General features: G+C 50.7%; 66 protein-coding genes, 1 other RNA gene, 1 pseudogene, 1 riboswitch and 1 other annotated feature (1 of these 70 cut by a window edge). Of the genes and pseudogenes, 4 read left to right on the top strand and 64 right to left on the bottom strand.

What is annotated here, in order from left to right:
* From HMPREF3201_RS00735 to HMPREF3201_RS00705, 7 genes are all read right to left on the bottom strand, one after another.
* On the bottom strand, positions 1-638 hold the 5' portion of the coding sequence (locus HMPREF3201_RS00735) for a 5-bromo-4-chloroindolyl phosphate hydrolysis family protein (RefSeq protein WP_062411263.1). It extends 313 nt beyond the left edge of the window; 638 of the gene's 951 nt are visible here — the first part of the coding sequence; it begins with the start codon at positions 636-638; its stop codon lies off the left edge, out of view.
* 124 nt (positions 639-762) lie between these two features.
* On the bottom strand, positions 763-1,524 hold the full coding sequence (gene tpiA, locus HMPREF3201_RS00730) for a triose-phosphate isomerase (protein WP_062411262.1): 762 nt from the start codon (positions 1,522-1,524) through the stop codon (positions 763-765).
* Between the two features lie 115 nt (positions 1,525-1,639).
* A complete protein-coding gene (pgk, locus tag HMPREF3201_RS00725; RefSeq protein ID WP_062411261.1) occupies positions 1,640-2,821 on the bottom strand; it encodes a phosphoglycerate kinase in 1,182 nt (393 codons plus the stop codon).
* 19 nt (positions 2,822-2,840) lie between these two features.
* Positions 2,841-3,863, bottom strand: coding sequence for a sugar-binding transcriptional regulator (locus HMPREF3201_RS00720; RefSeq protein WP_062411260.1), 1,023 nt, complete (start codon positions 3,861-3,863; stop codon positions 2,841-2,843).
* A 42-nt stretch (positions 3,864-3,905) separates the two neighbouring features.
* The gene (gene gpmI / locus HMPREF3201_RS00715; protein WP_062411259.1) at positions 3,906-5,429 is read right to left on the bottom strand and encodes a 2,3-bisphosphoglycerate-independent phosphoglycerate mutase; all 1,524 of its coding nucleotides are present in this window, start codon (positions 5,427-5,429) and stop codon (positions 3,906-3,908) included.
* Between the two features lie 142 nt (positions 5,430-5,571).
* Positions 5,572-6,600 carry a type I glyceraldehyde-3-phosphate dehydrogenase gene (gene gap / locus HMPREF3201_RS00710; protein WP_044505124.1) on the bottom strand — a complete coding sequence of 343 codons (1,029 nt, stop codon included), beginning with the start codon at positions 6,598-6,600 and terminating at the stop codon, positions 5,572-5,574.
* Positions 6,601-6,735: 135 nt separating this feature from the next.
* Positions 6,736-7,497, bottom strand: a complete 762-nt coding sequence (locus HMPREF3201_RS00705) for a YdcF family protein (protein WP_062411258.1) — start codon at positions 7,495-7,497, stop codon at positions 6,736-6,738.
* A 178-nt stretch (positions 7,498-7,675) separates the two neighbouring features.
* On the opposite strand from HMPREF3201_RS00705, the gene ssrA reads away from it, so the two are divergent.
* Positions 7,676-8,026: a transfer-messenger RNA gene (gene ssrA / locus HMPREF3201_RS00700) on the top strand.
* Between the two features lie 134 nt (positions 8,027-8,160).
* Positions 8,161-8,403 (top strand) — a binding site (T-box leader).
* Between the two features lie 69 nt (positions 8,404-8,472).
* On the top strand, positions 8,473-9,828 hold the full coding sequence (locus HMPREF3201_RS00695; protein WP_062411257.1) for an MFS transporter: 1,356 nt from the start codon (positions 8,473-8,475) through the stop codon (positions 9,826-9,828).
* 91 nt (positions 9,829-9,919) lie between these two features.
* Here HMPREF3201_RS00695 and HMPREF3201_RS00690 read toward each other — a convergent pair whose 3' ends face one another.
* The 4 genes from HMPREF3201_RS00690 to HMPREF3201_RS00675 are packed head-to-tail and all read right to left on the bottom strand — an operon-like array spanning position 9,920 to position 13,478.
* Positions 9,920-10,495 carry a GDSL-type esterase/lipase family protein gene (locus HMPREF3201_RS00690; protein WP_062411256.1) on the bottom strand — a complete coding sequence of 192 codons (576 nt, stop codon included), beginning with the start codon at positions 10,493-10,495 and terminating at the stop codon, positions 9,920-9,922.
* Positions 10,492-11,967 carry a tryptophan transporter gene (locus tag HMPREF3201_RS00685; RefSeq protein ID WP_062411255.1) on the bottom strand — a complete coding sequence of 492 codons (1,476 nt, stop codon included), beginning with the start codon at positions 11,965-11,967 and terminating at the stop codon, positions 10,492-10,494. The genes HMPREF3201_RS00690 and HMPREF3201_RS00685 overlap by 4 nt, the downstream gene beginning before the upstream one ends.
* Positions 11,968-11,979: 12 nt before the next feature.
* Positions 11,980-12,663, bottom strand: a complete 684-nt coding sequence (locus HMPREF3201_RS00680; RefSeq protein WP_062411283.1) for an energy-coupling factor transporter transmembrane component T family protein — start codon at positions 12,661-12,663, stop codon at positions 11,980-11,982.
* Complete coding sequence (locus tag HMPREF3201_RS00675; protein WP_062411254.1) at positions 12,663-13,478, bottom strand: energy-coupling factor ABC transporter ATP-binding protein; 816 nt, start codon at positions 13,476-13,478, stop codon at positions 12,663-12,665. Before HMPREF3201_RS00675 ends, HMPREF3201_RS00680 begins: the two co-directional genes overlap by 1 nt.
* Positions 13,479-13,970: 492 nt before the next feature.
* Positions 13,971-14,065, top strand: a riboswitch (SAM riboswitch).
* Positions 14,066-14,164: 99 nt separating this feature from the next.
* Between HMPREF3201_RS00675 and HMPREF3201_RS00670 the strand changes: the two genes are divergently transcribed.
* Together HMPREF3201_RS00670 and metF are read left to right on the top strand one after the other, a co-directional pair.
* Positions 14,165-14,995 carry a MetQ/NlpA family ABC transporter substrate-binding protein gene (locus HMPREF3201_RS00670; protein WP_062411253.1) on the top strand — a complete coding sequence of 277 codons (831 nt, stop codon included), beginning with the start codon at positions 14,165-14,167 and terminating at the stop codon, positions 14,993-14,995.
* A 102-nt stretch (positions 14,996-15,097) separates the two neighbouring features.
* On the top strand, positions 15,098-15,952 hold the full coding sequence (gene metF / locus HMPREF3201_RS00665) for a methylenetetrahydrofolate reductase [NAD(P)H] (protein WP_062411252.1): 855 nt from the start codon (positions 15,098-15,100) through the stop codon (positions 15,950-15,952).
* A gap of 65 nt (positions 15,953-16,017) precedes the next feature.
* Here the strand turns inward: metF and speC are convergent, their stop codons facing one another.
* From speC to tuf, 53 genes and pseudogenes are all read right to left on the bottom strand, one after another.
* On the bottom strand, positions 16,018-18,177 hold the full coding sequence (gene speC, locus HMPREF3201_RS00660) for an ornithine decarboxylase (protein ID WP_062411251.1): 2,160 nt from the start codon (positions 18,175-18,177) through the stop codon (positions 16,018-16,020).
* A 201-nt stretch (positions 18,178-18,378) separates the two neighbouring features.
* Complete coding sequence (locus tag HMPREF3201_RS00655) at positions 18,379-19,551, bottom strand: acetylornithine/succinylornithine family transaminase (RefSeq protein WP_062411250.1); 1,173 nt, start codon at positions 19,549-19,551, stop codon at positions 18,379-18,381.
* A 61-nt stretch (positions 19,552-19,612) separates the two neighbouring features.
* Positions 19,613-20,521 carry an acetylglutamate kinase gene (argB, locus tag HMPREF3201_RS00650; RefSeq protein ID WP_062411249.1) on the bottom strand — a complete coding sequence of 303 codons (909 nt, stop codon included), beginning with the start codon at positions 20,519-20,521 and terminating at the stop codon, positions 19,613-19,615.
* Between the two features lie 18 nt (positions 20,522-20,539).
* On the bottom strand, positions 20,540-21,259 hold the full coding sequence (locus HMPREF3201_RS00645) for a hypothetical protein (RefSeq protein WP_062411248.1): 720 nt from the start codon (positions 21,257-21,259) through the stop codon (positions 20,540-20,542).
* A 15-nt stretch (positions 21,260-21,274) separates the two neighbouring features.
* Entirely contained in the window at positions 21,275-22,219 is a 945-nt protein-coding gene (argC, locus tag HMPREF3201_RS00640; RefSeq protein ID WP_062411247.1) for an N-acetyl-gamma-glutamyl-phosphate reductase, read from the bottom strand.
* Between the two features lie 157 nt (positions 22,220-22,376).
* Positions 22,377-23,246 carry a S66 peptidase family protein gene (locus tag HMPREF3201_RS00635; RefSeq protein ID WP_082709358.1) on the bottom strand — a complete coding sequence of 290 codons (870 nt, stop codon included), beginning with the start codon at positions 23,244-23,246 and terminating at the stop codon, positions 22,377-22,379.
* Positions 23,247-23,299: 53 nt separating this feature from the next.
* The gene (locus HMPREF3201_RS00630; protein ID WP_227163179.1) at positions 23,300-23,776 is read right to left on the bottom strand and encodes a hypothetical protein; all 477 of its coding nucleotides are present in this window, start codon (positions 23,774-23,776) and stop codon (positions 23,300-23,302) included.
* Positions 23,777-23,937: 161 nt separating this feature from the next.
* A complete protein-coding gene (gene carB, locus HMPREF3201_RS00625; protein ID WP_062411246.1) occupies positions 23,938-27,141 on the bottom strand; it encodes a carbamoyl-phosphate synthase large subunit in 3,204 nt (1,067 codons plus the stop codon).
* 1 nt (position 27,142) lies between these two features.
* The gene (locus HMPREF3201_RS00620) at positions 27,143-28,204 is read right to left on the bottom strand and encodes a carbamoyl phosphate synthase small subunit (protein ID WP_062411245.1); all 1,062 of its coding nucleotides are present in this window, start codon (positions 28,202-28,204) and stop codon (positions 27,143-27,145) included.
* The gene (locus HMPREF3201_RS00615) at positions 28,204-29,493 is read right to left on the bottom strand and encodes a dihydroorotase (protein ID WP_062411244.1); all 1,290 of its coding nucleotides are present in this window, start codon (positions 29,491-29,493) and stop codon (positions 28,204-28,206) included. Before HMPREF3201_RS00615 ends, HMPREF3201_RS00620 begins: the two co-directional genes overlap by 1 nt.
* Positions 29,477-30,421 (bottom strand): aspartate carbamoyltransferase catalytic subunit, encoded by a 945-nt coding sequence (locus HMPREF3201_RS00610; protein ID WP_062411243.1) that lies wholly within the window; start codon positions 30,419-30,421, stop codon positions 29,477-29,479. The genes HMPREF3201_RS00615 and HMPREF3201_RS00610 overlap by 17 nt, the downstream gene beginning before the upstream one ends.
* A 227-nt stretch (positions 30,422-30,648) precedes the next feature.
* Positions 30,649-31,146 carry a copper amine oxidase N-terminal domain-containing protein gene (locus tag HMPREF3201_RS00605; protein ID WP_062411242.1) on the bottom strand — a complete coding sequence of 166 codons (498 nt, stop codon included), beginning with the start codon at positions 31,144-31,146 and terminating at the stop codon, positions 30,649-30,651.
* A 120-nt stretch (positions 31,147-31,266) separates the two neighbouring features.
* Positions 31,267-32,337 (bottom strand): 5-methylcytosine-specific restriction endonuclease system specificity protein McrC, encoded by a 1,071-nt coding sequence (gene mcrC, locus HMPREF3201_RS00600; RefSeq protein WP_062411241.1) that lies wholly within the window; start codon positions 32,335-32,337, stop codon positions 31,267-31,269.
* Positions 32,334-34,757: an AAA family ATPase gene (locus HMPREF3201_RS00595; RefSeq protein ID WP_062411240.1), complete on the bottom strand. Its 2,424-nt coding sequence runs from the start codon at positions 34,755-34,757 to the stop codon at positions 32,334-32,336. Before HMPREF3201_RS00595 ends, mcrC begins: the two co-directional genes overlap by 4 nt.
* A 273-nt stretch (positions 34,758-35,030) precedes the next feature.
* Complete coding sequence (locus HMPREF3201_RS00590) at positions 35,031-35,966, bottom strand: hypothetical protein (RefSeq protein WP_062411239.1); 936 nt, start codon at positions 35,964-35,966, stop codon at positions 35,031-35,033.
* A 24-nt stretch (positions 35,967-35,990) separates the two neighbouring features.
* Complete coding sequence (gene pyrE, locus HMPREF3201_RS00585) at positions 35,991-36,578, bottom strand: orotate phosphoribosyltransferase (protein WP_062411238.1); 588 nt, start codon at positions 36,576-36,578, stop codon at positions 35,991-35,993.
* Between the two features lie 6 nt (positions 36,579-36,584).
* On the bottom strand, positions 36,585-37,298 hold the full coding sequence (gene pyrF, locus HMPREF3201_RS00580; protein WP_062411237.1) for an orotidine-5'-phosphate decarboxylase: 714 nt from the start codon (positions 37,296-37,298) through the stop codon (positions 36,585-36,587).
* 81 nt (positions 37,299-37,379) lie between these two features.
* Positions 37,380-38,309: an NAD-dependent epimerase/dehydratase family protein gene (locus HMPREF3201_RS00575; RefSeq protein WP_062411236.1), complete on the bottom strand. Its 930-nt coding sequence runs from the start codon at positions 38,307-38,309 to the stop codon at positions 37,380-37,382.
* Between the two features lie 57 nt (positions 38,310-38,366).
* Positions 38,367-39,122 carry an HD domain-containing protein gene (locus tag HMPREF3201_RS00570; protein ID WP_062411235.1) on the bottom strand — a complete coding sequence of 252 codons (756 nt, stop codon included), beginning with the start codon at positions 39,120-39,122 and terminating at the stop codon, positions 38,367-38,369.
* A gap of 25 nt (positions 39,123-39,147) precedes the next feature.
* Positions 39,148-39,636: an 8-oxo-dGTP diphosphatase gene (locus HMPREF3201_RS00565; protein ID WP_062411234.1), complete on the bottom strand. Its 489-nt coding sequence runs from the start codon at positions 39,634-39,636 to the stop codon at positions 39,148-39,150.
* 5 nt (positions 39,637-39,641) lie between these two features.
* Complete coding sequence (locus HMPREF3201_RS00560) at positions 39,642-40,064, bottom strand: DUF3783 domain-containing protein (RefSeq protein ID WP_062411280.1); 423 nt, start codon at positions 40,062-40,064, stop codon at positions 39,642-39,644.
* Positions 40,065-40,177: 113 nt separating this feature from the next.
* Positions 40,178-40,516 carry a 50S ribosomal protein L17 gene (gene rplQ, locus HMPREF3201_RS00555; RefSeq protein ID WP_062411233.1) on the bottom strand — a complete coding sequence of 113 codons (339 nt, stop codon included), beginning with the start codon at positions 40,514-40,516 and terminating at the stop codon, positions 40,178-40,180.
* A 17-nt stretch (positions 40,517-40,533) separates the two neighbouring features.
* On the bottom strand, positions 40,534-41,514 hold the full coding sequence (locus HMPREF3201_RS00550; protein WP_044505150.1) for a DNA-directed RNA polymerase subunit alpha: 981 nt from the start codon (positions 41,512-41,514) through the stop codon (positions 40,534-40,536).
* A gap of 49 nt (positions 41,515-41,563) precedes the next feature.
* Positions 41,564-41,953, bottom strand: a complete 390-nt coding sequence (gene rpsK / locus HMPREF3201_RS00545; protein ID WP_044505151.1) for a 30S ribosomal protein S11 — start codon at positions 41,951-41,953, stop codon at positions 41,564-41,566.
* Between the two features lie 28 nt (positions 41,954-41,981).
* On the bottom strand, positions 41,982-42,350 hold the full coding sequence (rpsM, locus tag HMPREF3201_RS00540) for a 30S ribosomal protein S13 (protein ID WP_062411232.1): 369 nt from the start codon (positions 42,348-42,350) through the stop codon (positions 41,982-41,984).
* 22 nt (positions 42,351-42,372) lie between these two features.
* On the bottom strand, positions 42,373-42,486 hold the full coding sequence (gene rpmJ, locus HMPREF3201_RS00535; protein WP_007391661.1) for a 50S ribosomal protein L36: 114 nt from the start codon (positions 42,484-42,486) through the stop codon (positions 42,373-42,375).
* A gap of 23 nt (positions 42,487-42,509) precedes the next feature.
* The gene (infA, locus tag HMPREF3201_RS00530; RefSeq protein ID WP_044505153.1) at positions 42,510-42,728 is read right to left on the bottom strand and encodes a translation initiation factor IF-1; all 219 of its coding nucleotides are present in this window, start codon (positions 42,726-42,728) and stop codon (positions 42,510-42,512) included.
* 14 nt (positions 42,729-42,742) lie between these two features.
* Positions 42,743-43,015 (bottom strand): KOW domain-containing RNA-binding protein, encoded by a 273-nt coding sequence (locus HMPREF3201_RS11265; RefSeq protein ID WP_225070094.1) that lies wholly within the window; start codon positions 43,013-43,015, stop codon positions 42,743-42,745.
* Positions 43,012-43,764 carry a type I methionyl aminopeptidase gene (gene map, locus HMPREF3201_RS00525; protein WP_044505155.1) on the bottom strand — a complete coding sequence of 251 codons (753 nt, stop codon included), beginning with the start codon at positions 43,762-43,764 and terminating at the stop codon, positions 43,012-43,014. The genes HMPREF3201_RS11265 and map overlap by 4 nt, the downstream gene beginning before the upstream one ends.
* A gap of 2 nt (positions 43,765-43,766) precedes the next feature.
* Complete coding sequence (locus HMPREF3201_RS00520; RefSeq protein ID WP_044505156.1) at positions 43,767-44,417, bottom strand: adenylate kinase; 651 nt, start codon at positions 44,415-44,417, stop codon at positions 43,767-43,769.
* A gap of 16 nt (positions 44,418-44,433) precedes the next feature.
* On the bottom strand, positions 44,434-45,696 hold the full coding sequence (gene secY, locus HMPREF3201_RS00515; protein ID WP_044505157.1) for a preprotein translocase subunit SecY: 1,263 nt from the start codon (positions 45,694-45,696) through the stop codon (positions 44,434-44,436).
* Positions 45,697-45,708: 12 nt separating this feature from the next.
* A complete protein-coding gene (gene rplO, locus HMPREF3201_RS00510; protein ID WP_044505158.1) occupies positions 45,709-46,173 on the bottom strand; it encodes a 50S ribosomal protein L15 in 465 nt (154 codons plus the stop codon).
* Between the two features lie 21 nt (positions 46,174-46,194).
* Entirely contained in the window at positions 46,195-46,374 is a 180-nt protein-coding gene (gene rpmD, locus HMPREF3201_RS00505) for a 50S ribosomal protein L30 (RefSeq protein WP_014015753.1), read from the bottom strand.
* Between the two features lie 18 nt (positions 46,375-46,392).
* A complete protein-coding gene (gene rpsE / locus HMPREF3201_RS00500) occupies positions 46,393-46,893 on the bottom strand; it encodes a 30S ribosomal protein S5 (RefSeq protein ID WP_044505159.1) in 501 nt (166 codons plus the stop codon).
* Between the two features lie 18 nt (positions 46,894-46,911).
* A complete protein-coding gene (rplR, locus tag HMPREF3201_RS00495) occupies positions 46,912-47,274 on the bottom strand; it encodes a 50S ribosomal protein L18 (protein ID WP_072271974.1) in 363 nt (120 codons plus the stop codon).
* 26 nt (positions 47,275-47,300) lie between these two features.
* A complete protein-coding gene (gene rplF / locus HMPREF3201_RS00490) occupies positions 47,301-47,843 on the bottom strand; it encodes a 50S ribosomal protein L6 (protein ID WP_044505161.1) in 543 nt (180 codons plus the stop codon).
* Positions 47,844-47,860: 17 nt separating this feature from the next.
* Complete coding sequence (gene rpsH, locus HMPREF3201_RS00485; RefSeq protein ID WP_044505162.1) at positions 47,861-48,253, bottom strand: 30S ribosomal protein S8; 393 nt, start codon at positions 48,251-48,253, stop codon at positions 47,861-47,863.
* A gap of 31 nt (positions 48,254-48,284) precedes the next feature.
* Entirely contained in the window at positions 48,285-48,554 is a 270-nt protein-coding gene (gene rpsN / locus HMPREF3201_RS00480) for a 30S ribosomal protein S14 (protein WP_062411230.1), read from the bottom strand.
* Between the two features lie 18 nt (positions 48,555-48,572).
* Positions 48,573-49,112 (bottom strand): 50S ribosomal protein L5, encoded by a 540-nt coding sequence (gene rplE / locus HMPREF3201_RS00475; RefSeq protein ID WP_044505164.1) that lies wholly within the window; start codon positions 49,110-49,112, stop codon positions 48,573-48,575.
* A gap of 21 nt (positions 49,113-49,133) precedes the next feature.
* Positions 49,134-49,442, bottom strand: a complete 309-nt coding sequence (rplX, locus tag HMPREF3201_RS00470) for a 50S ribosomal protein L24 (RefSeq protein WP_172980558.1) — start codon at positions 49,440-49,442, stop codon at positions 49,134-49,136.
* Positions 49,443-49,467: 25 nt separating this feature from the next.
* On the bottom strand, positions 49,468-49,839 hold the full coding sequence (gene rplN, locus HMPREF3201_RS00465) for a 50S ribosomal protein L14 (protein WP_044505166.1): 372 nt from the start codon (positions 49,837-49,839) through the stop codon (positions 49,468-49,470).
* A gap of 25 nt (positions 49,840-49,864) precedes the next feature.
* Positions 49,865-50,119, bottom strand: a complete 255-nt coding sequence (rpsQ, locus tag HMPREF3201_RS00460; protein ID WP_044505167.1) for a 30S ribosomal protein S17 — start codon at positions 50,117-50,119, stop codon at positions 49,865-49,867.
* A gap of 42 nt (positions 50,120-50,161) precedes the next feature.
* A complete protein-coding gene (rpmC, locus tag HMPREF3201_RS00455) occupies positions 50,162-50,362 on the bottom strand; it encodes a 50S ribosomal protein L29 (protein WP_014015743.1) in 201 nt (66 codons plus the stop codon).
* Between the two features lies 1 nt (position 50,363).
* Entirely contained in the window at positions 50,364-50,789 is a 426-nt protein-coding gene (rplP, locus tag HMPREF3201_RS00450) for a 50S ribosomal protein L16 (protein WP_062411228.1), read from the bottom strand.
* Entirely contained in the window at positions 50,789-51,457 is a 669-nt protein-coding gene (gene rpsC, locus HMPREF3201_RS00445; protein WP_044505169.1) for a 30S ribosomal protein S3, read from the bottom strand. Before rpsC ends, rplP begins: the two co-directional genes overlap by 1 nt.
* Before the next feature lie 13 nt (positions 51,458-51,470).
* Complete coding sequence (rplV, locus tag HMPREF3201_RS00440; protein WP_044505170.1) at positions 51,471-51,806, bottom strand: 50S ribosomal protein L22; 336 nt, start codon at positions 51,804-51,806, stop codon at positions 51,471-51,473.
* Positions 51,807-51,822: 16 nt separating this feature from the next.
* Positions 51,823-52,098: a 30S ribosomal protein S19 gene (gene rpsS, locus HMPREF3201_RS00435; protein ID WP_044505171.1), complete on the bottom strand. Its 276-nt coding sequence runs from the start codon at positions 52,096-52,098 to the stop codon at positions 51,823-51,825.
* A gap of 24 nt (positions 52,099-52,122) precedes the next feature.
* On the bottom strand, positions 52,123-52,950 hold the full coding sequence (rplB, locus tag HMPREF3201_RS00430; RefSeq protein ID WP_062411227.1) for a 50S ribosomal protein L2: 828 nt from the start codon (positions 52,948-52,950) through the stop codon (positions 52,123-52,125).
* 30 nt (positions 52,951-52,980) lie between these two features.
* Complete coding sequence (gene rplW / locus HMPREF3201_RS00425; RefSeq protein WP_044505173.1) at positions 52,981-53,265, bottom strand: 50S ribosomal protein L23; 285 nt, start codon at positions 53,263-53,265, stop codon at positions 52,981-52,983.
* Positions 53,265-53,888, bottom strand: a complete 624-nt coding sequence (gene rplD, locus HMPREF3201_RS00420; RefSeq protein WP_062411226.1) for a 50S ribosomal protein L4 — start codon at positions 53,886-53,888, stop codon at positions 53,265-53,267. The genes rplW and rplD overlap by 1 nt, the downstream gene beginning before the upstream one ends.
* A 31-nt stretch (positions 53,889-53,919) precedes the next feature.
* On the bottom strand, positions 53,920-54,558 hold the full coding sequence (gene rplC / locus HMPREF3201_RS00415) for a 50S ribosomal protein L3 (protein ID WP_044505175.1): 639 nt from the start codon (positions 54,556-54,558) through the stop codon (positions 53,920-53,922).
* 14 nt (positions 54,559-54,572) lie between these two features.
* Complete coding sequence (rpsJ, locus tag HMPREF3201_RS00410; RefSeq protein WP_014015734.1) at positions 54,573-54,884, bottom strand: 30S ribosomal protein S10; 312 nt, start codon at positions 54,882-54,884, stop codon at positions 54,573-54,575.
* A 304-nt stretch (positions 54,885-55,188) separates the two neighbouring features.
* Positions 55,189-55,576 (bottom strand): annotated as a pseudogene (gene tuf, locus HMPREF3201_RS00405) (elongation factor Tu); the annotation flags it as partial.

Genomic DNA, 55,576 nt, shown 5'->3' with positions numbered 1-55,576 from the left:
GCGCTTTGCCGCCGCTTTCCCGAACCGGAACCATTTTCCCGATAGACACCCCGATTGGCTAAATTGCGGGTCATAGCGACGACTTCCCCGTCAATCACCTGCAGTTCTCCCTGCAGGACCTCGGTAAATTGATTTTCATAAGCTTCGTCCATCTGGGTCAGCAAAGTTCTTACCTTCTGCTTTGTCGCCACCACCTTCTGGGTTTTAAGGCCCGTCGCGACGAGCTGCTTATATTTGTGGACCAAAAAGACGGCTCGGTCCTGATAGTAATGAATAAAAGGATCGGCTAAGGGAATCCGTTCCGGATACTGCTGCAAGTAGTAGAGGAGATTACGGGCAATATGCTGCATATTGGCAGCCGTTTCTTTAAGGTCCGGATCGGTCAAGTCCCACCGCTCACCTTCCATACGATTAAAATCGGCTACGGCTTTTTCAAAAGAAGCATCATATTGGCCGCCCGACTTTCCCTTCCGCCGTGTAAGTTTCAAGGACAACAGGCGGGGCTGCCGTTCCAGTCGATAGAGAATATAGAGGGAAAGAATGATGCCCACAGTCCCGACGGGGCGATTATAAAAGAACCAGGCCCCTCCGCCTATGGCCATACACAAAAAAGAAAAGACGTATAAAATATAATTCAAATGAATACCTCCTTCATCACCTGTTCTTTATTGTATCAAAGTAGAGGCAGTCATGCAAAAGTCCTCACAGACAGAAAAAACCCGCACGAATCGAGAGAAGCGTGCGGGGAAATGGAAATCCAATTTATTTTACAACAGCATTGTTGATGATGGCTAAGAAGTCATCGGCTTTGAGGCTGGCACCGCCAACGAGGCCGCCGTCGATATCGGCAGAACCAGTCAGTTCAGCGACGTTGCCGCCTTTAACGCTGCCGCCGTAGAGGACGGATACGTCTTCAGCTGCAGCTGCGCCGTAGAGGGCAGCCAATTTTTTGCGGATAATGGCGCAAACTTCTTCAGCCTGAGCCGCGCTGGCCGTCTTGCCCGTGCCGATAGCCCAGATCGGTTCATAAGCGATGACAACTTTTTTAATGTCAGCTTCAGAAATGCCTTTGAGGGCATTTTCAATCTGGCCTTCGATCCAAGACTGCATGATGCCTTCTTCGCGCTGTTCGAGGGTTTCGCCGCAGCAAACGATCGGCGTCAAGTTGTGAGCGAGAGCGGCTTTGGTCTTCTTGTTGACCGTTTCATCCGTTTCATTGAAATAGGTCCGGCGTTCGGAATGGCCGAGGATGACGTGTGTTACGCCGATATCGACGAGCATGGCCGGCGAAACTTCGCCCGTGAAGGCGCCATTTTCTTCCCAGTGCATATTCTGAGCAGCGACGTGAATAGCCGTGCCTTTGGTCATTTCAACAGCCGTCGAAAGATACGGGAAAACGGGAGCGATGACGACTTCAGCTTTTACGTCTTTGGGCATTTTTTCGATGAGGCCCTGGATCGTAGCCTTAGCGTCTGCGCCTAAATGATTCATTTTCCAGTTACCGGCAATAATAGTTTTACGCATAATAAATTTTCCTCCTTGGCCAGATCTGCCCGGCCCCTGTCCCTCAGGAGCATGCCGTCAGGACAGTGGAAGTTCCGGGCATCCGGCGTATGTATATGAAATAGTATGAAACGACTTATTTATCGCTCAAAGCAACGACGCCCGGGAGCTGTTTGCCTTCGAGGTATTCGAGGGAAGCACCGCCGCCCGTCGAGATGTGGCTGATCTTGTCGGCAAGACCGGTCTTGTTGACAGCCGAAACGGAGTCACCGCCGCCGACGATAGAAACAGCGTCGGAATCAGCAACGGCTTTAGCAACGGCTTCCGTGCCTTTGGCGTAGTTTTCCATTTCAAAGACGCCCATAGGACCATTCCAAACGATGAGTTTCATGGAAGCCAATTCTTTGGCAAAGAGTTCCTGGGTCTTGGTGCCGACGTCGAGGATCATCCAATCGGCCGGAACGGCATCGACGGAGACGACTTTGTGGTCAGCGTCGTTTTTGAATTCAGCAGCGACCATGACGTCGACCGGAAGGAGCAGTTTCGTGCCCTGTTCTTTAGCCTGGGCGATGAGTTCTTTAGCCAAGTCGATTTTGTCGGCTTCGACGAGAGATTTGCCGATGCCATAGCCCTGGGCAGCCAAGAAGGTGTTGGCCATGCCGCCGCCGATGATCATGAGATCGACTTTCGGCAAGAGGTTGGAAATAACTTCAATCTTATCGGATACTTTAGCGCCGCCGATGATAGCTGCGAAGGGATGAGCCGGGTTATCGACAGCACCGCCGATGAAGCGGATTTCTTTTTCGAGGAGGAAGCCCGAAGCCATGGGCAGGAACTGAGTGATGCCGGCAACGGAAGCGTGAGCGCGGTGGCAGCAGCCGAAAGCATCGTTGATGCCGACTTCAGCCAAGGAAGCGAGCTGACGAGCGAAATCTTCACCGTTCTTTTCTTCTTCCTTATGGAAACGGAGGTTTTCCAAGAGGAGAACTTCGCCCGGTTTGAGAGCGTCGGCCATGGCCTTCGTTTCAGCACCGACACAATCGGGAGCAAATTTGACGTCGACGCCGAGGAGTTCAGACAGGCGTTTTGCGACGGGTTTCAAAGAATACTTTTCGACAACCTGTCCCTTCGGACGGCCAAGGTGGCTGGACAAGATGACAGCCGCATTGTGTTCGAGCAAGTATTTAATCGTCGGCAGCGTCTTCTGGATACGCGTATCGTCAGTGATATTGCAGTTTTCATCAAGGGGTACGTTAAAGTCTGCACGGACAAAAACGCGTTTGTTTTCGACATTGACGTCGGTGATTGTTTTTTTCATGAATAGGTTCCTCCTCTAATTAAAGCAGTTGTATGATTTTTTCAGCCGCCCCTTCGTCAGTGACCAGCGTGCCCGTATGGCAGGCCCGCATGACGCCGACGATGGCTTCGGCTTTGCTAGCACCGCCGGCTACGGCGATGACGTGAGGGTGATATTTTATTTCTCGCAGCGAGATACCGATATTATTCGTACCATATAAAATCTTGCCGTCGAGGCCGCAGTAGCAGCCAAGGGATTCGCCGCAGGCGCCAAGGCTGTGCAGGGCATCGCGTTGAAGGTTGGTCATGCCCCTTTTTCTGGCCATGCGGTCGGCTCGGCCAATACCAAAGATAACGACCTGGGCCCTGGCCGTCATAGCCACGTTTTCCTGGGTCTGACGGTCGGCCTTGAGCATCATCTGCAGGGCTGAATCGCTGAGCCCTTCGGGGATGTGAATCATCCGGTACGAGCTGTGGGTCTTAGCCGCGACATTGGCCGCAATGTAGTTGGCCTGTACTTCGACGTGGTTACCCATGCTGCCCCGGGCCGGCAAAATGGTCACATTGGCCAGGCATTCCGGCAGCATCCGGGCCACTTCGGCCATGGTCGAACCGCCGCTGATGGCGACGGTATCGACACTGCCAAAGAGATCATTTAAGAGCAGGGCACCGCGGCGCCCCAATTCTTCCTTAGCCGTCTTATCGCTGTCACTGTCGCCGGGAACGATGTAGACATTTTTCAGACCCAGCTTCTGCCGGATCTGACGCTGGATGTCATCGAGGTTATTCAGGCGCAGGAAGCATTCCAAGAGGTCCGGCATGAGTCGCTTTCCTTCCGGCTCCATGGCAATGCCCAGCGTCGTAAAGCGGACGATGCCGCTGCGGCGCAGGACGTCGACATGAGAGCGGACGACGCGTTCAGACAATCCGGAAAGGCCGGCCAAAGTCCGGCGTCCGACCGGTTCGGCGTCGGCAATATGCCGCAATAGTAAATATCGTTCCTTAATGGTCCCCATAACATCGGGAGCTATTTTTTGAAAGATACTCAGCGTATCTTGTTCCATCTTACTCTCTCCCTTCGCAATGCGGCAGAACGACGGAGATCATCACTGATCAAGCAGGCTCTTGCCTGTCATTTCACTGGGAATATCCATTCCGGCCAGGGTCAGCATCGTCGGAGCGACATCGGCTAAGATGCCGTCGTGGAGATGTTCATTCTTGTGTTCTTCACTGACCAAGATGCACGGTACGTGATTGGTCGTATGAGCCGTATAGGGGCTGCCCGTTTCGGGATCAGCCATCTTTTCTGCATTGCCGTGGTCAGCGATGATGAGCAGCTGGCCGTCGACAGCGCGGAGTGCTTCGACGATTTTACCGACGCAGGTGTCGACGGTTTCAACGGCTTTGACAGCCGCTTCAAAGACACCGGTGTGACCGACCATGTCGGCATTGGCAAAGTTGAGCATAATCATGTCGTATTTATCGGCTTTGATCTGTTCGATGACTTTTTCCGTAACGATAGGTGCGTTCATTTCCGGCTGCAGGTCATAGGTAGCAACCTTCGGGGACGGTACCAAGATACGGTCTTCGCCCTGATTCGGTTCTTCTTCGCCGCCGTTGAAGAAATACGTAACGTGAGCGTATTTTTCCGTTTCAGCAATGCGCAGCTGGGTCTTGCCGGCTTTGGCCAGGACTTCGCCCAAGGTATGCGGAATCCGTTCCTTGTCGTATACGACGTGAGCCGGAAGATCATCTTCATAGCGGGTCATGGTCGCAAAGTAGACGTCCAATTTCTTCGGACGCGGGAATTCGGCAAAGTCGGGAACGACGAAAGCCGTCGTCAGCTGACGAGCCCGGTCGGGGCGGAAGTTGAAGAAGACGACGCTGTCCCCATCTTCAACGGGGTGTTTATGGATGACCGTCGGAACGACGAATTCATCGGAAACGTCGGCTTCATAAGAATGTTTCAAGCACGTGGCTGCATCTGGTTCCTGCGGTCCTTCTGCCAAGGCTACGGCATCGTAAGCTTTTTCAACGCGTTCCCAGCGTTTATCGCGGTCCATGGCGTAATAACGACCGCTGATGGTGGCGATTTCGCCAACGCCGAGTTCTGCGCATTTATCTTCGAGTTCCTTCAAGAATTCGCCGGCACTGCGGGGCAATACGTCGCGGCCGTCGAGGAAGGCATGGACATAGACTTTTTTCAAGCCAAAGCGTTTGGCCATTTCAAGAAGGCCGAAGAGGTGCTGTTCACTGCTGTGAACGCCGCCGGGAGATACGAGGCCCAATAAATGGAGCGCCGAATCGTTCTTCTTGGCGTTTTCCATAGCGCCGACCAGGGCCGGCTTTTCAAAGAAGGGACCTTCTTTGATGTCTTTGGTGATTTTAGTCAGGGCCTGATATACGATGCGGCCGGCACCGATATTGAGATGGCCGACTTCGGAGTTGCCGATCTGGCCGTGAGGCAAGCCGACATCTTCACCCGAAGCACCGAGGAAGGAATGGGGATATTCTTTCCAAAGTTTCGGCAGGACCTTGAGGTCTGCCTGGGCTACGGCATTATCTTTTTGGATATCGCTGCAGCCAAAACCATCCATGATGATTAACATTACTGGTTTTTTATTTGCCATTGTAGTGTTTTACTCCTTTTTGTAGTAAAGAAAAACAAAAGGGGCTGTCGCCGCAGCGACAGCCCCTTTCAGCGCTTTTCGATGTTTCAATCTGATTTGTAACGGGAGGCTGTTTACCCGTTGGGAAATGCGTCGCTACAAATTAGTGTTTGCTGTTGTAATCGTTCATTACGGCAATGAGGTTGAGGACCTTGTTGGAGTAACCGATTTCATTGTCGTACCAGGAAACAACTTTAACGAAAGTATCCGTCAGGGCGATACCGGCTTTAGCATCGAAAATGGATGTAAGCGGGCAACCGAGGAAGTCGGAAGAAACAACATCTTCTTCAGTGTAGCCGAGGATGCCTTTCAATTCGCCTTCGGAAGCTTTTTTCATAGCTGCGCAGATCTCATCATACGTAGCCGGTTTTGCGAGGTTAACCGTGAGGTCGACGACGGAAACGTCGAGGGTCGGAACACGCATGGACATACCGGTCAATTTGCCATTCAATTCAGGAATGACTTTGCCTACAGCTTTAGCAGCACCCGTGCTGGACGGAATGATGTTGCCGGCAGCTGCACGGCCACCGCGCCAGTCTTTCATGGACGGGCCGTCAACGGTTTTCTGAGTAGCCGTCGTGGAGTGAACGGTCGTCATGAGGCCGTCTTTGATGCCGAAAGCATCGTTGAGGACTTTAGCGATCGGAGCCAGGCAGTTCGTCGTGCAAGATGCGTTGGAGACGATGGTCTGGCCTTTGTATGTGTCGGTGTTAACGCCGCAAACGAACATGTCTGCCTGACGGCCGTCTTCACCCTGTTTGGAAGGAGCGGAGAGAACAACATATTTAGCGCCTGCTGCCAAGTGTTTTTCAGCGAGGTCCATGGTGAGGAAACGACCAGTCGATTCAACGACGTATTCAGCGCCGACTTCGTCCCATTTGAGGTTAGCCGGATCCATTTCAGCCGTTACGCGGATTTTTTTGCCGTTGACGATGAGCTGGCTATTTTTGGCGTCAACTTCAATCGTGCCATCGAAGCGACCATGCATGGTGTCGTATTTGAGCATGTATGCCAGGTATTCAACCGGGCCGAGGTCGTTGATGCCTACGATTTCGATATCATCGCGAGTCTGTGCTGCGCGGAAAACAAAACGACCAATACGACCGAAACCATTAATACCAACTTTAATCATTGTCGATACACTCCTTTTAAAAACGAAAATAACTTTTGTATATAATTCTAAGAACTTAAAGGCCTTGCTACTTACAATGTAAGTATGCCACATCGGGCCAAATTTTGCAATACCATGGACGCTTTATGTCCCAATTTATTGCATGCCCAAAGAGGCGGCCGCGATGCCGACGTATTCCTTGATGGCCAGGCAGGAATCGAGGAGGTACGCCGATTGAGGCACGACACTGTAAGGCGACCAAATCATCTTGGCATTGATGCGATAGTCCGACGGATAGGGTATAAAGTCGATGCCTTCACGGCTAAAAAACCGGGCTGCCCGCGGCATATGGAAAGCACTGGTTACCAGAATGGGCTTCTTCCAGCCCTGCTGCCGGCAGATTTCTTTGGAGAAAGCCGCGTTTTCTGCCGTATTTCGACTTTTATCGTCCATAAAGATTCGATTGTCCGGAACGCCCAGCGACAGGAGCATCCGCTTTTCAATATGCGATTCATTGGCTTCGCCTTCAAGGACGGTTCCGCCGGACAACAAGATAGGGATGTTCTTGGCCTTTTCCAAGCGAAGGGCTGTCAAGAACCGGTTGGCCGCCGCACTTCCGACCTGACCGACGCCGTCGACATCGGGTACGCCGGCCCGGGAGCCGCCGCCGAGGACGATGATGACATCGCCGTCAAGGGATTCCAGGGACGGTTGGTCATAGGCCGTTTCTAAAGGACGGATGAGGCTGTCCGAAACGGGCTCGATGGACAACAGGTAGAACAGGGCCGTAATGATGAGCATAGCCCAGCGGCCGCCCTGCTTCTTTCGAAAGAGATAGGCCGTGAGAATCATAAAGGCCAGTACTATGCCGCCTAAGGGCAAAATCCAAGCGTACATCCATTTAATAAGATACAACATGTCAGTGACACCTTCTTACGACTCTGGTTCGAGTCTTTTCGATGAGAGGCACTATCAGAAAAAGTGAGATGCCCCGTCGTCGCTACTATTATATCATAAGACCCGTCGAAGAACAGTTGCAATTTGTAAAATGTATGTTATACTTATATTGAATCCCTGTATAGGATTCTGCATCCATGGGGATGTAAAGGTTTCGACGTGGATGGTTGTATCATGAATAGCGAGCCGGGGTTTCATCTGCCCGTAAATCGGTGAACCTTTTAAATTAAACGCAAAAGAAAACAATTTTGCTTTAGCTGCCTAAGGGCGGCTAACGTCTCTTGCTGCTAATCCTGCGGGCAGTTTGCAGACGTCACTTAGCGGGATACCACATGGTTTTGCCTGGTAGCCGTGTCGGGAAACTCACAGGCTGGAATCGTCTAGTTTGTCCTTGTACGAAAACGGTTTAAGATCCTAACAAGGTCTGCGCTCGGAGAAGTTCATGGGGCGGCATTTACGGACAGGAGTTCGACTCTCCTCATCTCCACCAGATTCAAAAGACTATCGTCAAGCGATAGTCTTTTTTTATTGAGAAATTATTTTGCGCCTTATATTTTTCATTTTTTCCTTGACAAACTTTCTTCATGAGTCTATGATAGGGTGCATAACTTAAACACGATATATTGACATTCGATGACGAGAAAGAGTACAGCTTTGCAAAAGCACACAGCGAGCCGGGTATGGTGAAAGCCGGCAGCCGGAGGAAGCGTGGAAAATCATCTCTGAGAATTGCAGTTGAAACCAGTAAACTGCACCGTCTGATCCACGTTACAGGAAATGCGTATGATAGTACGTTACAAAGCGCCTTGCGTTTTTTTGGCAAGGAATATCGGGTGGTACCGCGGATATAAAACTTCCGTCCCTTCATGGGGCGGGAGTTTTTTTATTTCATGTTTATCTTATGACAATCTAACTGATTACTAGGAGGAATGCATCATGGAAAACATCAATTTCGACAGTCTTAAACGGCGGAGAGATCTGCGCATTATTTTACCGGTCTTTCTCGTTTCGATTATTGCCTGCATCGACCGCGTCAACATTTCCTATGCCAAGCTGACCATGACTCAGACCCTGGGCTGGTTGTCGCCAGAAGTATACGGCTTTGGCGCCGGCATCTTCTTTGCCGGTTACCTGCTGCTGGAAATCCCCGGTTCCCTCTTTGCCGCTAAGTTTTCGGCGTCGAAATGGATTGCCCGCATCATGTTCACCTGGGGCGCCGTCAGCCTCTGCATGGCCTTCGTGTCGACGCAGTGGCAATTCTACCTCTGCCGCTTCCTCTTAGGAGCCTCCGAAGCCAGCCTCTATCCGGTCATCTATTCCCTCTTATTCCCCCGCTGGTTCACGGCAGCCGAACGGGCCCGGGCGACGTCGCTCATGCTGACGTCCCTCCTCCTTTCGACCATCGTCGGCGCTCCTATCGCCGGCGTCCTACTGGAACACTCTTTCTTCGGCCTCTTAGGCTGGCAGGAACTCTTCATCTTGGAATCGATTCCGGCCCTCATCTTCGCCTTCTATTTCTTACTGGCCGTCAAAGACCGTCCGGACCAAGTCCATTGGCTGACCGGCGCCGAAAAAGAATACTTGACCAACATGTATGAACAAGAACAACGGGCCATGCAGCACGTGAAAAAATATACCGTCCTTCAGGCCTTTACCGATGCCAAAGTCTTAAAGCTCTGCTTCATCTACTTCCTGTGGGTCGTCGGTTTCTGGGGCTTTTACTTCTGGATGCCGACGGTCCTGAAAAACCTCTCCGGCTGGTCGACGTCCCTCATCGGCGGGGCCATCGCCATCCCCATGGCAGCAGCCCTCGTCGTTCAGCTCATCATCGGCCATACGGCAACGGTTACCGGCGACAAGGTATGGCACGTCTTTGCCGCCCTCACGGTCGGCGCCGTCGGCCTCGGGCTCTCGCCCTTTGCCCACAACATGGGCGTCGCCCTGTTTCTCATCTGCTTGTCAGCCATCGGCATCCATGCATCCATGGGCGTATGGTGGACCATTCCGACGACCTTCCTCTCCGGTCCGGCCGCTGCCGGTTCCATTGCCCTCATCAATTCCTGCGGCAACCTGGGCGGCATGTTCGGGCCCAATATGATGGCCTGGGTCCAGGCCCAGACCGGGAGCTTCGCCATGGGCTACTACCTGATGGCCCTGTTCATGTTCAGCGCCGGCCTCTTAGTCCTGACCCTGAAATATAAGGTAAATGGCACGGTGAAAGAAAACGTACACCTCGACACCCGAACGAAGACAGCCCTTTACACCGGCACCGAACCTACCTTAAATCATTGAGATACAAAAAATCCCTCTGCTTCTCGAACACGAAAGGCAGAGGGATTTGCTATGTATGCAGTATGAAATTTTCACGATAAAAAATGAGGAATCAGGCCTTTGCCGCCAGCACCTTCAGTGCCGCTTCGGCAAAAAAGGCGTAGCCTTCGGCATTGGGATGAACGCCGTCGGCGTAGAGAGGTTTCCCGGATGCCTCTTCGCCATCCAGCAGAGCCTGATAAAAGTCGATGACCGTACAGTCCATGTTCGCACTATAGTCCAAGAGCCACTGGCGATAGCGGCGGAGGATCTCATTATGACGATGTACGGCACCGGCTTCCTGCCAGCCATAGTAGGCGCTTTCCGATTTGGTCAGTGGTGGAATGCCGATATAAACGGGCTCCTCCTGGGATTTTAACAGCGAAACCAGGCTTTCCATATTCCGGCAGACGGCGGAGAAATCCTTGTCGAGGAGGATATCGTTGGAGCCGCCCATGACGAAGAAGGCATCGTAGCCGATAAGGTCGAGCTGGTGCAGGCGAAAGACCATGCCGGCCGTCGTATCGCCGCACTGCCCCTTGTTATCAATCTCTATCGTACTTCGATTCGAAACCAAGGTCGTCCATCGTTCCTGAGGCCGCACATCGTAACCATAGGTCAGACTGTCACCTAAACAGAGGAGTTTCATGACTGGAGTCCTTTCTGGACAGCGGCAACGGCCGTTTCCGTCGAAAGCCAGGGCGCATCGAAGCGGCAGCCCGCTTTTTCAAGATCCATCTGGCAGGCGAACATCTTGGGAATGGCGCTGGCATAAATATCGTGGTCGTACATATAGCGCAGGGTCGTTTCGACGTCGGCGTCGCTGAGGATATGGCCGTGGTCGATGAGGACCAGTCGGTTGGCATAAGGCAGCGCCGCTTCCAGGGTGTGTTCGACGACGACGATGGTGTGACCGTAGGTGACGTTCAAATCGTGGATCAATTCGTAAAATTCGTGGGTCCCTTCGGGGTCCAAGGCCGACGTCGGTTCGTCAAAGACCAGGATGTCGGGATTGGTTGCCAAGACGTCGGCAATGACCAATCGCTGACGCTGGCCGCCGGAGAGTTTGGTCAAGGGGCGCTGGCGATAGGGCAGCATATGGACCTTTTCCAAAGCCGCCGTAACGGCCTGGTCGATCTTATCGGGAGCTACGCCCTGATTTTCCAGGCTGAAGGCGATTTCTTCTTCAACGGTCATGGCCACCAACTGGCTGTCGTAATCGTCGAGCATGGCACCGACCTGGGCGGCCAGCTTCGAAATCGTCGTCTGCGTCGTCGCCTGACCGTTTACGTAGACCATGCCTTTCATGACGCCGCCAAAATAATGGGGAATAGCACCGGTCATGGCCATGCACAGCGAACTCTTACCGCTGCCGCTTTCACCGGTAATGACCAGAAAATCGCCTTTTTGAACGGTCAAGTTGACATCGTCGAGGACGGGTGTCTTCTGTTTATTATAGATATAAGAAAGGTGTTCCATGGAGATGAGGCCTTCCTGCGTCGGCTTCAACTCATACATGCTGTGGTCCGAAGCCACTTCCTGTTCTTCGAGGGAATCGAGGATGCCCCGCGATACGAAGAGGCGCAGAGCCGGAAAATACATGAGCGGCGTGACGATGGCATTCAAGGCGCCGATGACGACGACTAAGGGCAGCATGGCCGTAAAATAGACGACGTTGGGAAGATCCATGACGAATTTCAAAATAGTGACGAAGGCGCCGCCGCTCATGCAGGTTGCCGCAAAGCCGGTCAGGACGGGCAGGCAGGAATGGCCCTTTAATTTGATGAAAGCCAGGTTCTTGACGATAAAGGCGCAGGTCAGGGCGCCGACAGGTTCACTGATGAGGTTGCCGTAAGGAAAGCCCGATTTCGACGTCAGGACATTGACTAAGGCTGCGACGAGACCGATGCCAAGAGCCTGTTTATAACTGGGTTTGGTCAAACAAATGGCGACGCAGTAGGTGGCAATCGTCCAGTTCGGCGTAACACCGCCGACGCTCGGCGATACGAGATGGAGAATCGTCCCGATGGCCAGCATCAGGGTCGTAATGGTAATCCAGCGGAACTGACCGCCCTGACGGTGATGAAATTCTAATTTAGAAATGTCTGCTACTTGTTTCATCGAGTTCCCCTCCTATACCATTCCCTGAAGCCGCAGGTAAACGATGCCGCAGCTCAAGGCTAACATGACAACGATGACGATGTAATCGCGCCCTTTCGGCTGAACGTTGCTCATAAAACTGTGTTCGTGACTGCCGAATCCGCGCAGTTCCAGGCTGAGGGCCATCGTTTCCGACCGGCCCAGGGATTTGAGCATCAGCGGCTGGACGACGCTCATATAATTGACGAGTTTCTTAAAAATATTGCCCTTCGTCGAGAGGCCCCGGCAGGCCTGGGCTTCCTGAACGGCCTGGCTTTCGGCGATGAAATCCGGTACGAAGCGCAGGGCCGCCGTAAACATGAAGGCGTATTCATAAGGAATCCTGATCTGCTTGACCAAGGCTGCCGTCAAATCCTGAAGGCGCGTCGTCGTCAGCAAGATGATGAAGATAATGGTCATGGCCAACATGCGAAGGCCCGTGACGTAAGCCGATTCCAGGGAACCGCCGCCGAGAAGCTGGACGACAGCCAGGAAGGCCGCGAAAATGACCAGACTGAAGACGGCCTTGATATTGCGCGACAAGCTGCCGCACATGCCTAAGAGGATGAGTTCAAGGACGACCAGACAGACTAACGGAAGGGTCGTGTGCATGACCAGTGCCCAGAAAGAAAAGGCAAAGGTACCGATTAATTTCGTAACGGGGACAAATTTTTTCATCATTTGTTTGTACCTCCAATTCTTTCCAGCATGGCTGCCGTAAACTCTTTCATCGATTTACAATAAGGAAAATCCGGTGCCGCCATGGACAAGGCGACGGCATCAGGCCGGCTCAGGCCTAAATCATATAAATCATCGCGCTTGGTAAACAGTTCTTCCGGCGTCCCGTCAAAGGCCTTGGTATGATTGCCGATGACGATGACCCGCTGACAGTATTCGGCAAAAATATCCATATCATGGCTGATGATGAGGATGGTCATGCCCTTTTGATGGAGCTCGCTCAAGAGTTCCATGAGCTGTTCCTTATCTTCGCTGTCCTGACCGCTCGTCGGTTCATCGAGGATGATGTACTGGGTATGCATGGCGATGGCCGAGGCGATGGCGACCCGCTGTTTTTCGCCGCGATTGAGATTGGGCGGATACGATTCGGCAAGGTCGGTCAGCTGCGTCGCTTTCAAAGCTTCGTCTACAGCCGCCTGTATCTGGGCTTCACTCATGCCCAGCTGCTTGGGGCCGTAAGCCACTTCTTCGCGGACCGTCGGCCGAAACATCTGCCGCTCCGGCCGCTGGAAAACGTAGCCGATAAAATGACTGCGAATCGAGGCATCGTCGTCATTGATGACCTTGCCATTATATAAAATCTCACCGGATACGGGCTTTTCGAGCCCCATGAGCAGGCGGGTCACCGTCGTCTTGCCGCAGCCGTTACGGCCGCCGAGACCGATGAACTCGCCTTCACCGATTTGCACATTGACACTTTCCAATACGGGAACACCGCTACCGTAATTGAAACTGACATCCTTCATTTCCAGCATCTTTCTCTCTCCTTTTGCTTGAAGACAACAAAAAAACCTTCCATCCCTACAAAGGGACGAAAGGTTCAGATTCTTCCGCGGTACCACCCAAATTGACTCAGTGAGTCCAGCTCTACATGTACGGCCTCATGGCGATACACGTCTCTTTGATAGCGGTGGAAATACACCGTCGCACCCTACTGGTCACCGTTCAGGCCGCATCTCCCGAATCCATTCTACCCGCCGGTCTGCGCCGAACTTTCACTGCCATCGGCTCGCTGTAGCTGCCACAATCGGATATACTCGTTTCGTTCATCGACAACATTTATAATTTGCTTTAGATTATATACTGACAGCCGTCCCTTGTCAAGATGGGAATATGGCAAGGCCCCTCTTCGGTTTAAAAGATAACTTTTTTGCACAACATCATTTTAAATCGACAAGATTCTTGCGTATTTTCGTATTGACAAATTGCCCATTCATGGTAAACTATTACACAAGACAATTGAACGACATTTATCCAGAGTGGCGGAGGGACTGGCCCTATGAAGCCCGGCAACCGATAACACGGTGCTAATTCCTGCGGAATGTATTCCGAGAGATAAAGAATCAAGGACAAGCCTCTTTCTCTTTCGGGAAGAGGCTTTTTTTCATGGATAATGGCGAAGCAAAAAGGTCTGACTATCATATTAACAGGAGGCATACTCATGAAAAATTTCAAAAAACTTTCCGTTCTCGCTGCTGCGGCCCTGATGGCCGTCGCATTCTTAGCCGCCGGCTGCGGCAGTGATTCCCAGACGACGGCTTCGTCCGACAAAAATGTCACCGTCACCGTCGGCGCTACGCCCGTTCCGCACGCTGAAATCCTCAACGAAATCAAACCGCTCTTAGCCAAAGAAGGGGTCGATCTCAAAGTCGTCGAATTTACGGATTACGTCAAACCGAACCTGGCGTTAAACGACAAAGAACTGGATGCCAACTTCTTCCAGCACACGCCGTACCTCGATAAATTCAACAGCGAACACGGCACGAAATTAAAAGCCATCGCCAAGATCCACGTCGAACCGATGGGCATTTACTCCCGCAAAATCAAAGATCTGAAAGACCTCGCTGACGGCGCCAAAGTCGCCATCCCCAACGACCCGACCAACGGCGGCCGCGCCCTCCTCATTCTCCAGAGTGCCGGTCTCATCACCCTTAAAGACGGCGGCAACATCACGTCTACCGTTCAGGATGTCGTAAAGAACGATAAAAATCTCCAGTTCGTCGAACTCGAAGCGGCTCAGATTCCCCGTTCCATCGACGACGTCGACATCGCCCTCATCAACACCAACTTCGCTATGGAAGCCGGCCTCAATCCGTTGAAAGACGCCCTCTTCCTGGAACCGAAGGATTCGCCGTATGCTAACGTCCTCGTCGTTCGTGACGGCGACGAAAACCGTCCGGAAATCCAGAAGCTCGTCAAAGCGCTCCAGTCTCCGGAAGTCAAGAAATTCATCGAAGATAAGTACCAAGGCGCTATCTTACCGAGTTTCTAATAGACAGGACCGAAAATCTTCAATATAATAAAAGATAAGAAAAGAGGCTGCCTCTATGGGGGCAGCCTTTATCTTCTTACGATCTGAGGGGGACATTGATGTATGCACACTAACGAGCTTTTTACCAAAAAGACAGTCTTTTCATTCGAAGTTTTCCCGCCAAAACGAGATACTCCCATCGAAAGCGTATATCCCACACTGGATGAACTGAGCAAGATCCGACCGGACTTCATCAGCGTAACCTGCGGTGCCGGCGGCCAGGGCAGCAACCGCACGACAGAAGTTGCAACCTATATAAAGAACCTGGGCTGCGAAACCGTGGCCCACATGCCCTGCATCTACCTTACGGAAGAAGAAGCCCTCGAAACCTTAGAAGAGCTGAAAGCACGGGGAATCGAAAACATCCTGGCCCTTCGCGGCGACGAAACGCCGGGAAGAGAACGGTCCCATCGCTTTGAACATGCCAGCGACCTCATCGCCTTCATTAAGGAAAAAGAGCCGGAATTCAACATCACTGGCGCCTGCTATCCCGAAGGCCATGCCGAAGCCAAGACCGTCGTTGCCGACATCCGAAACCTCAAGACCAAGGTCGATGCCGGTGCCAGCGAACTGATTTCCCAGATGTTTTTCGACAATACCGTATTTTACCGCTTCCGCGAACGCTGTGAAATCGCCGGCATCAAGGTGCCCATCGAAGCGGGCATCATGCCGGTTACCAACAAGCGCCAAATCGAAAACATGATCGCCATGTGCGGCGCCACCCTGCCCATCAAATTCCAGCGGGCCATTGCCAAATACGGCGACAAACCCGACGCCATGTACGACATCGGCATCACCTATGCCATCGACCAGATTGCCGACCTTCTGGCCAACGGCGTCGACGGCATCCACGTCTACACCATGAACAATCCGGACATTGCCAAACGAATTTCCGAAGCAGTCAAAAACCTGCTGTAAGACGAGCAACCAAAAACACGATTTCTTCCTTCACGGAAGAAATCGTGTTTTTTTCGTTTACAAGCTTATTCTTTTAGGACGTAGCCGTAGGCATGGATGCGGCCATCGTCCTCTTTTTCCAAATAGACGCCTTGGATTTCCGAGGCAAATCCGGGAAGTTCGTTAAGGCCTTCTTCAAGGGCCTTGAAATACTGAACAGCCGTCTTCGACCAGCGTTCGCCCGGTACGACGCAGAGGACGCCCGGCGGATACGGCAGGGCGCCTTCCAAGGCGATGCGGCCCTCGATATTGTCGAGAGCAACCAATTCGCCTTGGCCGCGGACGAAGGAGTGATGAGCTTCTTGGGGGCTCATGACGTATTCCGGGAAGTATTCCTTGCGGAACAGTTTTTTCTGTAAATCTTTGACGTGATGGGATTTATAAAAATCGTGCATTTCCTGGCAAAGTCGGCGTATCGTATAGCCGGCATAGCGGTCCGGATGGGCGTTGTAGACACCGAGGAGGACTTCCTGCATGGGAACGTCGTGATCGACGAAGCGTTCAAAGCGGACCAACTGGGAGACGAGGAGGCGCATCTTATTCTTATTTTCTGCCGGCGTCAGGAGGAACAGAATGGAATTTAAATCGCACTTTTCAGGAATGACGCCGTTCCCTCTCAGGTACGTCGCCAAGATATTGGCATGGATCCCGAAATCTTCATATTCTCCCGATTCGGCATCGATGCCGGGCGTCGTCAACAGGAGCTTGCAGGGGTCGACGCGATACTGACCGTCTCCGTAGCCTTCAAAGGCGTGCCACTTGGCACCGGGCTCAAAGGTAAAGTAAGCCAAATCATGAGCTATGTCATCGGTATCCCCTTCCTGCCAAAGCTTTCCGTGAACGACAGGCGCTACGAAGGGGCGGATATAATGGCAGCGGCGCAGGATATCTTTTCGGGCGTCGATACCCAATTTTACGCAGTCCAGCCACATCTTGCGGCCGGCAGCACCGGCGTGGATCTTGGCATTGACGGCAATGGTGGCAAACATGGGATAAAAAGGACTTGTCGAAGCATTGGCCATGAAGGAATTGTTAAATACCTTGTGGTTGCAGTAGCGCTTCTGATCATGGATGTGATTGTCCTTCTTATGGATCTGCGAAGCCTGGGAAAACCCGGCCTGCTGTTTATGGACCGACTGGACGACGAGGATGCCCGGATCGTCGTCCTGTAAATCGAGGAGGAGAGGCGAGCAGTCCTTGAGCATGGGAATAAACTGTTCATAGCCAGCCCAGGCCGAATCAAAGAGGATGTAGTCGCAGAGATGGCCGATGCGGTCGACGACGTAACGGGCATTGTATAACGTGCCGTCATAGGTGTCGAGCTGGATGACGGCCAGTCGGAAAGGCCGTTTTGCCTTAGCCTTTTCAGGATTTCGTTCGGCAGCTAACTCACGCAGATAGCCTTCACCGAAGCAGTGGGCGTCGATGCCGCCGATGAAGCCATAGGGATTGCGGGCCGTTTCCAAATAGACCGGTTCAGCGCCGGCCTGGATGAGGGCGCCGATGGCGACGGACTTATGGTTGTTGCGGTCGTAGAGGACCAAATCGCCTGGGGCCAATAAGGCGTTGGCCACGACCTTGTTGGCCGACGACGAGCCGTTGAGGACGAAATAGGTCTTATCGGCATGGAATACTTCGGCGGCAAAGTCCTGGGCTTCGAGGGCCGGCCCTTCATGGATGAGGAGGTCCCCTAAGGTGACGTCGGCATTACAAATATCGGACTGGAAAATGTGGGGTCCGTAGAAATCATAGAGGTATCGTCCGGCCGGATGCTTTTTGAAAAATAAGCCGTCTTGGTGGCCCGGGCAGTCAAAAGGCGTATTCTTTTCATTGACGTAGTCGACGAGGTCGGCAAAAAAGGGCGGCAGCACCGTCTGTTCATAGCGGCCGGCCAAGCGTTCGGCAGCGGCAATGCAACGGCTCTTATTGACCATTTCTTCCGTCAAGACGACGTCGACCTTGTCGATATACGCTTCCGGCAGTTTCTCACCGCCGGGCATGATGACCATGATGGGGATGCCGAATCCTGTCTCGGTAATGGTGTCAATATAAGAAAAATCCTGATCCGACAGGACGGCTACGGCGACATCGGTAAAGTCCGTTTCTTCAATGGGCACGATGTCCCGGTCGCTGTCGACAAAGTAATACTGTACGTCAAAACTGTAAGCTATTTTTAAATGTTTCATGTATGGCCTTCCTTATTGGCTTCAAAAACTACCCAATTGCTGGTATAGCCATATTGTACGAAATTCACCGGCCAATAGCAAGAAAGGAGGCTCCGTATACAGAAAGAGACCCGGCGCATCTACGCCGGGCCTTGTTTCTAGCTCTGAGATTTTATAAAAATATTTTATTTGCAGGAAGGTACGATAAGTTTCCCCTCTCCCTTATTTATCGATGACCTTCTTCACAATAGCAATGGCTTCTTTCAAGTCATCCCAGGAGATGTTGAGGGGCGGCAGGAGCCGGAGCAGGCCATTGGCCGTCAGGACCAGGACGCCTTTTGCGACGCAGCCTTCGACAACGTCACTCAGATCTTTGTCTTTCAGGGCAACGCCGATCATGAGGCCCATGCCCGATACGTGGTCGACGTGCTGGCACGGTTCCAATTCTTCTTTAATATACTGGCCCTTCTTTTGGACTTCTTCCATGAGTTCCGGCGTCAGTCGGTCGATGATGGAAATGGCGCCGGCTGTGCAGATTGGGTTGCCGCCAAAGGTCGAGCCATGAGTGTGGTCGGTCAGGGTATGTTCCGTCGAAGAAGCAAACAGGGTGACGCCTAAGGGCAGGCCGCCGCCGATGGCTTTAGCCGTCGAGACGATATCCGGTTCGATACCGTAGCCCATATAGGCATAGAGGTATCCCGTACGGCCGTTGCCGGTCTGGACTTCATCGACGACGATCAGGATGTCGTGAGCCTTGGCGTAAGCTTCCACCTGTTTGACAAAATCCTTATCGAGGGGATGGACGCCGCCTTCGCCTTGTACCATTTCCATCATGATGGCGCAGACCTTATTCGTTTCGCATAAGTGTTTGACGTCGTCAAAATTATCGGCTTCGGCGTAAACGAAACCGTCGACGAAGGGACCAAAGTCCTGATGGAGAGAGTCCTGGCCGCAGGCCGTCAGGGTCGCTAAGGTCCGGCCATGGAAACTATTTTTCAAGGTGATGATCGTATGGCGGCCGTCGCCATATTTATCGTGAGAATATTTCCGGGCCGTCTTAATGGCACATTCATTGGCTTCGGCACCGGAATTCGAGAAGAACACCTTCTTCATCCCCGTCTTTTGGCACAATTTTTCGGCCAAGACGGTCTGCGGTTCCGTGTAAAAGACGTTCGAAATGTGGCTCAATTTATGGAGCTGCGTTTCGACGGCCTGAATCCATTCGTCGTCACAGACGCCAAAGATATTGACGGCAATGCCGGCACTGAGGTCGATATACTTTTTCCCCTCTACGTCGTATAAGGTGGCTCCCTTGCCGTGGTCTAGGACGGCACCGATCCGATTGTAGACGTTGACGATATATTGTTTATCCAGAGTTTTATAATCTTCTGCCATGTTCTGTATCTCCTTTTTGCCCTAATCCGGGTCGACAATCCAGTGTACCAAAAGAACAGCCTTACTTCCCTAACGAATAGTGGCCGACGAACATCGTTCCCAAGCCTTCTTCGGTCAGCATTTCAATGAGAATGGCGTGAGGTACGGTGCCGTTGATGATAAACACCCGCTTGACACCGGCTTTGATGGCATCGGTACAGCACTGTACTTTGGGAATCATGCCGCCGGCAATGATGCCGTCCTGCTCTAACTGACGAGACTGTTCAAGGGTAATTTCCGTCAACAGTGAATCGGGATCGGACGGATCTTTTAATACGCCGTCGATATTGGTCATGGACAGCATACATTCGGCATTTAGGGCGCCGGCAATCTGAGCCGCAGCCGTATCGGCATTGATATTGTAAGCCTGGCCATTGGTATCGGTCCCGATCGTCGAGATGACCGGGATATAACCTTTATCGAGGTTATCCTGAATGATGGATACGTCGACGTCGGTAATGCGTCCGACATAGCCCAGTTCGTCGCTCTGTTTGCGGACCTTGATCATCTGGTCGTCGATGCCGCAGAGGCCGATGGCCTTGCCGCCGATGGAGCCGATGAGATTAACCAGATCCTTATTGACCTGGCCGGCCAGGACCATTTGGACGACCTTCATCGTCGCTTCGTCGGTCACCCGCAGGCCATTGATAAACTTCGATTCGATGCCCAATTGATCCAGCGCCGATTTAATATGCGGACCGCCGCCGTGGACCAGGACGACTTTGACGCCGATGAGGTTCAATAAGACGATATCGCCCATGACCGACCGCTTCAAGTCTTCATTGATCATGGCATTGCCGCCGTATTTGACGACGACGATTTTTCCGTTGTATTTTTTGATGTATGGCAGGGCATTCATCAAAATCTGCGCCTTTTGGGCATTGGTCACGGCTTTTACATCCTCTGAAACGAGATCACTTCTTTTGAACATATATTGTCTTCCCCCTAGTTAACTGCACGCTTTCAAAGCATGTTGAAAGCCTAATTTTACCAGTAATGCTTCGATTCCTTCGGAAAAGTCATCCTGGCCGACCGGCTGACTGCCGGCTCCCCCATTGGCCATGACGATGAAGGTAAAATTCTCCGTATCCATATCAGCCTTGACCTGAGCCAGTGCCGTTTCAATCATAGCGCCGTCGGCTTCGGCGTCGGTCATGATGACGCATAAGCCGTCGCTGTCCGCCGTCCCGTCAGCGGCAATGCCGCTTAAGGCCCCGCCGTTATCTGCCAGAAGAACGGTCTGGGCCGACACGTCACCGCCATTGTCGATAACGGCTTCGACAGGCTGACTATCCGTATCGAGGCCGGCCGTCAGATTTTTCAGACTATGGATCAAGAGGGATGGCCGGAAATACTGGCCCTTGGCACCGCTGGCGACGAGGGCTACCGAAGCCGGAGCTTCTTCGATACAGGTACCGACGGCCTGACAGACTTCCTCTGAAATTTCGCGCCCCCTCAGGCCTTCTGGAAGCGCCATTCCATTGTGCAGTACCAGGACCTTTCCGGACCGGGCCGTCATCCCCTGCTGCGTATCGGTTACGATGGAGCAGTCTCGTCGGCTTACGATCATGGCGACATCTAATTTCACACGGCTGCTGCATAATCCGCTGTACGTACCGGCAGCCTGAAATCCTTGCGGTACGCCAAAGTTATCATAAACCTGACTCATACTGACTCCACCTTTCTAATGTTTTAACTGTAATCCTGTCGTTGCATCGATGCCCATCATGAGGTTCATGTTCTGAATGGCCGCACCGGAAGCGCCCTTTCCCAGGTTATCGAATAAAGACGTGACCATGATGCGCTGGTCATTGCCGGTCACGACGATTTCCATGTCATCGTAGTCGCTCATGTCATTGGCACTGATGAAACCGCCCTTGTCGACCCCAAAGTCGAGGACGTGGATGAAGGGGCAGCCTTCATAATGCTCGGCTAAGATATTCCACACGTCTTTTGCCGTAACCTTTTTAGTCAACAGCTGGCTGAAGAAAGGAATCATCACTTCCATGCCGCTGTAATAGTCATCGACGATGGGCGTAAAGACCGGTTCCTGTGCCAAATGACAGATGGAAACGACTTCTTTTAAATGCTTATGCTGCTGGCTCAGGCCGTATTGACGCGGTGCCAAAAGGTCAGCGCTCTTATGGCCTTCATATTGGGCGATCATCTTCTTACCGCCGCCGCTGTACCCGGTCAGGGAAAAGGCCGTCACCGGATAATCGGCCGGGACCAATCCCGCTGCCGTCAAGGGCTGCAAAATCGAAATGGCGCCGCTGGCATGGCAGCCGGGATTGCCGACGAAATCGCTGTGGGCGATGGCTTTTTCCTGCGCCTTCGACAATTCAGGGAAGCCGTAGGTCCAGCCCGGTGCTACCCGCCGGCCCGTCGACGTATCGATGAGTCGGACGTTGCAGCCTTCTGCCAATTTGACGGCTTCAGCAGCCGCATCGTCGGGAAGGCAAAGGAAGGCGATGTCGGCGGCTTTGAGGCAGGCGCGGATGGCATCGGGGTCCTTGCGGTGTTCGTCAGCGATGGGAATCAATTCGATATCCTGACGCTGGCTCAGGCGTTCATGAATCCGAAGGCCTGTCGTCCCCTCATGTCCATCTATAAATACTTTCGTCTTCACAATGCATCACTCCCAGAAACACAATTTATACCTCTAAATAGCTTATACCTTGATGTTTTATTGAATTTTAATTCATTATAGTTGAATTAAAATGTTTTGTCAATAAAATATGCATTGTTTTTACATAATTATCATTATACCTTTTCGTCAAAACTTATCATTCCTGAAAAGACAAGGACGCTTCCGGCCCACTAGCATTAAGATAAACCGTGATACCGTACGGAATAAAGGCCTTATTAGACGTATGGCCAACGGGAAGGCCCTTGATGGCCGGTACCTGAGCCAAGTGAGCATAATAATCCAATACCTCATCCGTCGTAAAGTCACCTTCGTCGTGAGAAGAAGCCGTAAAATCGCCATAAACAATGGCAGAAACCCGCGATAAGAGGCCGCTCTGCCAGAGCTGATTCATCATGCGGTCGATACGGTACGAGCTTTCTCCCGTATCTTCGAGCACCAAAATACACCCTGTGCCGTCGAGAGCATAGGGTGTACCGACGAGAGAGGCAATGAGGGTCAAGTTACCACCTACGATGGGGCCTTTTGCCGTCCCGGAAACGATCGTTTTCAATTTGCGTCCAGCCGGCAAGGCCAAGTTACCGTGCCAGTCAGACCGGGTCAGACCGTTAAAAAATTGATTGGCTGTATAATCATTCGCATCCCCTAAAGTAACCATCAACGGGCCGTTGGCCGTAACCAGATGGCTCTTTTCCCACAAGGCCACCTGAAGGGCCGTAATATCGCTAAAGCCGACGACCCATTTGGGATGGGCTGCGATATAGTCATAATCGAGTTTATCGAGGATGCGTGCCGAGCCGTAACCGCCATTAAGGCAGACCATGGCCTTTACGTCATCGTCATGGAATAAGGCGTTCACATCATTGGCCCGCGCCTCATCGGTTCCGGAAAAGAAGCCGTAGGACCCGGACGTCGTCGGCATGACTTTTACCCGGTAACCGGCCTGCTTCAGACGTGCCACCGCCTTTGAAATATCCTGCCCCTCGTCATGCGTTGCCGGTGCCGCGATGCCGATGTAGTCACCGGTTTTCAGCGGCGCCGGAACATGAACGGCCGCATCCGTTACGACTCCCCCTTGTAATAGCGTTCCATCCCCTGAACATAGCCGTAGTCATCGTTTAAATACTGACCCGTCTTCTGGCGGTAACAGAGGTTGACCGTGACGAAGTCGGCAATATCCTTATGCTTCAGTTCTTTCTTCCGCATGGGGATTTCCAGCCAGGTATTGGTCGAGTCATTGTATATCCAGGCCTGTCCGCGGAAAATCTTATAGGTCAGGGTATACGTCCCTTCGATGCGTCCCGAATCTTCCGGCGAGCGGAAGACATTGACCTTAAAGATCCAGCCCTGGCCGTTATCTTTAATGGTTTCTAAGGAACTGAGGTCGACGTACATTTCGTAGCCCATGCCGAAGTTGATGGGCCGGTAATTACTGTTGGCTGCCAAGGGACTGTTGAAGAAGGCCTGGGCGCCAAAGATGCTGCCAAAGGTCAAGGCGGCGCCAAAGGTCACCGCAAGTAAGCTGTGCTTTAATTTCATGATCATCATCCTTTCTGTAATTATGTTTATTATAGCATAATTTCTCCTTACAAAACCCGATCCCACCTTGCCGGTCCATATCAAAACTGCGGGCATAAAAAGAAGCCTCCCACGATTGTGAGAGACTTCTGTATTAGCAGACCGATTCAAGGCCTGTAACCTTATTCCATATCGTAATCCTGAAGGGCTGCGACGTGATGATAGCCGTCGTTCTTGCCCTTATTGGCAAAGACGCGCAGGACTTCGCGAGCCGTGTCCAGAGAGGTCAGGCAGGGAACGGCTAATTCAACAGCCATGCGGCGGAGATTAAAGCCGTCACGTTCCGGATGTTTGCCATAGGTCAGGGTATTGAGGACCAAGTCGATTTTACCGTTGCGGATCATGGTGGCGATGTTCTGACCGCCTTCATGGATCTTGCGGACGATGTCGACGGGCATGCCGTGATCGTTGAAGTAGGAGCCGGTGCCTTCGGTGGCGATGATGTGGTAGCCCAGTTCCTTAAAGCCTTCGGCCAGATGGAGGGCTTCGGCTTTATCGCGGTCGGCGACGGTAACCAAGATCGTACCGCCGGCAGGGATCTTCATCTTAGCGCCGTTGACGGCCTTATACAGGGCTTCCGAGTAGGAATGGCCGATACCCATGACTTCGCCGGTCGATTTCATTTCCGGGCCGAGGGCGATTTCAGCGAGGCCAATCTTGCTGAAGGAGAAGACCGGAGCCTTAGCGGCAACGTGTTTCTTCGCCGGCATGAGGCCGCTGTGAATCCCCATATCCTTCAAGGTTTCGCCGAGGGCGATGCGGGTTGCGATTTCGACGATCGGGAAGTGCGTTACTTTACTGAGGAAAGGAACGGTACGGCTCGAACGCGGATTGACTTCGATGATGTACAATTTGCCGCGAGATACGACGAACTGGATGTTGACCGAGCCTTTGACCTGGAGTTCCAGGGAGATGCGGGTCGTATAGTCGACGATCTGAGCGATCATGTCATCGTCGAGGTGCTGCGGCGGGTAGACGGCAATGGAGTCACCGGAATGGACGCCGGCCCGTTCTACCTGTTCCATGATGCCCGGGATGTAGACGTCGGTTCCGTCGGCGACGGCGTCGACTTCGACTTCACGGCCTACCATGTATTCGTCGATGAGGATCGGATGATCCGGCGAAGCGATGACGGCTTCACGGAGATAGCGTTCCAATTCTTTTTCATTGTAAACGATTTCCATAGCTCGGCCGCCGAGGACGTACGACGGGCGGACGATGAGCGGGAATTCCAATTCGGACGCGACCTTCATGGCTTCTTTATCGCTGGTAGCAATGCGGCCGTCGGGACGAGGAATGTTCAATTTGGCCAGGACTTCATCGAAACGTTCCCGGTCTTCTGCCCGGTCCATGCCGTCGACCGAAGTGCCGAGGACGGTGACGCCGCGCTTAGCCAAGGGAGCCGCCAGGTTGATGGCCGTCTGACCGCCGAACTGGCAGATGACGCCGACGGGCTTTTCCTTTTCGACGACAGCCATGACGTCTTCGACCATGAGCGGTTCAAAGTACAGGCTGTCCGACGTATCGAAGTCGGTGCTGACCGTTTCCGGGTTGTTGTTGATGATGATGCTGTTCATGCCGGCCTTGCGCAGGGCCCAGGCAGAATGGACGGAGCAGTAGTCAAATTCGATTCCCTGGCCGATGCGGATCGGACCGGACCCGAGGACGATGACGCTCTTCTTGCCGAGCGGTTTGACTTCGTCTTCCGTCGCATAGCAGGAATAGTAGTACGGCGTAGCCGCTTCAAATTCAGCCGCGCAGGTATCGACCATCTTGAAGGTCGGCATAATGCCGTGGTCGACGCGGAACTGACGGACTTCTTCTTCCGTCTTTTTGGTAAATTCGGCGATGACGGCGTCGGGCATGCTGTAGCGTTTGGCCAAGCGAACGTTATCGATGGTCAGATTGTTGCGCTGCAGGTCGAATTCGACGTCGATGATGTTTTTGATTTTATGGAGGAACCACAGGTCGTAACCGGTGATGTAGTGAATCTTTTCTTCGCTGATGCCGAGGCGCAGGGCCTGAGCGACGACGAACAGTCGTTCATCATCCTGCTTCTGCAGGAGTTCGACGATATCGATGAGGGACTTGCTTTCAAGCTTCTTCATGGAAATGTAGTTGACACCGATTTCCAGGGAGCGAACGGCTTTGAGCAGGGCCCCTTCAAAGCAGCGGTCGAGGGACATGACTTCGCCCGTCGCCTTCATCTGGGTGCCCAGGGATTTATCGGCCAAGGCGAATTTTTCGAAAGGCCAGCGCGGAAACTTGACGACGCAGTAGTCGAGGGTCGGTTCGAAGCAGGCCGTCGTCTTGCCCGTAACGGCATTAGTAATCTGGTCCAACGTAAGACCGGTGGCCACTTTGGCGGCAACTTTGGCGATGGGATAGCCCGTCGCTTTCGAAGCCAGGGCCGACGAACGGCTGACACGAGGATTGACTTCGATGACGTAGTACTGGTTGCTGTTCGGGTCGAGGGCATACTGGACGTTGCAGCCGCCTTCGATTTTCAAGCGGCGGATGATATCGAGGGATGCCGTGCGCAGCATCTGATACTGCAGGTCATTCAGGGTCTGGCTGGGAGCGACGACGATGGAGTCGCCCGTATGGATGCCGACGGGGTCGACGTTTTCCATGTTGCAGACGATGATGCAGTTATCGGCCTTATCGCGCATGACTTCGTATTCGATTTCTTTCCAGCCGGCAACAGAGCGTTCGACGAGGATCTGATTGATCGGGCTGAGCTTGATACCGCGGGTAGCGATCATGAACAGTTCATCTTCGTCGTGGGCGATGCCGCCGCCGGTACCGCCGAGGGTAAAGGCCGGACGGACGATGATCGGGTAGCCGATTTTATCGGCAAATTCAATGGCCGAGGGAACGTCTTCAAAGATATCACTTTCCGGTACCGGCTGGTTGATATCGTTCATGGCCTTTTTGAATAATTCACGGTCTTCCGCTTCTTCGATAGCCGACAGGCGCGTACCGAGGAGCTGGACATTGTATTTTTCGAGAACGCCGGCATTGGCCAACTGGACAGCCATGTTGAGGCCGACCTGACCGCCGAGGGTGGCCAAGAGGCCGTCGGGCCGTTCTTTTTCGATGACTTCCGTAACGTAGTCGAGGGAAATCGGTTCGACATAGACGCGGTCGGCAATGTCTTCGTCGGTCATGATCGTCGCCGGGTTGCTGTTGATGAGGACGACTTCCAATCCTTCTTCTTTCAAGGCCCGGCAGGCCTGGGTACCGGCATAGTCAAATTCGGCGGCCTGCCCGATGATAATAGGGCCGGAACCGATAACGAGTACTTTCTTCAATCCTTCTACCATGTTATTTTTCCTCCATCATCTTGACGAATTGTGTAAACAGATACAGATTGTCCGTCGGTCCCGGCGAGGCTTCCGGATGGTACTGGACGCACATGATATTGCGGGACGGAACTTCAAAACCTTCAAGGGTGTTGTCATGGAGGTTGCGGTGGGTAATGACGACTTCATCCTTCGGAAGGGAATCTTCATCGATGATGTAGCCGTGGTTCTGAGACGTGATGTAGACGCGGCCCGTGCGGATATCTTTGACCGGATGGTTGGAACCGCGGTGGCCGAAGGTCAATTTACGGCTCTTGCCGCCAAGGGCCAGGCCGATGAGCTGCAGGCCCAGGCAGATGCCGAAAATCGGTTTCTTGCCCATGAGCTGTTTAACGTTATCGATGATATCGGGAATATCTTTAGGGTCGCCAGGGCCGTTGCTGAGGAAGATGCCGTCGGGATTGATGGCCAGTACGTCTTCGGCCTTGGTCGTTGCCGGGAAGATTGTCAGGCGGCAGTCGTTATTGACCAATTCACGAAGGATATTGCCCTTGGCGCCGTAATCCATGACGGCTACATGGTAGCGGCCGTCGCCCATGTGCTTGATGTCCCGCGTCGAAACTTTTTTTACGAGCTGCGTTTCAAGGGGCGTATCAAAGAGTTCTTTAATAGCGCTTTCTTCCATCGTTTCCGGTACGATAACGCCTTTCATGACCCCCTGGCTGCGGATAGCCCGGGTAATGGCACGGGTATCGACGCCGTAGAGGCAGGGGATGTGGTGTGTCATAATAAAGGTAGACAGCTGACCTTCATTCTGCCAGTTGCTCGGTTCTTCGCAGAGTTCGCTGACGATGAAGCCGGCAGCATAAGGGCGGTCAGCCTGTTCGATTTCATGGAACAAACCGTAATTGCCGATAATCGGATAGGTCAGGGTAATGATCTGACCGGCATAGGACGGGTCCGTAAAGGTTTCCTGATAGCCTGTCATGCCTGTATTGAAGACAACTTCGCCGACGGCCGGTTCGTCCATCAGCATATTGCCGTAAAATTTCTGTCCGTTCTCTAATATGAGGACACCTTTCATTATAAAACCTCCCCGTTTTTCATCACAAATTTACCATTGACGATGGTCGCTGCCGCCTTCCCTTTGAAGATCATTTCATCAAAAGGAGTCGACTTTCCCTTGGAATAGAATTTCGAGGAATCGACGGTCCATTCTTTATCGAGATCAAGGAACGTTAAATCGGCATCTTTCCCCGGTGCAATGACGCCGGCATCCAGATTGAGGATCTTGGCCTGAGCCGTCGACATGACATTGACCAGGCTCATGAGGTCGATGATGCCCGTATGATACAAATGGGTCAGCATAGCGCCGACACTCGTTTCAAGGCCGACGAAGCCGCTGGGTGCCAAATTGAATTCCTGGTCTTTTTCTTCCCATTCATGGGGTGCATGGTCGGTAACGACAGCATCGATGGTGCCGTCTTTAAGCCCTTCGACGCAGGCATCGCGGTGGATGTCCGAGCGGATCGGCGGATTCATTTTGTAGCGCGTTTCAAAGGTGCGCAGGGCTTCATCGGTAAAGATGAGGTGCTGCGGCGTAACTTCTGCCGTAACCTGGACGCCGCGCTTTTTAGCCTGGCGGACGAGGTCGACGGCGTTCTTGGTGCTGATGTGGGCGATGTGGACCGGTGTTCCCGTCGCTTCTGCCAAGAAGATGTCGCGGGCAACGGCGATGTCTTCGGCAACGGCCGGACGGCCTTTCATGCCCAATTCATTCGATACGACGCCTTCGTGCATATTCCCGCCTTCGATGAGGTTGTCATCTTCGCAGTGGTCGATGATGATCTTGTGGAACATGCTGGCATATTCCATGGCTTTACGCATGAAGTCGGAATTTTCGACGTAGTGGCCGTCATCGGAAAAAGCGACGACTCCTTCTTTGGCCATCGCGCCCATGGCCGACAATTCCTGGCCCTGCTGGCCTTTAGAAATGGCGCCGATAATTTCTACCTTAACCTTCGCTTCGTGTTCGATCTTATACTTCAAGCCGTCGACGACAATGGCCGAATCGATGACCGGTTTGGTGTTAGGCATGGTGGCTACGCGGGTAATGCCGCCGGCAGCCGCTGCCTGAGTTCCCGTTTCGATCGTTTCCTTGCCCGACTGGCCGGGTTGACGGAGATGGACGTGCATATCGATGAAGCCCGGTGCTACGACGAGACCGGAAGCGTCAAAAACTTCTTCTGCCTTGTCTGCCGTGAGATTGGCACCGACTTCTTTAATTTTTCCATTTTCAATGAGGATATCGCAAATTTCATCCTGCTGCATAGCCGGATTGATAACTCTGCCGCCTTTAACGAGTAATGTCAACGTCATCGCCTCCCATAATTGTCAGATATAATACGGCCATGCGGACGGATACGCCGTTCATGACCTGTTCCTGAATCGAAGAATGTTCGCTGTAGCAAACGTCGGAATCAATTTCGATGCCGCGGTTCATCGGGCCCGGATGAAGGACGAGGACGTCGTCTTTAGCCCATTTGAGGCGGTCTTTCTTGATTCCAAACAGCGAGTTATATTCGCCGGCGCTGGGGAAGAATCCGATGCCCTGCCGTTCCTTCTGAATGCGCAGGACGTTGATGACGTCGGCATCCTTGAGAGCTTCCTTCAGGTCATAGTGGACGGTGACGCCCATGGCTTCCAGTTCCGGCTGGAGCAGCGTCCGCGGGCCGACGAGGTGGACGTCGGCGCCCATCGTCTTGAGGCCGTAAATATTGGAACGGGCAACGCGGCCGTGGTCGATATCGCCGACGATGACGACCTTCAATCCTTCGATGCGGCCCTTCACTTCCTGGATGGTGAACATGTCGAGGAGGCCCTGCGTCGGATGTTCGTGAGCTCCGTCACCGGCGTTGATAATGATCGGGTCGACACAGCGCTGGGCAAAGTACGGCGAACCTTCCTGTTTCTGACGCATGACGATGGCATCGACACCCATGGCCGTCACCGTTAAGAGCGTGTCGCGGAAGCTTTCCCCTTTTTGAATGGAACTTCCTCGGGGCGTGAAATTGATGACGTCGGCACCGAGATACTTGGCAGCCATTTCAAAAGAACCGCGGGTACGGGTACTCGGTTCCCAAAACATGTTGACCACCGACTTGCCTTTGAGCAAAGACAGTTTCTTGTTGTCGCTCTTGACGACAGCCTTCATTTTCTTGGCCACCTTCAAGATCAACTCAATTTCTTCCCTCGGCACTCCTTGGAGTCCCAACAGGCTCTTGCCCTGTATATTAACCATCGAATCCTCCTTGAAAAAAAAGACCTCTGCCGAAAGGCAAAGGTCATATTCTAAGCATGGCAAAATATGTCCCTTTGTAGCCTCTCCGGACTATATTAAAGGTACAAGCTAGAAGTATAAGAATCACACAGCCTCACAGGACTGTCGTATATTCTCTATCTATTTTATCGGCCATGGCCTATAAAGTCAAGAAATTTTTTAGGGTCTTCCCTAAAGCCGGATTATTTTTAAGCCTGGTCCGCCGGCGTAATCATTACCTCCTGCGGGGAAACGGACACGTTATTGTACAAGGCTTCAAAAAGCTGAGCCGGTACGTACATCGTGCCGTTAACATTGACCGGGCCCGTGCCATATTGGAAGATGCGGTTCAAATTGATTTTCTTAATCGTCCCGATGCGTTCATACCAGTCTTCACCGGGTTTGATGATGATATAGGCAATGTTCATTTCGACGCGGACGCTCTGGTCCGTCGGGTCCCAATTTACCGTATACCCTAACTGTTCAGCGACTTTACGCAGTGGAATCATGACCACATCGCCTTTCTGCAGCACCGCTCCGTCAGCCGGATCCATGACCTTGCCGGCAACCATGAGTTTACACTGCTGGATGGCCGTCAATCCCGGCACCGATACATAGGGCCCCATGATTGGCCCTTCATTATACGCAAAAGCAGGACTAACCGCCAAGGCCGCCATAAACAGGGCCGCCATCATACACTTTTTCATAAGGGACTCCCCCTCCCATCAAACATAAGCGATAGATAATGACATATGTTTATATATTTCGACAAAGAAGTAAGTTCTCCTGCTTTCGGACTGACCCAGTCCAATAAAATCCAAAGGAATTTACAATATTCCGAAATGATTCCTTACAATGCCATCCAACTGCTCGGCAATCTTCGAAAAGGGCTGATTCAAATCGAGTGTTTTTACAGAAATTTGATTGCCGCTCATATGATAGACATGATTGGGCACCACGTCGCTATCAGTTTTCGCATAGAGCAGCATTCCAGAAACCTGGTGCCCTGTTCCGGCAACCTCGGCGTCTTTGTTCTTCACATACGTGAAGATCTGATACAAGTTGCCGGAATGAAGGGTCTCTACGTCAAAATGGGTCTGCAGTATCCGATGGTAATATTTGGCATCGATGATGAGTGTCTGACAACCGTACGTCAGTGTGATATCGGTCTGCATGACGGGAAGCAAGGCATCAAAACCATCATCGAGCTGCCAGGGAATTTGCGACGCCCGTGCGGAGAATCCTTTTAGCCGCTGGCCAAATTCTTGTACATAATATTCGAGAATAAATTTCTCATACAGGCGACTCATTCGCTGTTCATCCAAAAAGCCCATCAGACGAAACTTGCCTTCTTCGGTTGTCAGAAGCGAGCCTTCTATCAGCAGTTGAGAAATGGCAAGCAGCATCTGATACGTGCGATTATTTCGCTGAAAGCAGATGTCCGAGAATCGGACCTGTTTTAAATCAATTTCGGCAACATTCGAGAAAAACAGCATTTCCCGCTTGAGTTCTGCCTTATACTTGTCCTGTACATCTTCCTGCTTCAACAGCAAGCAAACCGTCGATTTTAGAATCCGGTTGAGTAAGTTGTCCTCGGAAAGGTCTCCATAGTCACAGGTCACCGCAATACGGTGCTGCAACCGATTTTTCAGCGTCCCCGGCAGATTGATTTTTCCGCGAACGACGTATCGATTTTCTACGCGATGAATATATTCACGGTAAAGGCCTTGCTTGAGCTGCAAACCGATTCCTTTAGAAAGAATCGCCGCAAACAGATTGTTGATATTCTCAAAAGGCTCTTTCTCGATTTCTTCATAGGTAGATTGTCTGAGTATGGCGAAGGCATAGGACAGCATGTAATAGATATTTTTTATAAAGATGCGCTTATCCTTTGTCATTGAAAGACTCCATGCAGGATCGTATCCCAACGCTGCACCTTGCTGTCATCGTCAAACCAGTATTCCGAAAGCATGGGCAAAATATCATAATCGACAACGGCCTGCATCCATCTGTCGGTACAGTTATCTTTCGTCCTACCGCAGAAATAGCTGTGTCCGATACAGAATCCCTTCCCCAGGGATTTATCTCGCCGAAGTTCTTCATTTAGTTCGCTGACTTTAGAAATGAGTTCATTAAAGGTTTCATTCGCCAGCTTATCCTTATAGGCGTTGAACCCCTTTGAATCGAATCCCGGTTCAAGTTCAAAAAAGCTGAACCGCCGCCGCAAGGCATAATCAATCATGGCCAGGCTTCGGTCAGCCGTATTCATCATGCCGATGATATAGAGATTGTCCGGTACAGAAAAGGGTATGCCATTATACGCAAGGGTGATCGTCTTACCACGGTAGTCTTTTTCAATTAGCATTAACAGTTCCCCAAAAATTTGACTCAAGTTACCGCGGTTGATTTCATCAATGATAAAGAAGAATTTCTTATCCCGTTGATTGGCGGCCTTCTGACAGAACCGGTAAAATACCCCCGTTTTCAACGTAAAACCGCCCGACTCATTCGGCTTATACCCCATCATGAAATCCTCATAGGAATAACTCTGATGAAACTGAATGAATTCAATCTGATGGTCGTTCTTTTCTCCCATCAGCGAATAGGCCAGTCGGTTAGCACAGAAGGTCTTGCCGACGCCGGGCGCCCCCTGCAGGATGACGTTCTTCTTATTAAACAGCACTTCCGTCAGACGATCATAGTCCTCCGCAGACAGATAGACTTCAGACAGAAAATCATCTTTTGTATAGGGTTGCATCGCCGCATCCATCTTCAAGGGATTTTCATCGCGAATCATATCCATGATGAATTCATACTCAGCCTTAGTCAACTTGAAAAAGCTGCCGTTCGGATTTCGGAAAAATTCCATATCCTTTAGTTCCGGACATTCTTTGAGCGTCTGATAGTCTATGGGAGAAGACAATCCTTCCGTCTTTTCAAAATATATCTTCGACCCGTCCTGTCCTTCTTTAACTTGGACAAGCGCCACGATCTGCTTTACCGGGTTTGCTTCATAACCGATAACGAAATCACCGGCCTTGGCATCGATAAAGTGCTGGAAAATTCTTCGCTTATGCCCGTCTTCGTTATATAGGGTATAAGCCTCAACTTCGCCAACTTGCAGATTCGAAAAACTCCAGATTTTTGGATTGGCGTTCATCCACCAGTAGGAAGGTTCAGCCTTTTCATCAGCAGACGCTGCGAAAAGGTCAACATCACTCAAATCAACCTGATCAAGGGCCTTTGAAAGGGGATCACGCAGTTTCCATATAAAAGCGCCACCATCTTCTTTGGATGCGTATTTCCCCACATATAAGACGGGCCACCATTTGGAATCTCTAGAATCACGATCAGGCGGCAGGGGACAACCGGTCTTTTCCGCGACTCGCCTTGCCAAAGCCGATGAATTGGCGTTATAGAAATTCTTTGATTCCCCGTATGTAGCGGCCAGCTGTGTACAACTAGCGGCTCCGCCACACTCTTTGAGCCGCTTCATAATTTGGAGACAACTTTCGTTAAAAACGTCCTTATCCTGTAAAAGCGTCCCCCAATCCTGTTCCGTCAATCCCGGATCATAGTCCGACGGGGTTGGCTGCCATCCCTCGCTTGGGGACCCATCCTCCCCGGAATGATGACCTTTGGCATAGTCCCGACTGATATAGAATCCGACATCGAAGGTCAGTGTTTTCAGCTCCGGATCCGGATAGCAGGTGTCCGTGAGCTGACTTCGAAAGAGCTCCACAAGCTCCGTATCTTGCTTCAGTTCTTCACAGATTTCATCATAGAATTCATAAAAATTTCGAAGATTATCCCTATAGGAACCTTTCTTAAACCGATAGCCACTTTCCAATACGTCCGATACGGCTTTCACCTCTCCGAACTTATAGATGTAGTATTTTTCCGGATATCGCAGCCATAGGTAGACGGTTATGGCATTTTCATGCTGGTAGTGCTGGTCGCCCTCCTTACCATATTTATCGCGAAGAATAGCAGACTTTGTCTTAAAAACATGGATACGATCATAAACCTCCTTATCTTCATCAAAGAGATCTAGATACATGGCTCGGACTTCCTCGGGTTCATGCTTAGCAAAGCCGAGGATCATTCCCTTGGGGAAATTATTCATAGACGTAAGCAAATTATCGGTCTCGGCCAGTGACTTTGACAACATAGCTGCAAAATCAGCTGCATCTACATCCCAATTATCCTGAAAACATTTGATGGCTTCCCATTTGTATTTTTCCTCTTTCCAATGATTCGGCAGAAAATCTTTTTTATACTGAGTCAGAATTTCCTTTAACCTGGATTTATTGAACATGGACTGTACCTCCTTTAAACTGCATGCATACAGCTATCTATGTCCAAGCGTAACATCACGATACTCACTGGACACGATTCCCTATCCTGCGCACTTACAAATCATCTATCCCTATCCATTTGAATTCACATCTATATTTTGACATAAAAAATCGACCTCTTACAGTTAGATCTTTTTCAAGTCCAACTCCAAGAGGTCGGTTTATGGCATGAGTTTTAGGATGTCCCATGTCTGCTTAAAGGGAGCCTGTCAAAAAGAGCCGTCCTTTGTCAATTAAAAGCTAAAGAATCCCGTTTCATCGGCCATGGGCACGATGGGGAATCCATGGGGTACAGGCTGGACGATCATGAATACTAAGGCCGTCAAGACGGCGACGCCCAGGGTCAGGTAAGAGAAGCTGCCTTTGCCCGAATGTTCATACAAGCCGAAAAGGCGAATGCCGACAGCTGTACCGATGGTAGCAAACAAGGCACCGATTGAAAAATAGCGGTACACGCCGTACGAAACGACCAAGGCAATCAGCATGGCCCCATTGATGACGATGGGGAAGCATTTCGACAAGACCGATTCAGGATTGCGGCGCATGGCCGTCAGCCAGTCCGTCCCGTCGATGCCGCTGAGGCCGGTAAGCAGTGCCGACAGGTACAGCCATTTATCCCACCAGGCCGTGCCTTTGCGCCGGTCACCCATGCGCCACATGATGACCGCGTACAGCAAGATCGTAACGCCGCCGACGATGTAGTAATAATTTTCCGGAATGAACTGAACGGCAACGGCTCCGATGATCACTAAGACGCTGGCTGAAATGACCATCTGAACGATCTGCCATTTTGAAGGCCGGGACTTGGGGTTCATTTCCCGGTAAATCTTAGCAAAGATTTCCAAGAGGAATACGAGGATAAAGAAAGCGATACCGACAAAAGGATTCAGGGCCGCCACCCCGACGGTAATCAAGATGGGGATAGCCAGCCGCACGCCGGGGAAGAAGGCAAAGCTTTTGATCCGCATGACGTGGAGCTGGGAGTAGACGGTAAAATACGTAAAGACGTTAAACATCAACATAGCCGAGATGGCTTCGACCGGTTTGGCTCCCATATACAAAAACAGGAGGAGGACACACATGCTCATATTCATACCCGTAAAGCGGGCGAATATGGTCCCCATCAAACCGGCCACAAAAAACGGGGCTATGGCCGATAACATTTCCATGAACAAAACATCTCCTGACCTAAATTATTTTAAGTGATGGCTTCCCCGTTCGGTCATGGGGATGCTCTGTTTGCAGAGAGGGCATTCTTCCGGTTTGTACGTCGGAACCGTCAAGTGAAGCAGAGCCTGTACCTTGTCTTTCGGTACACCGAATTCAGCCTTACCGCCGCTGCGGTCGACGAGGAGGCCGACACCGACGATGACGCCGCCGGCTTTATTAACGACATCGACGACTTCCTGAACCGAACCGCCGGTGGTTACGATATCTTCTACGATAAGGACGCGTTCACCCGGTTCGATATGGAAACCGCGGCGAAGGGTCATGACGCCCTTTTCCCGTTCCGTAAAGATGGCTCGCGTACCGAGAGCTTTGCCGACTTCATGAGCCAAGAGGATGCCGCCGGTCATGGGGCCCATAACGGTCTGTACATTCTGGTCCTTAAAGCGTTCAGCCAATTCCTTGCAGAGCTTTTCCGTATATTCCGGATGTTGGAGAACGTTGAATTTTTCGACATACAGCGGGCTGTGCAGTCCCGACGTCAAGAGAAAATGACCTTCCAATACGGCCTTGGTTTCGACTAATAACTGTCTTACTTCTTCTTCTGTCAACATAATGAATTATACCCCCTGAATTTCTGCTAAAATCTTTGCGGCTGCTTCTTTCGGATCGTCCGCTTTGGTAATCGGCCGGCCGATAACTAAATGGGAAGCCCCGTCACGCAGCGCCTGAGACGGCGTCGTAAAGCGTTTCTGGTCGTTGGCAACGGCAAAAGTAGGCCGAATGCCCGGCGTGACGATGAGGAATTCCGGACCGTTCATCGAACGGATTTCCTTAGCTTCATACGGCGACGATACGGTACCGTCGATACCGGCTTCTTTGGCAAGTCTTGCTAGGTTTTTGACCGAGTCGGCAATATTGTCCCGACCGCCGATTTCCTTCCAGGCATCTTCATCGATGCTGGTCAGCACGGTGACGGCCAACAGGCGCGGCCGTTCGATACGTAATTTTTCCGCTTCATCACGGACGGCTTCGGCTGCCGCTTCCATCATGGCCCGGCCGCCCGTACCGTGAAGGGTCATGAAGTCAGCGCCGAGACGGGTCAAAGCGCGAATACTCTGCCCGACGGTATTGGGAATGTCGTGTACTTTCAAATCGAGGAAAACGTGTTTTCCCTGATCCTTCAAATACCGCACCGCATCGGGACCGGCACTGTAAAACAGTTCCATCCCGACTTTATAAAAGGAAACACGGTCCCCCAGTGTCTCAACCAGCTTCTTCAAGTCTTCCAGTGAATGGACATCCAAAGCCACAATGATTCTATCATCTGCCATGAGCTCTCCTCCTGTATACTTATATAGGCATATCTAGTTAATTGTGTCATGTTTTACCATGCCTGTCAAGGCGATGCGGCCTCACTTCGAAGCGGCACTGCGGTACCACTCATAGGTGCGGCGGATCCCTTCGGCAAGGTCTGTCGGAGGAACGAATGAAAGAAGCGATTCCAAGGTCTTATTGCTTAAGACCGAGCGCATAATATCGCCGGGCCGGGCGTCCTTATAGTCAACGGATACGGCATGGCCCACGGCTTTTTCAAAGCTTTCGATCAGTTCGTTGACGCTGGTTTCGGTTCCCGTCGACACGTTTATCGTATGATAGCCGGTAAGGGGCAGGGCCCGGATGATGGCCTGGGCGATATCCCCGGCATAGACGAAATCCCGCGTTTGCTTACCGTCGCCATAGACCGTAAGGCCTTGGTTCTCCGATAAGAGTTTACAGAAGATGCTGACGACACCGCCTTCGCCCTTTTCGCCCTGTCGTTCACCGTAGACATTGGCAAAGCGAAAAACGGTAGCATCCAAGCCGTACAGCTCATGATAGACCCGCAGGTAGTGCTCTGTCGTCATCTTGGTAACGCCGTAAGGCGACGTCGGCAGCAGGCGTTCGCCTTCTTCCAGGGGAATATTCAAATTATCGCCATACACGGCAGCGCTCGATGAAAAGAGAATATGAGGTACCTTATAGGTCCGGCATCCTTCCAGGACCTGAAGAACGCCTTCTAAATTAACCCGGCAGTCGACGATTGGCTGTTCTACGGAAAAAGGAACCATCGTCTGGGCTGCCAAATGGACGACAGCCGAGAAGGAATGCCTTCTGAAAACGGCGTCTAACGCGTCTTTATCACAGATATCCCCTTCGATCAGCTCCATCCCGCTGGGCACATGGTCTCGAGACCCGCCGGATAAATTGTCGAAAACGACGACCTGTATATCCGGCCGCCCCTGCAGCGCTGCCAAGATATGTGATCCAATAAACCCGGCACCGCCAGTAATCAAGATTTCCACGTTGATAGGCCCTCCATTACGTATTGATAGGATCCGGCATCGATATGCCGGAAAAATTCAGTCGCCGTCAATGAGGCGGCGTATTTCATTTAATTTTGCCTCACTGTCCGGATTCTGGGAGTGAAATCGGAGGAGCTCATCGAAAGCTCCCTGCTCTCTGGCAAGTCTCCGACTCTCATCATAAACCAAGTCAAAATAAAAGCAAAGGGTACCGACATAAAAATCCATAAAGGTCTTTTTCACCTGCGTCTGGACGAGTTTTTTCTGCCGGGCCTCTTTCATGACGGCCGCTGAAATGGGCTGATGTTCAAAGTCCGTATCATCGACACGCCATACATTCAGACCTTGCCGCAGGCCGTCGGCACAGACCTTAAAGATATCGAGTTTATCGGCATCGCGGATGAGCTGGCAAAAAAGGCGCTGCCGCGGCGATAGATCCTCCGACAAGCGATAGGCATTATGCTGAGCAATGGCCTTTTCAATGACGACATCCTCTCTATCATCGTGCAGAAAATCGCGGATATGGCCTTCCTGAAATAAATATCGCGCCCCATATTTCGCATGGTCCATGGACTGATAATCGATGAACGTATGGTATTCCCGCAGTTGTTCAAAGCGGCCGATGTCGTGAAGGACACCGATGAGCCAGGCCAAATCCACGTCGTCCGGCGAAAGGTGTAAGGCTCGCGCCAGTCGGTCACACCAGGAACTGACCCGTAAAGAGTGGGCTAACTTCAGGGAAACGCCTTCATCGGCGGCATCAAAGTTTGCTGCATAGCTTTTAAACTGTGAAATTACGAAATCGCGATTCATCCGGCATGCCGCCTTTCGTCAAAAATTAAACTTCGAATCCCTGTGGATGGAAAGGCTGAATCTCCATTTCCTGAACGGTTTCCCCGTCGGCTGCGAAGGTGATGATGCCTTTGACGCAGTCTTCTTTCAATACCTTAGGAACCCAGGTCCGGTCCCCTTTCCACATTTCGTCGTAAGGAAAGTCATGAGGCGCAAACCAGCAAGGCTCCATTTCTTCACTCTCACAGACTTCCCCCTGCCAATGACGCAGGATATAGACGTATCCGATATGATCCAGTTCAGGAGCTGCGCTAAAATGAAAGTCCAGGAAACCGACCAATTCAAAATCCTTTTCCTCGGCCCTTAAGCCCGTTTCTTCTCGAAGCTCTCTTACGGCGCACTGCAAAAAAGTTTCGCCGGCTTCGATTTTTCCGCCGAAGCCATTCCATTTGCTGACGCCAAAGCCGCGTTTTTTACGGCCTAACAATACTTTCCCGTCCGGCCGAACGGGAAAGCAAAGTGTCGTGGGACGCATGGTCCTTACCTCTTTTTATGAAAATATTCGTGCTCTTTCGAAAGTTCCTGCAAAATCGTTTCGATGGTCCAGGAAATATTATTGGGCGTCAGCATGGCCTTTAAAGGTACGTTTTTAAGGCGGCCCCGGCGAATGCTGTCCAAGAGCAGGTTGACGACTTTATGGTCGAATCCGCAGAGAATGATCGCTTCTTTCGTAACCGGCGGCAGATTTTCATCTTCATTCATATTTTCGTGAACTCTCGCTTCTTCCGTGTCCTGTCGCATGGCCGAGATTTCGGCGATTTCTTCATCGGTCAGGCCCAAGACCTTGCCGACGGTTTCTCCCTTTTCGTCATCGGTCACGGCCTTGATCTTCGATTTCGTAAGCAAGGCCAACAGTTTAAGTTGTTCCAGTCGTTCCGGGGTGAAATTTACAGCTAACATCATACGATACGGCATAGTATCACTCCTTTTCCAGAAAATGAAGCTCGTTCCGGAGATTCCGGATGAGCATATACAAAAAGGAGCTGTCTCAGGACAGCTCCTTCTCATTCATACGTTTATACTAATTCGATGATTACCATCGGAGCAGCATCGCCCTGACGAACGCCAGTCTTGATGATGCGAGTATAACCGCCCTGACGATCGGTGTATTTCGGTGCAATTTCGTCAAACAGTTTTTTGACAACATCTTCATCCACCATGTATGCCAAAGCCTGACGGCGAGCGTGGAGATCGCCGCGTTTTGCGAGGGTAAGCATTTTGTCAGCGACTTTGCGAAGTTCTTTTGCCTTTGCTTCCGTCGTTTCAATGCGTTCATGCTGGAATAAAGAGGTGACAATGCTGCGCAGCAATGCTTTACGTGCGGAGCTGTCTCGTCCCAACTTTCTATAAGCCATTGTTCATCCTCCTCGAACTATTCTTCATTACTCGATTTTAAGTAGTAGTTGTGCATTTCTAACTTTTCAATAATTTCATCGACAGATTTCTTGCCGAGGTTGCGAATCTTCGACAAGTCGTCTTCCGTCCGTTCGGTGAGATCGCCAATGGTGTAAATATTTGCACGTTTCAGGCAATTCGAAGCGCGGACAGACAAGTCAAGAATTTCGATCTTGATTTTGCCCTTATCGGGTTCTGTCGATTCTTCCACGGGTTCGCCATCGTCGTCAGTGAAGATAGCTTTTTCATCGTTTACCTTTGCATCGGTTGCGATGTTCTGGAAGTAGTTTAAGTAGCTGATCATAATCGATGCAGCCTTAGCAACGGCATTTTCAGTCGTGATGCTGCCATCTGTCGTTACTTCAAGGGTCAACGAATCATAGTCCATTTCGTTGCCTACCCGGATGTTGCCAACGCTGTAGTTCGTGCGCACAATCGGAGAGAAGATGGAATCGATGGGAATGACGCCGATCATATCCGTTTCTTTCTTGTTCTGCGTGGACGGAACATAGCCTTTACCGCGTTCGATATGGCACTGCATATGGATGTCAGCTTCCGTATCGAGGGTTGCGATATGAAGATCCGGGTTTAAAATTTCAATGTCTGAGTTTACGTTAAGATCGTTTGCAGTGAATTCACATTCACCAGAGATATCGATAGTGATGTCGACTTCGTCTACGTCATCATCCAGGAATTTAATCCGAACCTGCTTGAGGTTGAGGATGATTTCCGAAACGTCTTCCCGGACACCGGGAATGGTCGAAAATTCATGGAGAACACCATCGATTTTAATCGAAGTGATTGCTACGCCATCCAGTGATGCCAGGAGGACACGCCGCAAACTATTACCCAATGTGATTCCGTAACCCCGATCCAGAGGTTCGCATACGAATTTTCCATAGGTACCGCCGTCGTTGACTTCGACGGTTTTAACTTTAAATTTGTTATCTTCGCTCATCAGGAAAATCCTCCTATTTCAGAATCAAAACACCTTGGTTAATCATCGATTATACGCGTCTCCGTTTAGGCGGACGGCAACCGTTATGCGGAATAGGCGTTACGTCTTTGATGGAGTTTACTTCGAGACCTGCTGCCTGCAATGCGCGGATAGCAGCTTCACGACCCGAGCCCGGACCTTTTACGAAGACTTCTACCTGACGAAGGCCATGTTCCATAGCTGCTTTTGCAGCCTGTTCAGCAGCCATCTGTGCAGCAAACGGAGTGCTCTTACGGGAACCGCGGAAACCGAGGCCGCCGGCACTTGCCCAAGACAGTGCATTGCCTTTTGTATCACTAATCGTAACGATTGTATTGTTGAATGTAGAACGAATATGAGCTGCGCCCGATTCTACATGTTTCTTTTCTTTTCTTTTATTGCTTCTGACATTCTTAGCCAAAATCGTTTCCCTCCTTACTTAAAGAATCTTATTTCTTCTTACCTGCTACAGCTTTTCTCGGACCTTTACGCGTACGTGCATTGGTCTTGGTGCGCTGACCGCGAACGGGAAGACCTGCGCGATGACGTTTGCCGCGATACGAATTAACTTCGATCAGGCGTTTGATGTTGAGTGCTGTGTCACGGCGAAGATCGCCTTCTACTTTATAATCAGAACCGATGACTTCACGAATTTTCTGTACTTCGTCTTCCGTCAAATCGCGAACGCGGGTATCCGGGTTTACGCCAGTCTTCGCCAGAATCTGCTGGGAAGAAGAAAGACCAATACCTAAAATGTAAGTCAAACCAATTTCAACTCGTTTATCACGTGGTAAATCCACACCGGCTATACGTGCCATCTATTCATTCACCTCCTGCTTATTAACCCTGTTTCTGTTTATGTTTCGGATTTTCGCAAATGACCATGACACGGCCTTTACGTTTAATGATTTTGCATTTTTCGCAAATCTTTTTTACTGACGGTTTTACCTTCATTATTAACCTCCTGCGTAATACTCTTACTTAAAGCGGTATGTAATGCGACCGCGATTCAGATCATACGGTGTCAATTCAAGTGTGACCCGGTCGCCCGGAAGGATACGAATGAAATTCATACGCATTTTACCGGAGACATGAGCCAACACGATGTGTTCATTTTCAAGTTTGACTTTGAACATGGCGTTTGGCAAGGCTTCAACGACGACGCCTTCTACTTCAATGACATCTACCTTCGACATAGTAACCTCCCTGGTCAATTCTTCATAGCCCGGTTTAAGACGGACCGTATCCATTCATTGCTGATTCTCACGGGACCAGCGCTTCCTTCAGATACGCTCGTTCCCAATATCCGGAGATGCCGGCAGTTCTTTTTCTTCGGCTTATCCAGGTTGTACTTTCTACCGTCAGCAATCCATACGTAGGGATAAGCCAAACTGCCGACAACAACATACAAGCAGCCTTTATCCTTGCCTGCCAGGCATTCTACGACCGTGCAGACAGGTATCATCGGAGTTCGTTCCATCATTCATCCGGTAAGGTCAGAATTTCAGGGCCGTTTTCCGTGATCGCTACTGTATGTTCGAAGTGGGCTGCCGGTTTGCCGTCTTGTGTGACGACGGTCCAGCCGTTTTTCAACTGGCGGACTTTTTCCGTACCCATATTGATCATCGGTTCCAGAGCCAGGACCATGCCCGGTTCCAACAACTCGCCGTGACCGGGCATACCGTAGTTCGGTACTTCCGGATCTTCGTGCATATCCGTGCCAATGCCGTGTCCGACGTAATCTCGGACGACGCTGTACCCAAAGGATTCAGCGTAGGCCTGGACGGCATGACCGATATCGCCAAGGTGATTGCCGGCTACAGCCTGTTCGATGCCTTTGTAAAGGCATTCTTCAGTAACCTTCAATAATTTGAGGGTTGCCGGGTTCACGTGGCCGACAGGAATCGTTACCGTCGAATCGCCATGGTAGCCATTTTTATTTACAACTAAATCAACGCTGATTATATCGCCATCTTTAAGCTTGCGATGGCCCGGAATCCCATGGACGACTTCTTCATTTACGCTGGCGCAAATAGTTGCCGGGAATCCGTAATAGCCTTTACAGCTCGGAAAAGCGCCGCAACTGCGGATATAGTCTTCACAGCGCTGGTCGAGCTCACCCGTCGTAATGCCGGGCTTTGCCAGCTTTTTCATGAGAGCTAAGGCATTGGCCGTAATACGGCCAGCGTCGCGAATATATTCAATTTCCCGTTTTGATTTTAAGATGATCATGCTTATTTACTCTTTTCAAGACTAGCGATGATGTCTTTATATACATCATCCATATTCTGTTCCCCATCAATTTCAATATAGAGATTGGAATTTTTATAGTAGTCAATGAGCGGTTTCGTCTGTGCAGCGTATACACTCAGACGCTTTTTGACGGTTTCAACTTTATCGTCGTCGCGCTGGTATAATTCACCGCCGCATTTATCGCAAACGTTCTTTACCTTGGACGGTTTGAATGTGACATGGTATGTCGTACCGCAAGAGCGGCAGATCTGACGGCCCGTCGTCCGCTTGATGAGTTCTTCATCCGGAACGGCGATGTTGATGACGCCATCGAGTTTGATGCCGAGATCCCGAAGGATGGCATCGAGGGATACAGCCTGGCTGGTCGTACGCGGGAAGCCGTCGAGGATAAAGCCTTTTTTGCAGTCGTCTTTGGAAAGACGTTCCTTGACAATTCCTACGGTAACAGCATCGGGTACGAGCTGGCCGTTGTCCATATACTTTTTGGCTTCAAGACCGAGCGGAGTCTGTTCTTTTACAGCTGCCCGGAACATATCGCCTGTCGAAATCTGGGGAATACCATATTTGTCAATCAATCGTTCAGCCTGGGTACCTTTACCGGCCCCCGGAGGGCCCATTAAAAGAATATACACTCAAACTACCCCCTTATTATTTCATAAATCCTTGATATTGTCTATTCAAAACTAAGGATTCTGCCTGCTTCATCGTATCGATGGCAACACCGACGACGATGAGGATGGCCGTACCGCCGAAGTAAACCCCTTCAATGCCAGTAATCCAACCGATGAAGTTCGGCAGGATGGCGATGAATGCTAAGAAGAAGGCACCGGCGAGGGTAATTCTCGTCATGATGCGATCGATATACAGGGCTGTCGGCTGGCCCGGACGAATACCGGGGATGAAGCCGCCATACTTCTGCATATTTTCCGTAAGCTGAGGGATGTTCAGCGAAATAGCCGTGTAGAAATATGTGAAGAACATGATCAGAACGGCGTACATGACCGTGTTAGTAACGGTGCCCCATGCAAAGTAGCTGGCAATCCATTGGACTGTGTCATTCTGTACGAACTGTGCGATCGTGATCGGGAACATCAGTACAGACGATGCAAAAATGATGGGGATAACGCCGGCCTGGTTGACTTTCAGCGGAATATGTGTCGAGTGGCCTCCGTACATCTTGCGGCCGACAATGCGTTTAGCATACTGTACGGCAACGCGTCGCTGTCCCTGGGTAACTTCGATGACCACAATGATCATGAACAAAGCGATAACGACAAAAAGTAAGGCCTGGAAGATGTTAATCGAACCGGCCTGAATGTACTGATAAATCGTCATGACGCCCTGAGGGAAACGCGCTACGATACCGGCGAAGATGATCAGCGAAATGCCATTGCCGATACCACCGGCTGTGATCTGGTCACCGAGCCACATGAGGAAGCAAGTCCCTGCCGTGAGAATCAGTGATACCATGACGACCATAGCCCAGCTGTCGACGATGAGTGCACCGTTGACTTTCAGTGCATAGCTCATGGCAAAGGCCTGAATCAATGCCAGGACAACCGTACCGTACCGCGTGACCTTTTGGATCTTATCGCGGCCTTCCTGATTATCCTTGGCCCATTGTTCAAAGGTTGGAACGACGGCGGTCAGCAGCTGCATGATGATCGACGCGTTGATGTACGGCGTGATGCTCATAGCCAGGATGGAGAACTTACTCAGTGCTCCGCCGGCGAACAAGTCGAGAAGTCCGAACAAGTTGCCGCTGCTGAAGAGGTTTTCAATGACCGACGAATCGACACCCGGTACGGGAATGTGAACACCCAGTCTGAAAACGACGAACATAATAAGAGTGAAGACCGCCCGTTTCCGGAATTCCGGAACGTTAAGTACGTTTTGGATGTTCTCTAACATCGCAAATCACCCCTACTGTTCTGCTACCGGTTCTTCTCCCGGTACTACAACCTTACCACCTGCAGCTTCAATCTTTTCTTTAGCAGATTTCGTGAAACCATTGGCTACGACGGTCAGTTTCTTTTCGAGTTCGCCATTGCCGAGGATGCGGATGCCATCGCGGACATTTTTAACGATGCCAGCTTCGACTAAAGCAACGGGATCGACAGTCGTGCCGTCTTCAAAGCGGTTGAGTACAGAAACATTGACTTCTGCATATTCTTTACCCCAAATATTGGTAAAACCACGTTTCGGGAGCAAACGATACAGCGGCATCTGGCCACCTTCGAAGCCCGGGCGCTTACCGCCGCCGCTACGAGAAAGCTGACCTTTCATACCTTTACCGGCAGTTTTGCCGTTACCGGAACCGATACCACGGCCGACGCGGTTACGTTTTTTCTTGGAACCAGGAACAATACTCATTTCATGAAGTTTCAATTCAGCGCACCTCCTTCTATATTAAATTTCTTCTACTTTTACCAAGTGTTCTACTTTGTGAAGCATCCCTTTGATCTGGGGAGTTACTTCCTTTACTACGCTGGAGTTCGTCTTGTGGAGACCGAGAGCAACGATGGTTGCACGCTGATCGCCAGGACGGCCAGCCAAACTCTTTACGAGTGTAACTTTAACCTGAGCCATCTTGTTATATCCTCCTTATTAACCGTAAATTTCTTCTACAGTTTTGCCACGGAGTTCAGCAACTTTATTGACATCCTTCAAGCTGCTCAAACCTTCGAGCGTAGCCTGAACCATGTTGTTCGGGTTGGAAGAACCGATCGATTTGGTGAGGATGTTGCGGACGCCAGCCAGTTCCAATACGGCACGAACCGGGCCGCCGGCAATAACGCCAGTACCTTCAGCAGCCGGTTTCAGGAATACCTGGCCTGCGCCGAAAATACCCGTAACTTTATGGGGAATGGAACCGTTTTTCAACGGAACGGAAATCATATGTTTCTTAGCGTCTTCAACGCCTTTGCGGATTGCTTCAGGAACTTCACCGGCTTTGCCTAAACCTGCGCCAACACGGCCATTGCCGTCACCGACAACAACGAGGGCACTGAAGGAAAAACGGCGGCCGCCTTTAACTACCTTAGCAACACGGTTGATGAATACTACATTTTCCTGTAATTCGAGACCTGCATGGTCAACTTTTGCCATGTGTTATTTCCTCCTTGATTAGAATTTCAAGCCAGCTTCACGAGCTGCTTCTGCGAGAGCTGCGACACGGCCGTGATAGATGTAACCGCCACGGTCGAAAACGACGGTCGTAATACCTTTTTCAACAGCGCGTTTGGCAACCAAAGCACCTACTAATTTTGCGCCTTCAGCGTTGCCGCCGGTGACGTTCTGATCTTTCAGTTCTTTGTCCAAAGAGCTTGCAGAGACCAAGGTTACGCCGTTGACGTCATCGATGACCTGGGCATAGATATTGTTAAGGCTGCGGAAAACGTTGAGACGCGGACGTTCTGCCGTGCCGTTGATGTTCTTGCGTAAACGCCAATGCCGTTTCAAACGGATTGTGTTTTTACTCTTATTCAAGGAATTCACTCCTTTCTAATTAAATGTTATTTCTTAGTACCAGCTTTACCGGCTTTACGACGGACATGTTCGCCAACATAACGGATACCTTTGCCCTTATACGGTTCAGGGAGACGGTAGCCGCGAACTTTAGCAGCGAATTCACCGACAACTTCGTTGTCTGCACCGGAAATGTGGATCTGCGTTGCACTCGGGCATTCGATGGTAACACCAGCCGGAGCGTCGAGTTCGAGGGGATGGGAGAAACCAAGGGTCAAGGCGAGTTTCTTGCCTTTCATCTGAGCTCTGTAACCAACACCAACGATTTCCAATTCTTTTTTGAAGCCTTCCGAAACACCTTTGACCATGTTGGCTACGAGTGCGCGGGTGAGGCCGTGCAGTGCACGGTGATTTTTATCGTCAGACGGACGTTCTACAGTGATAACGTTGTCATTAATTGTGACTTTCATATCCTGGTGAAGCGTACGTGTGAGTTCGCCTTTCGGGCCTTTTACGGTAATTACGTGGCCATCGAGGTTTACATTTACGCCTGCCGGAATATCAATAGGCATTCTACCTACTCGGGACATATTGACACCTCCAAATTTTACCAGACGTAAGCGAGAACTTCGCCGCCCAAGCCGAGTTTACGAGCCTGTTTGTCGCTCATAACGCCTTGAGACGTAGAAATTACAGCGATCCCCAAACCACCGAGAACGCGCGGGAGTTCTTCTTTGCCAGCGTATACGCGCAGGCCCGGTTTGGAAATTCTCTTGATGCCGGTAATTACTTTTTCTTTATTAGAACCATATTTCAACGTAACTTTCAGCGTTTTGCCTTCGTTTACGGATTCGTAGTTTTTGACGAAACCTTCTTCTTTGAGGATGTCGAGCATTGCTGCTTTAATCTTCGAAGCAGGGATTTCTACTTTTTCGTGATATGCCGAGTTAGCATTACGGATTCTTGTGAGCATATCCGCAATCGGATCGGTCATTGCCATAATCTAAAAACCTCCCTCCATGGAATACGTGTTACCAGCTGGCCTTTTTAACGCCAGGGATCTGACCTTTATAAGCCAGTTCACGGAATGTGATGCGGCAGATGCCAAATTTACGCATATAACCGTGAGGACGGCCGGTTATTTTGCAGCGATTGTGCAGACGAACCGGAGATGCGTTAGCCGGCAGCTGAGAAAGTGCTTCATAGTCGCCCTTTGCTTTGAGTTCAGCGCGGAGCTTAGCGTATTTGGCAACTAATTTTTCACGTTTCTTTTCACGTTCAAGCATCGATTTCTTTGCCATGTATGTTATCCTCCTCTATTACTTTTCAAAAGGCATGCCCATCAGTTTCAACATGTCGCGACCTTCTTCGTCGGTCGCAGCCGTCGTAACGATGGTGATATCCATGCCGCGAGCTTTATCAACCTTATCATATTCGATTTCCGGGAAGATAAGCTGTTCTTTCAGGCCGAGGGTATAGTTGCCGCGGCCATCGAAGCCGGTTGCACTGACACCATGGAAGTCACGGACACGGGGCAGGGTCAAGTTCATCAGTTTGTCGAGGAACTCATACATGCGTTCACCGCGCAGCGTAACTTTGCAGCCAAGGTTCATGCCTTCACGGATTTTGAAAGCTGCGATGGATTTCTTAGCTTTCGTGATGATCGGTTTCTGACCAGAAATGATGGTCATATCGCTAACAGCAGCATCCAAGGCTTTGGAGTTGGTAACAGCTTCGCCAACGGCCATGTTGATAACCACTTTGGTAACCTTCGGAATCTGCATTACATTTTTATAACTGTATTTTTCCTGTAAACCCTTCACAACTTCGGAAAGGTATTTGTCTTTTAATCTGGACACTCTCAAGGGCCTCCCTTCTTATTAGATAGCTTTACCGCTCTTTACGGCTGTACGAACTTTAGTGCCATCGGCCTGCTGGACCATTTTGACACGAGTCGGTTTGCCGCTTTCAGGATCTACGAGCATTACGTTGGAAACATGAATCGCTGCTTCCTTGGTGATAATGCCGCCTTGAGGATTGTTCTGACTCGGTTTCGTGTGGCGCTTAACCATGTTAAGGCCTTCAACTACGACGCGGTCTCTTTTCGGATACGTTGCGATAACCTTACCCTTTTTGCCTTTTTCTTTACCGGCAATGACAATGACCGTATCGCCTGTTTTTACATGCATTTTACCCATTGAGAACACCCCCTCCTTATAATACTTCCGGAGCCAGGGAGATAATCTTCATGAAATCTTTTTCACGCAATTCTCTGGCAACGGGCCCAAAAATACGAGTACCTTTCGGACTTTTATCATTGTTGTTGATTACGACAGCGGCGTTTTCGTCGAAACGGATATAGGAACCGTCAGCACGACGCAAACCCTTCTTAGAACGGACGATAACAGCTTTGACTACATCGCCCTTCTTGACAACGCCACCGGGTGATGCATCTTTAACAGATGCTGTAATGATATCACCAATGTTGCCATATTTACGATACGAGCCACCCATGACCTGGATGCACAAAATCTTCTTGGCACCAGTATTGTCGGCAACATTCAACATAGTTTCTTGCTGAATCATGGCTTAACCTCCTAATTAATGAAGCTTATTTAGCTTTTTCTACGATCGTCACGACTCTCCAGTGTTTCTGTTTGGACAGCGGACGGGTTTCTTCAATACGAACGACGTCGCCAATGTGGCATTCGTTGTTTTCATCGTGGGCTTTAAATTTAACCGTCGAGATGATCGGCTTTTTATACAGCTTATGCTGCGTCTTATATTCTACAGCAACGACAATTGTTTTGTCCATCTTATCGCTGACTACTTTACCTACGCGAATTTTACGTTCATTTCTTTCCATCTGTGCTTGTGACCTCCTTTTAGATTCCAATTATGGACGTTCTTACGCCTGCGCTTTCAGTTCTGCTTCACGCTGTACCGTTTTGATGCGAGCGATTGTCTTTTTAACTTCGCGGATACGCATTGGATTTTCTAATTGGCCGGTCGCATGTTGAAAACGGAGGTTAAACAATTCTTCTTTCAGGCTAACCACTTTTTCATCCATTTCGGCAGCGCTCAGCGCACGGATTTCTTTAACCTTCATTTTATTCACCACCTAATTCCTGACCTTTAACAACAAACTTCGTTTTAATCGGCAGCTTATGGCCGGCGAGACGCATTGCTTCACGAGCAACTTCTACGCTAACACCACCCATTTCAAAGAGTACGCGGCCCGGTTTTGCAACAGCAACCCAGTATTCCGGAGCACCTTTACCGGAACCCATACGAGTACCAGCCGGTTTTGCCGTAACCGGTTTGTCCGGGAAAATCTTGATCCAAACCTTACCGCCACGTTTGATGTAACGTGTCATAGCGATACGGGCAGCTTCGATCTGACGGTTCGTAATCCACGACGGTTCGAGAGCGACGAGACCATATTCACCATGAGCGACTTTATTACCACGATGTGCCTGGCCTTTCATACGGCCACGGAACTGTTTACGATATTTGACACGTTTTGGAATTAACATTACGCTTCACTCCCTTCGTGCTTTTTCGGAGCTTTTTTGGCTTCCGGGAGGATTTCACCTTTGTAAATCCAGCATTTAATGCCGATGCAGCCATACGTCGTATGAGCTTCAGCAAAGCCATAGTCGATGTCAGCGCGGAGCGTGTGCAAGGGGATGGAACCATCGCGGAGGCTTTCGCTACGAGCGATTTCAGCACCGCCAAGACGGCCGGAGCACATGATCTTGATACCCTTAGCACCCATACGCATCGTACGGCCAACGCACTGTTTCATAGCGCGGCGGAAGCCGATACGGCGTTCGAGCTGGCTGGCAACGTTTTCAGCAACCAAGGTTGCATCCATTTCGGCCTGTTTGATTTCAGCAATGTTTACGTCGACGGTCTTCGTCGTGAAGGCTTTCAACGCTTTTTTAATATCTTCAATACCTGCGCCGCCACGGCCGATGACCATGCCCGGTTTAGCAGTATGGATAACCAATTTGATGCGTTTTGCAGAGCGTTCGATTTCAATGCGGGAAACCCCTGCAATGTATAACTGTTTCTTTAAGAATTCACGGATCTTAACGTCTTCATTTAAGAGTGCAGCGTAATCTTTTTCTGCATACCATTTTGCGTCCCATGGTTTGGAAACGCCGACGCGGAATCCATGGGCATTAACTTTCTGACCCACTACATTTCCCTCCTTATGCTTTTTCGTCAACAACAACCGTCAAATGACTGGAATGTTTGAGAATTTTGAAAGCCTGTCCACGGCTGCGCGGATGAATACGTTTCATCGTGGAATCCTGGTCAACAAAAATTTCAGAAATGAACAATTTTGCAACGTCCATATCGTTATTGTGTTCCGCATTAGCAACGGCACTGCGCAAAGTCTTTTCAACTACACGAGAACCCACTTTCGGAGTGAATTTCAAGATAGAGATAGCTTCGCCGACGTTTTTACCCCGAACCAAGTCAGCTACAATCCGAATTTTACGGGGAGCAATGCGAATGTGTTTCGTAACAGCTTTTACTGCCATTTATGTTACCCCCTTCTTATCGAGTTACTTTTTCGGCTTTAGCATGACCCTTGAATGTACGAGTCGGTGCAAATTCGCCTAATTTATGACCTACCATATCTTCCGTGATATAGACAGGTACATGTTTCCGGCCGTCGTGAACAGCAATCGTGTGGCCGACGAAGTTCGGCAGGATCATCGATGCACGGGACCAGGTTTTGATGACTTTCTTTTCGTTGGCTTCGTTCATAGCGTCGATTTTCTTCAAGAGATGATGTGCTACGAATGGGCCCTTTTTAATGGATCTGGACACTTAGTTATCTCCTTTCCTCAACACTTATTTACGTCTCTTCACAATAAACTTATTGGAAGCTTTTTTAGAGTCGCGAGTCTTGACGCCATAAGCAGGTTTACCCCAAGGAGTAACCGGGCGTTTACGACCAACAGGAGCCTTACCTTCACCACCGCCATGAGGATGGTCGCACGGGTTCATGACGACACCACGGTTGCCCGGACGAACGCCCAACCAGCGGGAACGGCCGGCTTTACCGATGGTGATGTTTTCATAGTCCGTGTTGCTGACGACACCGATGGTAGCGCGGCAGCGGATGTGTACCTGACGAAGTTCGCCCGACGGCAGACGAAGAAGTGCATAGTTGCCTTCTTTAGCCATGAGCTGTGCCGATTCACCAGCAGAACGAACCATCTGGCCGCCCTTGCCGATTTTCATTTCAACGTTGTGTACGAGAGTACCGAGGGGGATGTTCTGGAGCGGCAAAGCGTTGCCGATCTTGATATCCGATTCCGGGCCGCTGTAAACGACGTCGCCGACCTTAAGGCCGTTCGGAGCGATGATGTATTTCTTTTCGCCGTCTGCATAGAACAGAAGGGCGATGTTGGCAGAGCGGTTCGGATCGTATTCGATCGTCGCAACTTTTGCCGGGATATTGTCTTTAATACGTTTGAAGTCGATCAAACGATAACGGCGTTTGTGACCGCCGCCCTGGTGACGGACAGTCATACGGCCGCTGTTATTACGACCGCCCTTATTGGTTACTTTGACCAATAAGGATTTTTCCGGTTTAGACGCCGTAATGTCTTCGAATGTCGAAACAGTCATGAAACGGCGGCTAGCGGAGTACGGTTTAAATGATTTAATGGCCATTGTAGTGCCTCCTCCTTATTCGTTAAATGCTTAAGCTCCTTCGAAGAATTCGATGGTTTCGCCTTCCTGAAGGGTTACGATGGCTTTTTTGTAATCCGGGCGCTTGCCGATGTATTTGCCCATGCGCTTGAATTTACCCATCGTGCGAAGTGTTGCTACGCTTTTAACTTTGACGCCGAAAATGGCTTCAACAGCTTTACGAATTTCAACTTTGTTAGCATGGAGCGGTACTTTAAATGTATATTTGCCATCAGACATCATCATCGTCGTTTTTTCGGTGATGACCGGTTTTAACAAGAGATCATGCATGTTCATTATGCGAGCACCTCCTCAATCTTAGCGACAGCGCTCTTCGTAACGAACAATTTCGTGTAGTGGAGCAGATCAAAGATGTTGACGCCAGTCGTAGAAATGGCTTTAACGCCTTTGATGTTGCGTGCGCAGCGTTCTACAACTTCATCGTTATCGGTGATGAACAGAACTTTTTCACCAGCGAATTTGAAGTTATTGATGAGCGTAACAACTTCTTTCGTTTTCGGAGCTGCGAGATTGATTTCGTCGAGGACGAACAATTCATTAGTATTGACTTTATCGCTTAACGCGGATTTAACAGCGAGACGGCGAGCTTTACGAGGCATTTTCTGTTCGTAAGAGCGCGGATGGGGACCCCAAATGGTACCGCCACCAACCCACAACGGGCTGCGGTTACTGCCTACACGGGCCCGGCCGGTTCCTTTCTGTTTCCAAGGCTTTCTGCCACCGCCGCGAACGAGGCCGCGAGTTTTGGTGGAATGTGTGCCTAAGCGCTGGTTGGCGAGCTGACGGAGAACGGCCTGACGCATAACGGCTTCGTTCACTTCAACGCCAAATACGCTATCGTTCAATTCGATTTCACCGGTCTGTGCACCGGCAATATTATACGTGCTTACTTTTGGCATTATATTTTATCCTCCTTCCTGTAGACAACTATTAGCGGGGTTTTACGGTATCGCGAATCATAACCAAGCTGCCTTTAGCGCCCGGGATGCCGCCTTTAACCAAGATCAGGTTCTTGTCCATATCGACTTTAACGATTGAAAGATGAAGAACGGTTGCCTGGTTGCCACCCATTTGTCCAGGAAGTTTTTTACCCTTGACGACTTTACCGCCGCCACCACTGGTCATAGGTCCGAGAGAACCGGGTTCACGATGAGATTTAGAGCCGTGACCCATCGGTCCGCGGTGGAAACCGTGACGTTTGATAGTACCTGCAAACCCTTTACCTTTGCTGGTGCCAATTACGTCGACGAGATCGCCGCTTGCGAAAATATCAGCTGCCAGAGTTTGGCCTGCCGTATATTCCGGCGTATCTGTCAAACGGAATTCGCGAAGATACTTAACAGGAGCTACGCCTGCTTTGTCGAATTGACCCTTAACGGGTTTCGTCAGATGTTTTTCTTTGATTTCACCATAGCCGAGCTGAATGGAGTTGTATCCGTCCGTATCAACGGTCTTGACGCGTACAACTACGTTCGGGGAAGCTTCGACGACGGTTACAGGGACGACTGCGCCTTCTTCGGTGAAGACCTGAGTCATACCTAATTTTTTACCCAAAATAGCTTTAGACATAATCGCACCTCCTCCTATAATTTGATTTCGATGTCTACGCCAGCCGGCAGATCGAGACGGGTCAAGGCATCAACGGTTTTGTTCGATGCTTCGAGGATATCGATCAAGCGTTTGTGCGTACGGAGTTCGAACTGTTCACGAGAGTCTTTGTTAACATGGGGAGAACGAAGAATCGTGAAGATGTTCTTTTCTGTCGGAAGCGGAATCGGTCCGGATACCATTGCACCGGTACGTTTCGCCGTGTCGACGATTTTCGCCGCGCTCTGATCAAGCGTTTTGTGATCGTAAGCTTTGAGGCGAATACGAATTCTTTCCTGTTTTGCCATTACTTAATTCCTCCTAACGTCTATTTCATTGAATAGACTGCTCCATAAGAGTTTCCCCGCTTTGCGGGCAACATCTTATATCATAGTTTAGCGCGTTTTAGAGAGTATTTCCCTGTTGTCGCGTACCTACCTAGTTTACTACAAAAGCGGGCATGACGCAAGGATTTTTCAAGGCATTTCAAAAATTTTCTGACCGATTTAACATACCTTTCATGTATCTCCATCATGCTAAAGAAAAAGACGAACTGCTACGAAGTAACAGTTCGTCCTTATAACAGCAGAGGTCATCTGCTGCAGGTGATTTTTAGCCTTCGATTTCGGAAACGACGCCAGCACCTACGGTACGGCCGCCTTCACGAATAGCGAAGCGAAGACCAGCTTCGATAGCAATCGGAGTGATCAGTTCGACGTCCATTTTGACGTTGTCGCCAGGCATGCACATTTCAGTGCCTTCCGGAAGCTGGATAACGCCGGTTACGTCCGTTGTACGGAAGTAGAACTGCGGGCGATAGCCATTGAAGAACGGCGTATGACGGCCGCCTTCGTCTTTCGTCAAAACGTAAACCTGAGCTTTGAATTTTGTGTGCGGATGAATCGTGCCCGGTTTTGCGAGAACCTGGCCGCGTTCGATTTCTTTACGGTCAACGCCACGGAGAAGTGCACCGATGTTGTCGCCAGCTTCTGCGCTGTCG

Origin of the sequence: Megasphaera sp. MJR8396C, assembly GCF_001546855.1 — a bacterium.
Lineage (GTDB): Bacteria > Bacillota > Negativicutes > Veillonellales > Megasphaeraceae > Megasphaera.
This window is presented reverse-complemented; position numbering and strand designations above follow the sequence as displayed.

What these genes read in the sequence shown, in the direction of transcription:
- tpiA (WP_062411262.1), bottom strand. Translation starts at nt 1,524, where the DNA reads ATGCGTAAAACTATTATTGCCGGTAACTGGAAAATGAATCATTTAGGC.
- pgk (WP_062411261.1), bottom strand. Translation starts at nt 2,821, where the DNA reads ATGAAAAAAACAATCACCGACGTCAATGTCGAAAACAAACGCGTTTTT.
- HMPREF3201_RS00720 (WP_062411260.1), bottom strand. Translation starts at nt 3,863, where the DNA reads ATGGAACAAGATACGCTGAGTATCTTTCAAAAAATAGCTCCCGATGTT.
- gpmI (WP_062411259.1), bottom strand. Translation starts at nt 5,429, where the DNA reads ATGGCAAATAAAAAACCAGTAATGTTAATCATCATGGATGGTTTTGGC.
- gap (WP_044505124.1), bottom strand. Translation starts at nt 6,600, where the DNA reads ATGATTAAAGTTGGTATTAATGGTTTCGGTCGTATTGGTCGTTTTGTT.
- HMPREF3201_RS00705 (WP_062411258.1), bottom strand. Translation starts at nt 7,497, where the DNA reads ATGTTGTATCTTATTAAATGGATGTACGCTTGGATTTTGCCCTTAGGC.
- HMPREF3201_RS00695 (WP_062411257.1), top strand. Translation starts at nt 8,473, where the DNA reads ATGGAAAACATCAATTTCGACAGTCTTAAACGGCGGAGAGATCTGCGC.
- HMPREF3201_RS00690 (WP_062411256.1), bottom strand. Translation starts at nt 10,495, where the DNA reads ATGAAACTCCTCTGTTTAGGTGACAGTCTGACCTATGGTTACGATGTG.
- HMPREF3201_RS00685 (WP_062411255.1), bottom strand. Translation starts at nt 11,967, where the DNA reads ATGAAACAAGTAGCAGACATTTCTAAATTAGAATTTCATCACCGTCAG.
- HMPREF3201_RS00680 (WP_062411283.1), bottom strand. Translation starts at nt 12,663, where the DNA reads ATGAAAAAATTTGTCCCCGTTACGAAATTAATCGGTACCTTTGCCTTT.
- HMPREF3201_RS00675 (WP_062411254.1), bottom strand. Translation starts at nt 13,478, where the DNA reads ATGCTGGAAATGAAGGATGTCAGTTTCAATTACGGTAGCGGTGTTCCC.
- HMPREF3201_RS00670 (WP_062411253.1), top strand. Translation starts at nt 14,165, where the DNA reads ATGAAAAATTTCAAAAAACTTTCCGTTCTCGCTGCTGCGGCCCTGATG.
- metF (WP_062411252.1), top strand. Translation starts at nt 15,098, where the DNA reads ATGCACACTAACGAGCTTTTTACCAAAAAGACAGTCTTTTCATTCGAA.
- speC (WP_062411251.1), bottom strand. Translation starts at nt 18,177, where the DNA reads ATGAAACATTTAAAAATAGCTTACAGTTTTGACGTACAGTATTACTTT.
- HMPREF3201_RS00655 (WP_062411250.1), bottom strand. Translation starts at nt 19,551, where the DNA reads ATGGCAGAAGATTATAAAACTCTGGATAAACAATATATCGTCAACGTC.
- argB (WP_062411249.1), bottom strand. Translation starts at nt 20,521, where the DNA reads ATGTTCAAAAGAAGTGATCTCGTTTCAGAGGATGTAAAAGCCGTGACC.
- HMPREF3201_RS00645 (WP_062411248.1), bottom strand. Translation starts at nt 21,259, where the DNA reads ATGAGTCAGGTTTATGATAACTTTGGCGTACCGCAAGGATTTCAGGCT.
- HMPREF3201_RS00630 (WP_227163179.1), bottom strand. Translation starts at nt 23,776, where the DNA reads ATGAAATTAAAGCACAGCTTACTTGCGGTGACCTTTGGCGCCGCCTTG.
- carB (WP_062411246.1), bottom strand. Translation starts at nt 27,141, where the DNA reads ATGGTAGAAGGATTGAAGAAAGTACTCGTTATCGGTTCCGGCCCTATT.
- HMPREF3201_RS00620 (WP_062411245.1), bottom strand. Translation starts at nt 28,204, where the DNA reads ATGAAAGGTGTCCTCATATTAGAGAACGGACAGAAATTTTACGGCAAT.
- HMPREF3201_RS00610 (WP_062411243.1), bottom strand. Translation starts at nt 30,421, where the DNA reads ATGGTTAATATACAGGGCAAGAGCCTGTTGGGACTCCAAGGAGTGCCG.
- HMPREF3201_RS00605 (WP_062411242.1), bottom strand. Translation starts at nt 31,146, where the DNA reads ATGAAAAAGTGTATGATGGCGGCCCTGTTTATGGCGGCCTTGGCGGTT.
- mcrC (WP_062411241.1), bottom strand. Translation starts at nt 32,337, where the DNA reads ATGACAAAGGATAAGCGCATCTTTATAAAAAATATCTATTACATGCTG.
- HMPREF3201_RS00595 (WP_062411240.1), bottom strand. Translation starts at nt 34,757, where the DNA reads ATGTTCAATAAATCCAGGTTAAAGGAAATTCTGACTCAGTATAAAAAA.
- HMPREF3201_RS00590 (WP_062411239.1), bottom strand. Translation starts at nt 35,966, where the DNA reads ATGGAAATGTTATCGGCCATAGCCCCGTTTTTTGTGGCCGGTTTGATG.
- pyrE (WP_062411238.1), bottom strand. Translation starts at nt 36,578, where the DNA reads ATGTTGACAGAAGAAGAAGTAAGACAGTTATTAGTCGAAACCAAGGCC.
- pyrF (WP_062411237.1), bottom strand. Translation starts at nt 37,298, where the DNA reads ATGGCAGATGATAGAATCATTGTGGCTTTGGATGTCCATTCACTGGAA.
- HMPREF3201_RS00570 (WP_062411235.1), bottom strand. Translation starts at nt 39,122, where the DNA reads ATGAATCGCGATTTCGTAATTTCACAGTTTAAAAGCTATGCAGCAAAC.
- HMPREF3201_RS00565 (WP_062411234.1), bottom strand. Translation starts at nt 39,636, where the DNA reads ATGCGTCCCACGACACTTTGCTTTCCCGTTCGGCCGGACGGGAAAGTA.
- HMPREF3201_RS00560 (WP_062411280.1), bottom strand. Translation starts at nt 40,064, where the DNA reads ATGATGTTAGCTGTAAATTTCACCCCGGAACGACTGGAACAACTTAAA.
- rplQ (WP_062411233.1), bottom strand. Translation starts at nt 40,516, where the DNA reads ATGGCTTATAGAAAGTTGGGACGAGACAGCTCCGCACGTAAAGCATTG.
- HMPREF3201_RS00550 (WP_044505150.1), bottom strand. Translation starts at nt 41,514, where the DNA reads ATGAGCGAAGATAACAAATTTAAAGTTAAAACCGTCGAAGTCAACGAC.
- rpsM (WP_062411232.1), bottom strand. Translation starts at nt 42,350, where the DNA reads ATGGCACGTATAGCCGGTGTGGATTTACCACGTGATAAACGAGTTGAA.
- rpmJ (WP_007391661.1), bottom strand. Translation starts at nt 42,486, where the DNA reads ATGAAGGTAAAACCGTCAGTAAAAAAGATTTGCGAAAAATGCAAAATC.
- infA (WP_044505153.1), bottom strand. Translation starts at nt 42,728, where the DNA reads ATGTCGAAGGTAGATGTCATTGAAGTAGAAGGCGTCGTCGTTGAAGCC.
- HMPREF3201_RS11265 (WP_225070094.1), bottom strand. Translation starts at nt 43,015, where the DNA reads ATGATGGAACGAACTCCGATGATACCTGTCTGCACGGTCGTAGAATGC.
- map (WP_044505155.1), bottom strand. Translation starts at nt 43,764, where the DNA reads ATGATCATCTTAAAATCAAAACGGGAAATTGAATATATTCGCGACGCT.
- secY (WP_044505157.1), bottom strand. Translation starts at nt 45,696, where the DNA reads ATGTTAGAGAACATCCAAAACGTACTTAACGTTCCGGAATTCCGGAAA.
- rpmD (WP_014015753.1), bottom strand. Translation starts at nt 46,374, where the DNA reads ATGGCTCAGGTTAAAGTTACACTCGTAAAGAGTTTGGCTGGCCGTCCT.
- rpsE (WP_044505159.1), bottom strand. Translation starts at nt 46,893, where the DNA reads ATGGCAAAAGTTGACCATGCAGGTCTCGAATTACAGGAAAATGTAGTA.
- rplF (WP_044505161.1), bottom strand. Translation starts at nt 47,843, where the DNA reads ATGTCCCGAGTAGGTAGAATGCCTATTGATATTCCGGCAGGCGTAAAT.
- rpsH (WP_044505162.1), bottom strand. Translation starts at nt 48,253, where the DNA reads ATGGCAATGACCGATCCGATTGCGGATATGCTCACAAGAATCCGTAAT.
- rpsN (WP_062411230.1), bottom strand. Translation starts at nt 48,554, where the DNA reads ATGGCAAAGAAATCGATGCTTGAACGTGAAAAGAAACGTGAAAAATTA.
- rplX (WP_172980558.1), bottom strand. Translation starts at nt 49,442, where the DNA reads ATGCATGTAAAAACAGGCGATACGGTCATTGTCATTGCCGGTAAAGAA.
- rplN (WP_044505166.1), bottom strand. Translation starts at nt 49,839, where the DNA reads ATGATTCAGCAAGAAACTATGTTGAATGTTGCCGACAATACTGGTGCC.
- rpsQ (WP_044505167.1), bottom strand. Translation starts at nt 50,119, where the DNA reads ATGGAAAGAAATGAACGTAAAATTCGCGTAGGTAAAGTAGTCAGCGAT.
- rpmC (WP_014015743.1), bottom strand. Translation starts at nt 50,362, where the DNA reads ATGAAGGTTAAAGAAATCCGTGCGCTGAGCGCTGCCGAAATGGATGAA.
- rplP (WP_062411228.1), bottom strand. Translation starts at nt 50,789, where the DNA reads ATGTTAATTCCAAAACGTGTCAAATATCGTAAACAGTTCCGTGGCCGT.
- rplV (WP_044505170.1), bottom strand. Translation starts at nt 51,806, where the DNA reads ATGGCAGTAAAAGCTGTTACGAAACACATTCGCATTGCTCCCCGTAAA.
- rplB (WP_062411227.1), bottom strand. Translation starts at nt 52,950, where the DNA reads ATGGCCATTAAATCATTTAAACCGTACTCCGCTAGCCGCCGTTTCATG.
- rplW (WP_044505173.1), bottom strand. Translation starts at nt 53,265, where the DNA reads ATGAACATGCATGATCTCTTGTTAAAACCGGTCATCACCGAAAAAACG.
- rplD (WP_062411226.1), bottom strand. Translation starts at nt 53,888, where the DNA reads ATGCCAAAAGTAAGCACGTATAATATTGCCGGTGCACAGACCGGTGAA.
- rplC (WP_044505175.1), bottom strand. Translation starts at nt 54,558, where the DNA reads ATGTCTAAAGCTATTTTGGGTAAAAAATTAGGTATGACTCAGGTCTTC.
- rpsJ (WP_014015734.1), bottom strand. Translation starts at nt 54,884, where the DNA reads ATGGCAAAACAGGAAAGAATTCGTATTCGCCTCAAAGCTTACGATCAC.